Genomic DNA, 57,368 nt, shown 5'->3' with positions numbered 1-57,368 from the left:
TGAGCGGCGAGTGCGCGAGGCTCGGCCAGGTCGATCTGCGGATTCGTCACGGACGTATCGAAGCCATCGCGCCGAATCTCGAACCGCGCGCCAATGAGCGCGTGATCGACGCGCGTTCCTGCGTCGTTTATCCGGGCTGGGTGAATACCCACCATCATCTGTTCCAGAATCTGCTGAAGGCCGTGCCGTCCGGTATCAATGCGGATTTGCAGGAGTGGCTGGCCGCCGTGCCATATCCGCGTCTTGCGCGCTTTACGCCGGATCTGGCGCGCGTTGCTGCCCGCCTGGGTCTTGCAGAGTTGCTGCTGTCCGGCGTGACGACCTGCGCCGATCATCACTATCTCTATCACGCGGACGGCACCACCGAAACCGGCGATCTGCTGTTCGACGAAGCGGCTTCGTTCGGCATGCGCTTCGTGCTGTGCCGCGGCGGTGCATTGCAGGCGGCAGGCGACCATCCGGGTTTTTCCAAAGTCGCGCTCAAGCCCGAGACGCTTGATCAGATGCTTGCCGACATCGAGCGATTGAAGTCGCGCTATCACGATAGCGGCGATGCTTCGATGCGCCGCGTCGTCGTCGCACCGACTACGCCGACGTTTTCCTTGCCGCCCGAACTGCTGCCGGAAGTCGCGCGCGCCGCTCGACGGATGGGCTTGCGAATGCATACGCATCTGTCCGAGACGACCCGTTACGTCGATTTCTGCAAGGAGCGCTTCAACAAACTGCCGGTCGAATTCGTTGCCGATCACGAGTGGCTCGGACCGGATGTGTGGTTCGCGCATCTGGTGCATTTGCAAGCGAGCGAGATCGCGATGCTCGCTGAAACCGGCAGTGGATGCTCGCATTGCCCTGTCAGTAATGCGCGGTTAGGCAGCGGCATCGCACCCGCACCGCAAATGGCGGCCGCGGGCGTGCCGATGTCGCTAGCCGTGGACGGCGTGGCGTCGAACGAATCCGGCAGCATGACCAACGAAGCGCATTTCGCGTGGCTCGTGCATCGCGCGGCGCGGGGCGCGTCGGCGACCACCGTCGAAGAGACGATCCATTGGGGCAGCGCGGGCGGCGCAGGCGTGCTCGGTCTCGACGCGGTCGGCACGCTCGAAGTCGGCAAGGCGGCGGACTTCGTGCTGTATGACGTCAGCGATCTGCGCTTCAACGGCTTTCACGATGTCGCGGTGGCGCCGGTGACAGCGGGCGAACCGGCGCGCGTTCGCTATAACGTGGTGAACGGCCGTGTGGTGGTGGATAACGGCGTGATTCCGGGTCTCGATCTCGACGCACTTCGTTATGAAGCCGCCGAGGGCGTGAAGCTGTTGCTTGCGGATTAAAGGACAGGGGACGCCTCAAGATGCAAAGCAAACGAATCCGGCTCGGTATTCTGACGCCGTCGTCGAACACGGCGCTCGAGCCGATCACTTCTGCGATGCTCAGCGAACTCCCGCACGTCAGCGCGCATTTTGCCCGTTTCACGGTCACGGAAATAGCGTTGTCCGAGCAAGCGCTCGGCCAATTCGACGCGAGCCGGATTCTGACGGCCGCGCGACAATTGGCCGATGCGCGGGTGGACGTGATCGGCTGGAGCGGCACGTCGGCGGGCTGGCTGGGGTTCGAACGCGATCAGGCGTTGTGCCGCCAGATCACGGAGGCAACGGGGATTCCTACGACGACCTCAGTGCTTGCGCTCAACGAGATCTTCGAGAAAACCGGCGTGCGTCGATTCGGTCTCGTGTCGCCTTATACGGATGATGTTCAGCAGCGCATCGTGCGTAACTACGAGAAGCTCGGCATCGAATGCGTGGCGGAACGGCATTTGGGGCTACAGGACAATTTCAGCTTTGCTGAAGTGCCCGACACCCAACTCGCGATCATGATGCGCGAGGCCGCGTTCGCGAGACCAGATGCGGTGACGACGTTCTGCACGAATCTCCACGCGGCGCATCTCGTGCGTGCGTTTGAGATGGCGACGGATATTCCGGCTTATGACACGGTGGCGACGGTGGTGTGGAAGGCGCTGAGATTGCTGAACGTGGACACGGAGCCATTGCTGAGTTGGGGGCGGTTGTTCGCAGAGGTGCGGTAGGTTCTTACCTTCGAGCGATGACCCTGCGCCACCCGCCGTTTAATTGACAGCCCGGAGGGCGCAGCTCGAAACGCCCTCCAGCAACCGTCACGTCAAACCCCCGCAGCCACCGCAGGCGGCCGCGCCGCCAGCCTTAAATGCTCGACACCGTCATCAAACGACAACGTCGCTTGCTGCCCATCCCGCAAGCGAATACTGATCGTCCGATCGCGCTCATCACGCGGTCCCACCACGACAAGAAATGGCACCTGCTTCTCCCGCGCATCGACGATCTTCTTCTCCAGCCGCTCAGGCCGACCGTCGAGCACCGCCCTGACGCTCGCATCGTCCAGCGCCTGCATAACCTCCTGCGCGTAGCCGATGTTGGCGTCGCTGATCGACGCAACTACGACTTGCTCAGGTGCCAGCCACACCGGCAACCATCCCTCGTGATGCTCGAGCAGCATCGCGATGAACCGCTCCATGCTGCCAAGCACCGCGTGATGAATCATCACAGGCCGCTCACGCTCATTTCGCTCGTTGACGAACTCCGCGTCGAGCCGCTCAGGCAGCACGAAGTCGAGTTGAATCGTGCCGCATTGCCAACTCCGTGCGCGGCTGTCCGTCAAATGAAACTCGAGTTTCGGCCCGTAAAAAGCACCCTCTCCTTCGAGCACGTCGAACTCCAGCCCAGCGGCACGCGCAGCCTTCGCCAGTGCATCTTCCGCGCGGTCCCACGTTTCATCGCTGCCAGCGCGCATGGCTGGCCGCGTCGCGAGCGCGACCTTGAACTCGGGAAAACCGAGGTCCGCATAGACCGCACGCAACAGCGCGCAGAAGCGGCCGACTTCTGCTTCGATATGCGCTTGCATACAGAACACATGCGCATCGTCCTGCACGAAAGCACGCGTACGTTTCAGTCCTTCGAGCGAACCCGACGGTTCATCGCGATGACACGCGCCGAACTCGCTATAGCGGACCGGCAATTCGCGATACGAACGCACGCGTTGATTGAACACCTGCACATGACATGGGCAACTCATCGGCTTCAGACACAGTGCGCGGCCTTCTTCCGCATCGGCCCACGAATACATCGCCGCGCCGAATTTCTCCCAATGCCCGCTCTTTTCCCACAGCGAACGCGCCAGCAGTTGCGGCGTGCGAATCTCGCGAAAGCCCGCGCGACGCATGCGCGCACGCACATAATCTTCGAGCACGCGATACAGTTCCCAGCCGCGCGGGTGCCAGAAAACCATGCCGGCGCCTTCTTCCTGTTGATGGAAGAGGTCGAGTTTATTGCCTAATACACGATGGTCGATGTCGTTCACAGTCTTGCTCCATTTGATCGGTTACCGCGAATGGATGCCGCAAACGGAGGTCCAGAAACACCAAAGGCCCCGTCCGTTTCCGGCGGGGCCTTTGGGGGGTTTGCCACAGCTTCGTGCTTCTAGCGCGCGCAACCTCCAGACGACCCGCCTGAAAAGGTGGTCGTCGTGGTGGTGACGGCAGCGAAGGGAATCGAGTGGAAGTCCATGGATCGACAGTAAACGATCTGGTGACGAGACGTCAACCGCAATCTCGACACGCTCTGGTCAGAACAGCACGTTAAACGCTAGGATGTATGCCTGATCCGAACCTAGCGCGTCTGCGCGACACTTCGGTCTGCAACTCAACCGATCGATCGAGCATTTAACCTTGACTATCCATATCCGTCCCGCTCACGCAGCCGACGCAACGTTGATTCTTCGCTTCATCACCGAACTCGCGGTGTACGAAAAGGCGGAGCACGAAGTCGTCGCGACCGTCGGCGACATCGAAGCGAGCCTGTTTTCCGCCGGTTCCAGCGCGAAGGCGCTGATCTGCGAGATGAACGGCGAGCCCATCGGCTTTTGCGTCTACTTTTTTTCGTATTCCACCTGGCTCGGCAAACAAGGCCTTTATCTGGAAGACCTGTACGTATCGCCGGCATCGCGCGGCAGCGGCGCGGGCAAACAGATGCTGCGCCACCTCGCGCGCATTGCCTGCGACACCGGTTGCGGCCGCTTCGAATGGAGCGTGCTCGACTGGAACGAGCCCGCCATCGGCTTCTATGAATCGATCGGCGCGAGCGCGCAGAGCGAATGGGTGCGGTATCGGTTGGCGGGGGACGCGCTGAAGAAGTTTGCCGAGGGCGACGTGTAAATAGAGCGCGTATTCGCCCGCCCGGACTTACGCATTCATGCAGCCGGAACTCGTTGCGTTACCGGAAATGAAGGCGGGCAAATTCCTTCGAAGCTAGTAGCGGCGCGCGCTGAGCCTCACTCACGCGCCGCGCCATTCGCCACGGCGTCCACCTCGAACGCATCGCCCGTGGCAAAGAACGTCCCGCCGGCCACGTAGTGGCATGTACGCAGATCGGGATCATCGCCGAAATGCCAGCGGTTGTTAGAGTACACGCGGCTATCCGCATACGCCGCAACAACCTCGCCGATGATCAGATCATGACGCTGGCTGTCGTCCGGAATGACCTTGCACTCCATCCACGTGATGCAACCCGCGAGCATGGGCACGTCGATCTGTTGCGCGGGGAACGTCTCCAGGTCAAAGGCGGAGAACTTGTCGAGTTCGGTGCCCGCGTTCGAGCCCACCGCCAGCGTTTGCGCAGCGAATCCACGGCTCGGCAGTTGCAGTCCGAACACGCCGCTCGCCTCGATCAGTTGCCGCGTGAGCGTGCGGCTGTCCACCACCACGACCACCTTCGGCGGATTGAAGTCGAGCGGCATCGCCCAGGAGGCCGCCATCACATTCGAGCGGCCACCGTGCGCGCTGGTGATGATCGTGACCGGTCCATGATTCAGTAGCTGCGTAGCCCGCGGTAAGGCCACGGGTTCTCGGGTGACTTTCATACGTAGGTTCCGCGTCAAATGAATGAGAGCGATTGTAGCGTCGAGGCTTGAAGTGCGCTGCGCGTGCCATTCCTGGGCGATTCAGGCGAGAATGCAGGTCCATCCAACTCTTTGACGAGAGACCGTGCGCGCCACCTGCCTGCGTACCGCTGACAGCCACGCCGCCGCGCTCGCGAACTGAAAGCTCAAATGTTCACCGAGTACATCGTCAAGTGGAATCTGCAGCAGGACGGCGCGCCGATTCGCACGCACAGCAGCCGGCTTCTGCCCGTCCGTCGACACGGCATTCCCGCGATGCTAAAAGTCGCGCAGGAACCCGAAGAGAAATTCGGCGCGCGGTTGATGGTGTGGTGGGGCGGCGAAGGCGCGGCCCGCGTACTCGCGCACGATGCCGATGCCCTGCTGCTAGAGCGCGCGCGAAGCGGCCACACGCTGGCGGACCTTGCGCGCACCGGCAACAGCGATGCCGACGACCGCGCCATCGACATTCTCTGCGCCACCGCCGCGCGGCTCCACGCGCCGCGAAATAAACCGCCGCCCGAATTGATCGATTTGCCGCGCTGGTTCGCGAGCCTATGGTCCGCGGCGCAAAAGTACAGCGGCTGGTTGAAGCACAGCGCGGCCGTCGCGCAAGCCTTGCTCGCCGCGCCGCAAGACCCGGTGGTGTTGCACGGCGACATCCATCACGGCAACGTGCTCGATTTCGGCCCGCGCGGCTGGCTGGCCATCGACCCGAAAGGCCTCTACGGCGAACGCGGCTTCGACTACGCCAATATTTTCTGCAATCCGGACGAGGAGTCGGCGTTGCGACCAGGCTGGTTCGAGCGTCGTGTCGAAAGAGTCGCGCGGAATGCCGGGCTCGACAGACACCGCTTGCTGCAATGGATACTGGCGTGGTCCGGTTTGTCCGCGGCGTGGATTCTCGAGGCGGGCGAGACGCCCGACATCGATACGGAGGTCGGCAAGCTGGCTGCCGGGGCGCTCAAGCGCGAGTAAGGTCAGGCAAATCAGGGCGGCAACTCGCAAGCTGCCGCCCAGGCGTGCATCAGTGCGGCGCTTTACCGTTAGGCACGGCGTCCAGTGGTTTGTGCTGTTCCTCTCCAAGTCCGGGGAAGAACGCGTTCCACGCGGCGCGCACGCCTTGGGCCGCCGTGGCCTCGGCGGCGATCGATTCGGTCTCGCCTTCGCCGGCTTTCGATGGATCGGCGGACAAGCCGCGCCAGTGTGTAAATACCAGCAACGGTTTCTCGGTCCATATGCCGTCGCCAAACTTCGCAAATGCCGTGTCCCCGCTCGTCAACTGCACCTCATACCAGCCTTCACGGACGGGCGTGTGGGCCTCAAGCTCAAACCACGGGGTCGGTTCGATTTCCTTCATGTCGTCTCCGGTCGGATAGATCGTCATAGATAACCACAACAAAGGCATTCTTCATGCCCGAGCCAACAGCGACCCGGCAAGCGCGCTTGCGGCACCGCATATCACGCGATGTTGCAGTGCGGCGCCTGCGGCATGAGCTGCGGGCGATCCGTCGATGACGCACACTTCGAAATCGCCGCGCATAAGCGACACGATAGCGCGACATGGGCCGCGCGGACAAACGCAAAAAGTTACACGCGCATCTTCGTGGCCGACGCCTTGGCCGGCTGGCGCCTCGGCTTGCCGTCCAACTCGGCCGCGAGCCCGGCCAGCACACGGATTGCGGGCGCCAGCCGTTCGGCCGGCGTACTGCCGTAACCAATCACCAGCCCATTCGTCTCGACGCGCGGCTGCAACGCGAAACCGGACAGCGCGCGAGGATTGAGCCCGTGGGCGAGCGCGCGTTCGGCGAGGGTCCGATCGTCGATGCGCGGCGGCAAGCGTAGCGTCAGATGCATGCCGCAATTGCCGCCAAGGATTTGCGACGGCGCGAAATGCGCGTTTAGCGCATCGCGCAACGCCTGCTGGCGCTCGCGGTACAGACGCCGCATGCGCCCGAGATGCCGCCCGAACTCGCCGCTCTCGATGAACTGCGCGAGCGCCAGTTGCTCCAGCCGGTGCCCGCCGCGCAGCATCTCCTGCACCGCGACGGCGGTGTGCGCGGCGATCGGACGCGGCAGCACCACGAAGCCGATGCGCAGCGCGGGAAACATCGTTTTGCTGAACGAGCCGACGTATAACACCGGCGCGTCCTCGACGAGCCCCTGCATGCTGGCGATCGGCTCGCCGGTGTGGCGGAACTCGCCGTCGTAATCGTCCTCGATCAGCCACGCGCCGCTGTGGCGCGCCTGGGCGATCAGATCCAGACGGCGCGCCACCGACAGCACCGAACCCGTCGGGTACTGATGCGCGGGCGACGTATAGATCAGCTTCGGCGGCTGCGTGCGCCACGCGTCGGACGGCACCGCCATGCCTTCCGTGTCGACGGGTATCGGCAGCGTGGTCAGGTCGCCCAGGTTGAACGCGGCCTTCGCGCCGCGATAGCCGGGGTCCTCGACCCACGCGATGTCGCCCGGATTGGTGAAGAGGCGCACGCACAGGTTCAGCGCCTCCTGCGCGCCCTCGGTGATCACCACCTGCGAGCCTTCGCAGCGCACGCCGCGCGCCATGCGCAGGTGCGCGGCGATGGCGTCGCGCAACGCCGGCTCACCGGCCGGCGTGCCGTAGCCGAGCGCGAGGGGCAGCGCGCGCTCCATCGAGCGTTCGAGCGCGCGCCGCCACGCGGTCACCGGGAAGCGTTCCAGGGCGGGCGTGCCGGGCGTCAGGGGCAAGGTGTTGTCGGCGTGGGTGCGCGTGGCTGCGAACTGCCCGACGCGGGCCGCATAGGCCACATCCGGCGTCGCCAGTAGCACTCGCGGCTCGCCGCGTGCGGACGGGCTGGAGAGCGGGCTCACGCGCGTGCCCTTCTTGTCGGCGACCACATAACCGACCGCGGCCAGATGCTCGTACGCGATCACCACCGTGTTGCGCGACACGCCCATTTCCGCAGCCAGCAGGCGCGACGACGGCAGCAGCGAGCCCGCCGGCAAACGCCCCGCGAGAATCGCCTGCTGCAAGCGCTCGATCAGTTGTTTTTGCAGCGGCTCGGGCTTTGCGCCGCTGCCAGCGGCCGTCGAGGCAGCCGGGCTGGCAAGCGGGCCAATGATCTCGATCATCGCGGCTGGACCTATCAAATGACGTTGGTGTGGATCTTTTTAACATACCACGTTTGCCGTATCGTTCCCCGTCATCGACGATCATTCGTAACCGCCAGGAGAACAGACATGGAACCCAGACATAACGCGTTCGAGCAGCCGATCGGCGCCCCCGTCCCGGGCTGGAACGGCGCTCAGGCACCTGGCCGCGAGCCGCTGGTGGGCCGCTATTGCCGGATCGAACCGGTGGACTTGGAGCGTCATGCCGAGGATCTGTACGACGCGTACAGCTCGGCCGCCGATGGCCGCGACTGGACCTACCTGGCAGTCGGTCCGTTCGAGAGTCTCGCCGCCTATCGCGAGCATCTGACGCGCGTCGCTGCGTCCACCGATCCGCTGCACTACGCAGTAATCGATCTGACGACCGGCAAGGCGGTCGGCACGCTGGCTCTGATGCGGATCGACCGCGCGAACGGTGTGATCGAAGTCGGCCACGTCACCTATTCGCCGCGGCTGAAGCGCACGCGCATCGCCACCGAAGCGATGTTCCTGCTGATGACGCAGGTGTTCGACAAGCTCGGCTATCGGCGCTTCGAATGGAAGTGCGATTCGTTGAACGGACCGTCGCGCACGGCGGCGTTGCGCTATGGCTTCACGTTCGAGGGGATCTTCCGTCAGGCGATCGTGTATCGCGAACGCAATCGTGATACCGCGTGGTTTTCGATCATCGATAGCGAATGGCCTGCGCTGCGTCCGAGCTATGCGCGTTGGCTCGATGCCGGCAACTTCGATGCGCAAGGGCAGCAGGTTGAACGGCTGGTGGACCTGATCGCACAGCAGCGGGCAGCGGCGAACAGCGACGCGCGGTGAGGTGATTGTCGAGCCGGCCGGCGCACACGGCCCGCTCGACGTAACGGGCAATAACGGCGCGCGCCGCGCGCCGGCTCAAACCGCGTGTGCCTGCCGACTCAGCACGATGGTCGGCTTGCCTTTGTACGTGGTGCGAAGTTGCTCGCGATAGCCGCACTTGTGAGCGACGCGCAGCGACGGCAGATTTTCCGGCGCGACGATGCAGACCGTTTCGCCGCCCGGCCACTGCTGGTCGGCCCACTCCAGCGCGGCACGCACGGCCTCGGTCGCATAGCCGCGGCCATGCACGGCCGGGTCCAGCGCCCAGCCGACTTCAGGTGCCAACAAGGACGGCTCGATCTCGCGATGGTAGTCGGCAAAGCCGACTTCGCCGAGAAACCGGCCGCTCTCCTTTTCCCTCACGACCCAATAGCCATAGCCCAGCATCGCCCAATGTCCGGCGTAACGCAGCAGACGCGCCCAGACCTCTTCGCGCGTGAAGGGCTTGCCGCCGATATAGCGGATCACCTCGGGATCGGACCACATCGCGTAACTCTCGAGGAAATCGTCGCGGGTGTGGGGACGGAGGGTCAGGCGGGGAGTGGTGAGGAAGGTGGGAGCAATCGACATTGCGTAGGAGCAGATAGTGGATGAAGTGGCCCGGCAATCAGTGCGCTCGATCATCGCAGATTTTTTGCGCGCCATGTGCGTTGCCAAAATCCTGGCCGCGCGCGCAGCAAGCTATGGCATGCGAAGAGACTTCGCCCTACACTCGCCGGGTACGTCCGCGCATCGTTGCCACGCTCACCACCGCTCCGTCGATGAAACCTCGCCTGCGCTACCTCACCGCGCTGATCGTGAACGTCGCCTTGCCCTGGCTCGCCTACCGGCTCGCGTTCCCTCACTGGGGCCAGCTCGGCGCGCTGGCCGCGTCGGCGCTGCCGCTGATTGCGTGGATGAGCTGGGATCTGCTGCGCTATCGCCATTTCGACGCGCTCAGCGCGCTCGTACTGGCCGGCGTTGTACTCTCGTTGCTGGCACTCAGCATCGGCTTCGGCGGCAACACTCGGATGCGCGAGATCGAAGACCCGATGGTGTCCGGCATGATCGGCGCATCGTTCCTGGCGTCGCTCGCGCTGCCAAAGCCGCTGGTCTTCTATCTCGCCCGTTCGACCATGTCGCGCGAGGATCACCGCAGCGTCGCGAGCTTCGAAAAGCATTGGCGCGAACGTCCCTCGCTCGTTGCGTATATCCGCTTGATGACGCTCGTGTGGGGCATCGGCATGACGGGTGAGAACATCTTGCGCAGTCTGATCATCTGGCAATGGCCCGACGATCCGCACTCGGTCATCGCCTCCAACGTGCTGAGGTACGGCGTCTACGCCGGCTTGACGGCCTGGACCTTCTGGTGCCGCCGGCTCATCAAGCGGGATGCGCTGCGCTATCCAGACGACACCGCGGACCAGACAAACCACGTCTCCAGTTCATAAGCCCTGCCCTCACGCCAGCTCGAGGAAGCGCGCCAGACACGGATTGCGATTCGCCGGCGACCACGCCAACACCTGTTCGATCAGCGGCGCATCGACCAGCGGCCGGAACACCACGCCTGCAAGTTGCGCGCGGCGCATGGAGGCGGGCACCAGCGCCACGCCCACCCCTTCGTCGACGAGACTCAGCACCGTTTGTTGCAACTGGACCTCGAAGCGTATGTCGGGCTCGAAGCCGCCCGAGCGACAATGCTCGACGATCGCCGCGCGCAACATCGGCGCCACCTCCTCGGAGGCGAGCACGAACGGCTCGCCGGCCAGTTGCGCGATCTTCAGACGCCGCGCGCGGGCCCGCGGATGGCTGCGCGACAGCGCAACGCATAAAGGCTCGCTGAGAATCGTGCGTGTAGCTAGCCCCTTGTCCGGCACGTTCGGGAACATGATGGCCGCGTCGATCTGGCCGGCAAGCACCTGCGCGGTGAGATCGTTCGAGACGACCTCGCGCAGGTTCAACGCGACTTCGGGATAGGCCGCGCCGAAAGCCCGCGCATAGCCGGGCACGACGTTGTACGCCGCGCACATCGTGAAGCCGATGGCGAGCTTGCCGGCGTCGCCATGCGCGGCGGCTTGCGCGTTGCTGACCGCTTGCTCCACGGAGGCGAGAATCGCTTTCGCATCGGCGTAGAAGCGCTCGCCCGCGGCGGTCAAGGTCACGCTGCGCGGGCTGCGCTCGACCAGCGTCACGCCGACGCTCGCCTCCAGCGCCGCCAGTTGCCGACTCAACGGCGGCTGCGACAGATTCAGACGCGCCGCCGCCCGGCCAAAATGGCGCGTCTCGGCAAGCGTCACGAAGTAGCGCAGCGGCTTGATATCGATCACGACGGCCCCATGGGAATGGACAATGCAAAAAAGGTATTGTCGAGCACAAAAAACAGTATTGGATTGTATCGCCGCTAGCCACTACGCTGGCGGATCGCCATTTCTCCCCACATTTTTGCGCCGATGTTAGCCACTCTCGAAATCCTGCTCCCCGTCTTCGGTCTGATTTTCGCGGGTTTCGCCTGCCGCCGGCGCAATGTGCTCGGGCCGAACTCGGCATCGGAACTGAACCGTTTCGTGGTCTGGCTGGCGCTGCCGGCGTTGCTGTTCGACATCATGGCGCACGCCACCTGGCAGCAGCTCTATCAGCCGGCGTTCGTCGCCACGTTTTCGATTGCGTGCGTCAGCGTGTTCGTCCTGATTCTGGCGATGCGGTTGATGAGCGGCCGGCATCTCGCCGATGCGAGCGTCGATGCGATTGCGGCCTCGTATCCGAACACCGGCTATATCGGTTTCCCGCTGGGCATGATCGCGTTCGGCTCGGCCAGTCTGACGCCGACCACGATCGCCACGATCCTCGTCGCCTGCGTGCTGTTCGCGGTTGCGATCGTGCTGATCGAGGTGGGTCTGCAGACCGAGCGCACGCCGCATAAGCTGGGTTTGAAAGTGCTGCGCTCGCTGGCGCGCAATCCACTCATCGTGTCGCCGATCGTGGGCGTACTGTTCGCCAGCCTCCATGTCGCGTTGCCGGCCAGCGCAGAGACCTTTCTGAAACTGCTGGGCGGCGCGGCGAGTCCGTGCGCGCTGGTGAGCCTCGGCTTGTTCCTCGCTGAGAAGCGCCCGTCCGAGGCCGGCGCGCGAGGCATCTCCTGGTTGCTGACCGGCGTCAAGCTGCTGGTGCAGCCGGCGCTGACCTGGTGGCTTGCGGCGCGCGTGTTTGGGCTCTCATCCACGCTGGTCGAAATGGCGGTCATCCTCGCCGCGTTGCCCACGGGCACGGGTCCATTCATGCTTGCCGAGTTCTACGAACGTGAAGCGCACATCACCTCACGAACGATCCTGCTGTCGACCGTCGGCTCGATCGTGACCCTCTCGTTGCTGCTGCTGTTGATGGGCCATCGGACTTAAGCGCACGTAAGCGCATGCGAACGCGTCGGTTGGCGCGCAACATGCACGGGCCCGCGCCTCGCGCTATGCTTCGCAAACGGATCGATACGGTCCGCGATCTTCATCCGCAATGCGCGAAGCCTGAACCAAGCCGCCGTGCCCAAAGCCCGCCCACCCGAACTCCACGACGACGCCGATGCCCGTTCGCTCGCCCGGCACTATCCGCGCGGGCTGCGTATCGACCCGCACTCGCACACGTGGGCGCAGGTGCTCTATGCGGTGTCGGGCGTGATGTGGGTCGAGGTCGGCCGCGAAGCACTGGTCGTGCCGCCGCAACGCGCGGTCTGGTTGCCGGCCGGCACGCTGCACTCCATCCACATGATGAGCGAGGTGGAGATGCGCAATCTCTATCTCCACGAGCGCAATGTCGGTCACCTGAGCCGGCGCAGCGACGTGTTCGAGGTGAACGGCCTGCTGCGCGAACTGATCACCTCGATAGCGGAGCATGAAAACAGCGACTCGCGCGATCAAGCCTATCTCGACGCCGCGTACCGTCTCGCCATGCTGGAACTCGGACACGCGCCACGCTCGTCGCTGCGCATTGCGCTGCCCGATGCCTCGGACCGGCGGCTCGAGGCGTTGTGCCGCGCGGTGATCGACAATCCGTCGATTGCGATCAGCTTCGAGCAGCATGCGGCGTCGGTCGGGGCGAGCGTGCGGACGCTGGCGCGGCTCTTCACGCGCGAGCTGGGCGTCGGCTTTGCCGAATGGCGCCGCCAGGTGCAACTGGCGGTTGCCGTCTCCTGGCTCGCCGAAGGACGCCCGGTGAGCAGCATCGCGCGCTCGCTCGGTTTTCAGCCGAGCAGCTTCAGCGACATGTTCCGGCGCGAACTGGGCGCGCCGCCGACCGGCTTCGATCCAAGCGGCACGTTGAGCGAGGCCGTTTCCGCCGTTTCGCCCGAACCTGCAAAGAGCCGCCAAAGTTGATCAGCTTCGCAGCGCCACGGGAGCGCGGGTCTCAAACGCTTTGTCCGAATTTCGAAAGTCTTTGTCTCAACACCTTCGCGCCGGTCACCTAGACTAACGTTCATCTACTACGCAACGCAGCCCGGAATCCAATTGGAGCGACATACGATGAAAGCCATCCAGTTCAAATCTTTTGGCAGCCCTGAGGTGCTCGACTACACCGATCTGCCGACGCCGCAAGCCGATGCGGACAACGTCGTCGTGCAGGTCAAGGCGGCCTCGGTGAATCCGAGCGACGTCAAGAACGTCTCCGGGCATTTCGGACACACCGTGTTGCCGCGCACGCCGGGGCGCGACTTCAGCGGCGTGGTGGTGGACGGCCCGCAAGCCTGGCTCGGCGCCGAAGTGTGGGGCACCGGCGGCGACATCGGCTTCACGCGCGACGGCACGCACGCCGAGTTCATCAAGGTGCCGCTCGCGGCACTGTCGCGCAAACCCACGACGCTGAGCCACGCGGAAGCGTCCGCCATCGGCGTGAACTTCGTGGTCGCCTGGCTCGGCACGGTCGAATACGCGCATCTGCAAGCGGGCGAAACGATCGCCGTGATCGGCGCGGGCGGCGGCGTAGGCGGTGCGGTGGTGCAGATCGCCAAGGCGCGCGGCGCCCGTGTGATCGCTGTGGACCGTCATCCGCTCGACGCGGATACGCCGGCGGGCCGCCTGATCGACGCGTACGTGCCGTTCGATGAAAACACCACGGACCGCTTGAGGGCGCTGACCGACGGCGCGGGTGCGGACGTGGTCTACGATACCGTCGGCGGCGTGGCGTTCGAGACGGCATTGAGCCTCGTCAAACGCCGTGGCCGCGTGCTGGAAATCAGCGGCACGGGCAAGCGCCGCGTCGAATTCGATCTGATCGACTTCTATCACAACGAGACGCAGTTGCTCGGGGTGGATAGCGCGAAGCTCGGCGTCACGGAATCGGCGCCGTTGATGACGGCGCTGGTCGAGGGCTTCGAAACCGGCAAGCTGACCGGGCCGGTCATCGCTCAGGCATTCCCGCTCGAACGCGCTCGCGAAGCCTACGAGGCCGTGGCCGCCGGCACGCGCGGCCGGGTCGTCATCACGATGTAATCTCCCTTGCGACCGGCGGGCGTGGCAGCCCGCCTCTCATCTGGATACAACAGTCATGAAAGCGTATTTGATCTCGCTGGCCGCCGGCGTCGTGGTCGGCCTCCTCTACAGCGTGATGGAAGTGAAGTCGCCCGCGCCGCCGACCGTCGCGCTGGTCGGGCTGCTCGGCATGCTCGGCGGCGAACATATGATTCCGTTGGTGCGGACCTGGCTGGCGTCAGGCATTCATTGACTCGCATCTTGCCGCGCGCTTCGCTCGCGTTGAGTTGCGCGTATTCGTCGAATAAAACGCCGACGCGGCCGCATCTCTCAGAGGCACCTTTTCCGTCACCCTGCGTCACACGCTAAGATTGAGCCCGACGGGCTCGTGCGTCGCCCGCAGACGACAAGAAAAGCTTTGCCTCGGAGAATCAGATGCCTGAAGAATATGAAGTGCATGGTCCGCACGACCATGCCGTGGAACACGCCGGCCATCACGACGCGGATCCGTTTGCGAGCCGCATGGCCGTGATCACGGCCATCCTCGCGACGATCGGCGCACTGTGCGCGTACCAGAGCGGCAACAGCGAAAATCTCGCGCTGTACTACAAGAACGAAGCCGCCATCAAAAAGACCGAAGCGTCGAACCAGTGGAACTACTACCAGGCGAAGGGCGAAAAAGAGAATCTCGCCGAACTCGGCGCGGCGCTGTCCACCGGCAACACGGACGCGCATGCGAAATTCCTCGCCGACGTCGACAAATACAAGCAGCAGAAAGAGCCGATCCGCGCGAAGGCTGAAGCGATCGAAAAGGAAGTCGTCGATAACGACGCTCGCAGCGAAGCGTTGCTGCATGGCCATCATCGCTGGGCGCAGGCCACCACGCTGATTCAGGTGGCGATCGCCCTGTGCGCGATCACGTTGCTGACCCGCAAGAAGTGGTTGCGTAATCTCTCGTTCGTGGTGGCGGGGGCGGGCGTGATCACCGGCGCGTTGGCGTTTTTCTCGGCTTGATATGTGAAGCGCCGCGCAGCCTTAGTGCGCCGCGCGGCGCGAATAAAGGAGTGCAGCGTGATTGACGGGTCCGCGGTTCTGGGCGTTTTCTCTGTGTATGTGGCCGGCGTGGTAATTCCCGGTCCGAACTTCGTCGCGGTCGCGCACAAGGCCGCCTCGGCGACGCGCGTCGAAGCGCTCGCAATGGTCGGCGGCATCGTGCTGGTCAATCTGTTCTGGGCAAGCTGCGCGATTCTCGGCGTCGGCATCGTATTCACGGCTTTTCCGTGGCTCGCGTTGGCGGTTAAGCTGGCCGGCGCCGGCTACCTGATCTGGTTCGGCGGACGTCTGATCGTCAACGCGTCGGCGGGCAAACCGACCGCCGGTGTCGCTGCCGCGGCTGGAGGTTTCCGGCAAGCGTTCGCGCAAGGCTTCGCGACCAACATCGCGAATCCGAAGTCGATGGCGTTCTTCGCCGCCGTATTTTCTTCCGCAGCGCCCGCGCATGTCAGCGTGGGCACTTTCGCCGCGATGCTCGGCATGGTGTGCGTGGTTGCGAGCAGCTGGTACGGGTTCGTCGCGCTCACCTTGTCGCATGAGCGGATCGCGACCGCTTACCGGCGTTGCAAGGCGTGGATCGACCGCGTATGCGGCGGGCTGATCGTCGCGTTGGGCGTGCGTCAGTTGATCCGGTAGTTCTGCGCTCCTACGCACGAGGCGCGCGTTCAAACTGTTTTGCACTTCACCTCGCCTCGAAGAAGGTGGGTATTAAAGAGATACCCACGGCGTGGCTTCATGACATAAATTGAGGAGGACGTACCATACGCGCGTCTGCAGCGAACACTGCAACCGGCGCGATCTGTCATGGAGGACCCGCTGTGAGAGAAACAACTGATCCGTCAGGCGAGGTGGCCGCCGACCTCGAGGAAAGCATTCTTCTTCCGCAACTCGGCTGTCCTGCAGGCAGGATCGGCATAGCAGTCGGCGATATGTTGGAGCGATCGAATCACGCGGTCATCGTTACTTCATTCGATCTGCTCGACCTGCATGCGAACGAACGGGTGCTCGAAGTCGGCCTCGGCAACGGCGGCCACATCGCGTTCGTGCTCGATCAGGCCGAGAGGTTGCGCTTCACCGGCATCGATATATCCCCGACCATGATCGCCGCCGCTCGCAGCCGCAACGCGGCTTTTGTGCGCGACGGCCGGGTCTGGCTCGAAACCGCTGACGTCGTTGCCACGCCGTTCGCCACTGCCTCGTTTGACAAAGCGGTGACGAGCAACAGCACGTATTTCTGGCCGGACCTGACGGCCGGACTGAAGGAAATTCGCCGCGTGTTACGTGTGGACGGCACGCTGGTCATCGCGGCCATCACACCCGAAGCGGCAATCGAAATGCCTTTTGCCGAGTACGGTTTCACCGTGCATGACGCGGTGGCACTCGAAGCCGCCTGCCTGGCGGCGGGATTCGATCGGATCGGCATCACCCGCTACCTCGAACCGCTCAGCGATCCGCCGCAAGAGCATGGCCCGCGCGAGTTTTATCTGCTGCGGGCGTGCGCCGTCTGACACGGTGGCGTACGTAACGGCGATACGCGGCAAGGCTCAATGCGCGATGCCGTGCGCGCGCTCGAGCAACATCTCGCGCTCGCGTGCATTGCGCGTCATCCCGGCGGCACGTTCGAACTCAGCGCGCGCTTCTTCCACGCGTCCGAGTTTCGCCAGCAGATCGCCACGCACGCTCGGCAACCAGTGATAGTTCGCCAGCGCGGCATCGCTTGCCAGCGCATCGACGATCTCCAGGCCAGCCGCCGGACCGAACGCCATGCCTACCGCCACCGCGCGGTTCAACTCGACCACCGGCGACGGCGCCACTTGCGACAGCGCGTCATACAACGCGACGATCTGCGCCCAATCGGTATCGTCCGCGCGACGCGCACGAGCGTGACAGGCGGCGAGCGCTGCCTGCAACGCATACGGGCCGCTCGCGCCGCCCAGCGCATGCGCGCTGTTGAGCGCGGCCAGTCCGCGACGGATCAGAAGCGGATCCCAGCGGCTGCGATCCTGATCGAGCAGCAACACCGGACGTCCCTGCCCATCCGTGCGCGCATGTGTGCGCGAGGCCTGAATCTCCATCAACGCGACAAGACCGTGCACTTCGCTTTCGTCGGGCACAAGACCGCTCAGCACGCGGCCGAGCCGCAGCGCTTCCTCGCAGAGCGCCGGACGCATCCAGTCGTCGCCGGCCGTGGCCGAATAGCCTTCGTTGAAAATCAGATAGATGACCTGCAGCACCGACGCGAGCCGTGGCGCGCGCGCGTCCGCTTGCGGTACCTCGAACGGCACCTTGGCCGCCGAGAGCGTGCGCTTGGCCCGCACGATACGCTGTGCGACGGTCGGCTCCGGCACGAGAAACGCGCGCGCGATTTCGTCCGTGGTGAGGCCGCCCAGCAGACGCAGCGTGAGCGCGACGCGCGCATCGGTCGACAACACCGGGTGGCACGCGGTGAACACCAGCCGCAGCAGGTCGTCGCCGATATCGTCGGCGCGGGCGGCATCGAGGGCATCGACGAAATCGGGCACGAGATGGGCCTCCATCGCGTCGAGATCGTGACCCAGCTCCTGGCGTTTGCGGGCGTGCAGCGCTTCCTGCCGCAAGCGGTCGAGGGCACGGTTCTTTGCGGTCGCCATCAGCCATGCTCCCGGGTTGTCGGGCACGCCCGCGTCGGGCCAATGTTCGAGCGCGGACACCAGCGCGTCTTGCGCCAGTTCTTCGGCGAGCCCGACGTCGCGCACGATTCGCGCGACGTGGGCGATGACCTTGGCGGATTCGATCCGCCAGACTGCCTCGATGGCACGGTGGGTGGCTGCCGTGGTCACAGCTTCAGCCCGCCGCCTTGCCGTTCGGGTCCATGTAGATGAGCTCCCAGATGTGGCCGTCGATATCCTCGAAGCCGTGCCCATACATGAAACCATAATCCTGCGGCGCACGCGGTACGGTGCCGCCGGCGGCGAGCGCTTTGGCGACCAGCGCATCGACCTCCGCCCGGCTTTCGCACGACAGGCCCACCAGCGCTTCCGTGCTCTCCTTCGGATCGCACAGTGACTTGCGGGTGAACGACTTGAACAGGTCCTTGACCAGCAGCATCGCGTAGATGTTCTCGCCGAGGATCAGACAGGCCGCCTGTTCGTTCGTGAATTGCGGTTCGAAGCTCAAACCGATCGCGCTGAAGAAGGCTTTCGATCGTTCGAGGTTGTCGACCGCGAGATTGACGTAGATCTGCTTATGCATGATGGAGTCCGTTATCGGTTGTGGGCAGGGCGCGGCTTGGGCCTGTGCGCGGTATTCAACGCGCCTCGGCGAGCGTTTTCAGATTGTTCAGGCCGTCTTCGAAATCCTTGCCGACCATTTTGTCCATGTTGAAGAACACCTGGATCAGCTTCGACATGAACGGCGTGGGTCCGTGCATAGCCCAGGTCACTTCAGTCGTGCCCGCTTCGGGCTTCAACGTGAATTCGGCCATGTTGTGCGCTTCGAACGGCTTCAGAAAATCGAGGTTCAACGTCACGCTCGAGGGCACGGCCGTATCGACGATCTCCATTTGCCCGACGCCGACCTTTTCGCTTTGCCACGCATAGCGCGCGCCCTTGCCGTTCGGCGTGCCGCTATAGGTGCCTTGGGCCGCGGGGTCTTTGCGCAGAAACGGATTCCACAAGTTGAATTGGTGAAGATTGTCGATCAGTGCATAAATCCGCTCGGGCGGCGCCTGGATGCGCACGCTGCGTTCGATGCGAAATGTGTCGGGCCGGGTCGCGGCGTAGACCAACAGCAGGCCCACGGCCGCGATCACGGCTATCAGTATGGTCTTGAGCATGATGAATCCTTCGATAAAGCCGGACCGGCGCGGGCCTCGCGTTGCGGCTTCAGCGCTTGCCCGCTTCCAGTTCACGGAACCGGTCCAACTCCGGGCCGGGTTCGAAGTCGTCGAGTTCGAACAGTTGACGCACTTCGATTTCGCCGTCCGCTTGCTCGCCGAACGGCGCCGGAAATCGCCGCGCCCATTCCATCGCTTCTTCACGCGAGCGCACCTGGATCAGGGTGTAGCCCGCAATCAATTCCTTGGTTTCCGGAAACGGACCGTCGACCACCGCGCGCTTGCCGCCGCTGTAGCGAACGCGCCAGCCTTTCGAACTCGGTTGCAGGCCGGTCGCGTCGAGCAGCACGCCGGCCTTGGCGAGCTCTTCGTGGTACGCGCCCATCGCGGCGATCAGGGACGCTTCCGGCATCTCGCCAGCTTCACTGGCAGCGGTCGCTTTTACGAGGATCATGAATCGCATCGCCGTTACTCCTTTGTCGTTCTGAGAGGGAGAGCCGCGCCCGTGGGCTGGCTTCTTACTCACACGACGAGCAACGCACAGCCGGATCGACACACTCGCCGACCCGCCAGGGAAAACCCCGAGAACACATGCTGTCGATGCGCGAATCGGCTAGAGGAAACAAGGTCCGAGCTTGCGGACTTCGACCGTGCACCAGGTTGCCGCCGGGCAGGCTTGCGCGATGGCCACGGCTTCTTCGCGCGTTTCGCAATTGAGGAGAAAGAACCCGCCGACCATTTCCTTGGCTTCGGCGAACGGGCCATCGAGCAGTTTCGGCTGGCCGTCGCGCACCTGAACGCGCACGGCGTCATTCAGCGAAGTGAGCGATTCGACAGCGACCAGTTTGCCGCGCTCTTTCAGATCGGCGGCAAAACGGACCATCTGGTCGTAGACTTCGCGGCCCGCAGCTTCACCGCGTTCAATGCGTTGGTCCGGGGGTTCGACGATGAGCAGCATATAAGACATGGCGTCTCCGATTTGATCGCGCCGCAGACGTGAACGCCCTGGAGGCGTATGAAGGCAAAAACGCGTTTGCGGTGAGTTGGCGAGAGGCAGTCTAACAAGCATGAAAGCCTCCGGCAAACCCGATCCGGCGCTGGCGCGACGGCCAATCGGGCGTCTTACGGAGACTCGTAATATCCGCACGGCATGGGGGGTTTTTTTACCGTGCGACACGATGATGCCGCATTGAAGTATTCCTCTCCAATGCGCTAAAGACCGTTCGCAGTACAACGAATAGCGCTACGAAGTGGAACGTCAACGCGGCTGAATAAAAAAACGCCCACATGGGGCGTTTCACTTGCGTTTATGCAAGAGGAGAAACCCGTGCGTGCGCTCAGACCGTGGCTTCCGCAATCGCCTGCACCTGCGCGGACCTCATCAATCCTTCGATCATTCTCGCTTCCGCGCTCGCAATCTCGCTCAACGATGCCACGGAGAGTTGACCATCTAGAATCGCCAGCGCCGTGCACAGGCGGGCGTATTCACCGTCTTCCAGTGCCCACGCGCCTTCGTCGTGTTCACGCGTGTCGAGCTGCACCATCGCCGCATGCGCGCTTTCGATGTCGGACAACACGTCCTCGCCGAGGCCGAGGCGCGCAAGTTCTTGCGACACCAGCAAATGCCGGCTCAAGGTCATATGCAGATTCCGCGAGCCGTGGCCGTGCCGGAATGCATCGAGGGCGGTGTAGCACTGCAAAAGCATCGCCGACGTGACCGGCTCATGGGCGGTGCGGCTATAAGTCAACGCGCGCAGCAACGGGGACATGGCCGACGGGTTGTGCTTGCGGACTCGCGATTTACTGGACATATCGGTTCAACCTCCTTCTCTAACTCTCGGCTTCGCCACCGAATTCTTCTGCTCTCCGGTGGCAAACGCCGCCGATACGCCGGCGGCTTGACAGGCCCTGATGTGAGTCTGTACAGCCATCATCGCAAGCAACTATTAAGACAGACTTAAACAACTTCAAGTCCGGTTTGTATGAAGCATCTCATACTACGCGGCCGGCCGGTTGTTCGACGCCGCCTAAAAGCACACCGCGCAGTGCAACGCTGGCATATCGGTTCGAACTTGCCAATTGCAAGTCGCGTTGCGCGTCACGACGAAAAAAACCCTGTTCCCGCACGGGAACAGGGCCAGACAGGATGGAACAGTCGTACTCGCGCGTGGATGCTTGCCGACCTATAACCACCACAAACTAACAAAGCTGTTGTTACTTGAACTGCACCTGCTAAAGCTGTTGCTGCTTGAACTGCCACTGCAAACAAAACTGTGCTGCCTATATTGCTGCTGCAAAAAAGCTTTCGTTTCGGAACTGCTCACTGCAATCACAGCCGGGTCCTTTGCCTTCAACATCGCCTGGCTGCAACCCCCTGCTGATTCACGCGCTAATTGCATGGATCGCGCGCCGTTTGCATTGCTTCGACTACCTACTGCTTTACTGCCCTGCCGCGTCCGACAACCGCGGCAAACTGCCATCAACGGTACGGTTCAAAACAACGCGGGGGAAGACCGCGTCGATGGGGCTCGGTGATTTGTCGCTCCATGGAAAACAGTGTATTCGGGCACTTGCGAATGCAATTGGGCGAAGCGAAGGGATTTGGCGGGCCAGTTTGGCGAATCGGTGTAACAGACCGATTTCCTCAGATGTGAGCGGCGCACAGAAGCGCCGCCACGGCGAGACACACGATTATTTTACCGGGCCAATTCGTCGTCGGCGACCTTGGCCGCGCGGCCGAAAAGCGCCGATCGGATCGGCAACGAAACGAGCGACGGCACCGTCACCGTCGCTCGTTGAACTTTGAACATGTGCGCTTGCAAGACGAGCGGCGTAGTCTCATCAACCCCGGGCGGCGAAATCGCTGATCGTCAGCAGGACTTTTTCGCCGGGACGCGCCAGCATTTTTCTTTCGGCCACAGCGGTAATGCGTTTGCGCCCGTCCGCGAACGTCTTCAATACACGTTCCTCGCCGGCGTCGCGTTGCAACCAGAAATGCTGTTCCAAGGCCTCACGCGTGACGGCGCACTCGAGGTCCCGTCCTCGCGTCGAAAGCTGGAAAATCACCGCGCGTCCGTCTGCCGAGACGCTTGGTTCAAGCTCGATAATCTCCATGGCCCACCTCGCAAAGTTCGTTAAGCCGCTCGCCGTCCTGAACGAACGACACCGAAAAAAACTGAATACCAACGCGAAACCACGCGTCGAGTTCTTTTGACTGACCAATGCACGCTATCGCGCCACGGCCACGCTCACCGTGCGCTAGACCACCGTCGAGTGGGTCGTGGCATGCGCGCTCAACCAGCGCGGACGTTTCGCGCGGAACTCATGCAGCCGCGCATTCAATCCTTCCGTCATGGCTTGCGTGCCGCGCCGCACGCCTCGCGACGCGGACAAAATCCCGAACCAGGAATGCGGCGGCCGAAGCTCGTGGCACGTGCCGCGCGCATCGACAAAGCGCAGCAACCGGTATAAAAGACGAGCGTCATCGCGTCGCCGTCGACCCCGTGTGTGACCGTATGTGGTTTCGTATTCAGCATTTTTCGTCGTTATGCCGGGTTGGCGTCGTTCCTCGGCGGTTCGACGTTCGAACCCGCACGCGCCAGCAATTCGCGGATAAGGCAAAAGCAAAGCGCATGCCAATGAGCACAAAACACGTCGCGCGAACCGCGGCGAGCGCAACGCAAACAGACGGCACAACGCCTCGGGCACGCCGGAAACGCCGAGCGCGCCTGAGGCGGCGCACGCGACGCGCGCGAATCCATCGTAGCGCGGACCATCGGCCGACGGCACCGGCACGACCGGCGAACAGCAAAGTCGAGAGGCACAAACATAACCGCGTGGTAAAAAAGCGCTGCTGGCGCGACAATTCACAGCCATTCTTACTAGCCGCCGGCACGCCGGAAACGTTACCAACATGTCCGTTCAAGAACCTGCCTTCACCCTGCGTCCGGCATTGGACACGGACGAGGCCTTTCTATTCGAGCTGCGCAAGGCGACCATGATGGAGCACCTCGCGCGCGTCGGCGAACCGTCGGACGATACCGAGCATCGCGCGCGTCTGCTGCATCGTTATGACACGGCGCGCGTGATTTGCATCGACGGCGCGCCCGCCGGTTTGCTCAAAGCGCATCGCACCGACGCCGAGTGGGTCGTCGTGCAGGTGCAGATCACGCCGGCGCTGCAAGGGCGCGGCATCGGCGAACGCGCGCTGCGTACGGTGTTGCGCGCCGCGCAGGCCGACGCATTGCCGGTGACCCTCAAGGTGCTCAAAGGCAATCCCGCGCAGCGCCTGTACAAGCGCCTCGGCTTCGAGATCGTCGGCGAAGATGAGAGACAGTTTCACATGAGGCGCACGCCGCGCGCGTCGACGGAAATTGAAGCAGAATGAATGTCGGATAAAGACTGATACGCAACGGACTTGATATGACCTTTCGCGACACCTCCGCCATCGCAAGCTGGCACGCCCACGTGTATTTCGATGCAAGCAGCCGCGACGCCGCGTGGACTTTCCGCGAGCAGATCGACGCGCACTGGGGCGACAAACTTCAACTGGGCCGCTTTCACGAGCGCCCGGTGGGACCGCATCCCATGTGGTCGTATCAACTCGCGTTCACGCAGGCGCAATTTGCCGAACTGGTCGGCTGGCTCACGCTGAATCACGGCGCACTGGATATCTTCGTGCACCCGAATACCGGCGACGCGCTACGCGATCACCGCGACGCAGCCGTGTGGATCGGCCATTCGCATGAACTGGTGCTGAGCGCGTTGAACTAGTCGCCGCTCGAAGCTTGAGCGGCGACTCTCGCGGTTCACATATTCGAGTACGAACTGCACCAGCCAGGCGCCGCGACCTGCTTGTCGCCGAACAGCGTGCACCCGCCGTATGCGTCGTTGGCTTTGCCCTGGAACAGCGAGCAGTTGGCGCAGGTCTGTCCGGCGGCGTAGCCGGGGAATTTCGCCTTGTCGACCTTGGTCGCATCCGCCTTATAGCCAACGGCTTGCGCCTTCGGATCGGCTTCGTTGAGTGCGTTCGCCGTATCGGCGAAGGCGGCATGGGTGAGCATGAGCGCCGAGCCCGCGCTCATGCCCAGTAGCAGAAAATGACGACGCGATGTTTTCATATGGGTCCGATGGAGAGTGGGGGACTTGCCTCGATCGCGATCAATCGCCGTCAATCGAGAAATCGCGTGAACCGTTCGACTGGTTCGCGCTCGGTGCGTAACGTGTTGACCAAAGCGTTTTCGTCGGCGAATCCGAGCGACATGCCGCACACCAGTTGCTCTTCAGGCGGCAAGCGGAGTTGCTCCGCAATCACCCGATGAAACGGCGTAAACGCGGCCTGCGGACAGGTATCGAGACCCCGCCCGCGCGCGGCCGTCATGATCGCCTGCAGGAACATGCCGTAGTCGAGCCAGCTGCCGCGCTCCATCACCCGGTCGATGGTGAAGAACAAGCCCACCGGTGCGCCGAAGAAGCGGTAGTTCTGCGCATGCTGTTCGTGCATACGCGCCTTGTCGCCCTTCTCGATGCCGAGCAGGCCATACAGATCCCAGCCGATTTTGCGGCGCCGATCGATATACGGCGACACCCATTGATGCGGGTAGTACGGATATTCTTCCTGATACAGCGCGTCGCGTTGCGGGTCGTCGTAAGCGTCGAGCAAGGCCTGCGAAAGACGCGCGAGCGACCCGCCCGTCACCACGTAGACTTTCCACGGCTGTGTATTGGTGCCCGACGGCGCGCGGCTGGCGGCTTCAAGAATGGCTTCGATGTCGGCGCGCGACACCGGCGTGGGCAGAAAGGCACGAATCGAACGCCGCGTGACGAGCGCGGCGTCGACTTCGTTGGCGGGTGTGGTCATCGGCGAATTCCGGCGGAGCCAGCAGTCGTGGCGGTCTGCGGGAATTCTAGCGCGAGCGCCCACTTTCCCGCTGGCGGGCCGGCAACGCCGGCCGCGCGCAGCGGGCTTAGCGCAGCGGCGTTTTCAGCGCATCGATGAGATCGAGCGGATCGTAGGGCTTGCGCAGCAGGATCGCGTGCGGCAAAACCCTGCGCTGCTCCGGCGTGAGCACGAGGTCGTAGCCGGTCAGGAAGATCACGCGCAGATCGGGCCGCTCGCGGCACACCTCCAGCGCCAGCTCGATGCCCGACTTGCCCGCCAGCCCCACGTCGGTCAGCATCACGCTGATCGCGTGTTCGCTGAGAATCCGCTTGGCGTCATGCTCGCCTTCGGCTTCCAGAATGTCGAAGTCGAACGTGCGCAACAATTCGGCGGTGCTCACGCGAATCAGCTCGTCGTCTTCCACCAGCAGAATCCGCGGCCGCGTCTGAGCGACGAAACTATCGGCGCCATCCGGCACCACGGGCGGATCGATCTCGAGGAGATGCTGCTCGGCCTCGGCGATTTCGGCGGCCTGCGGATTCTGCGCTTGCAGTACGTAGCGAACTTTGCGCGCCAACGCTTCGTGCGTGTACGGCTTGCTGAGCAATTCGATGCCTTCATCGAGCCGCCCCGAATGCACGATCGCGTTATCCGTATAGCCCGACGTGAACAGCACCGCGATGGCCGGCAATCGCTCGCGCGCCTTGCGGGCGAGTTCGGTGCTGCGCAGCGGACCGGGCATCACCACATCGGTAAACAGCATGTCGATCGGCACGCCGCTTTCGACGATCGCCAGCGCGCTTTGCGCGTCTTTTGCCTTCAATACCCGGTAGCCGAGATCGGAGAGCATTTCAACCACGGTCGTGCGTACTTCCTCGTCGTCCTCGACCGCCAGAATGGTTTCCGTGCCGCCCTTGGCAGGACCGGCGTCGATATTTGTTTCAAGGTCTTCTTCCTGGCGCACCCGCGGCAGATAAATGCGGATCGTCGTGCCGTGGCCTTCTTCGCTGTAGATTTTCACATGGCCGCCGGACTGCTTGACGAAGCCATACACCATGCTCAAGCCGAGCCCCGTGCCCTGACCTTCGGGCTTGGTCGTGAAGAACGGCTCGAACACGCGTTCGCGTACTTCCGGCGACATCCCAGCGCCCGTGTCGGTGACCGCCAGCATCACGTACTGGCCCGGCGTGACCTCTGCGTTGCGTTTGGCGTAGGCGTCGTCGAGCGCCGCGTTGCCGGCTTCGATCGTGAGCTTGCCGTGTCCGTTCATGGCGTCCCGCGCGTTGATCGCCAGATTCAGCAGCGCGTTCTCGACCTGAAACGGATCGACCAGCGTATTCCACAAGCCGCCGGACACGATCGTTTCGATTTCGACGCCGTCGCCGAGCGCGCGCCTCAGCATGTCGTCGAGTCCGCGCACGAAGCGGCCGAGATTGACGACCTTCGGCGCCAACGGCTGACGCCGCCCGAACGCGAGCAGTTGCGAAGCGAGGTTCGCGCCGCGCGCCACGCCGGCCAGCGCATTGCGCACGCGCTGCTCGGGCTTCTCCGAACCGGCGACGTCTTTCGCCAGCAATTGCAGATTGCCGCCGATCACTTGCAGCAGGTTGTTGAAGTCATGCGCGACGCCGCCCGTGAGCTTGCCGATCGCTTCCATCTTCTGCGCCATGCGCAGCGCTTCTTCGGCGTGCCGCAGCGCTTCGGTGGTTTCCTTGTCGGCGGTGACGTCGCGGCCCACGCCGTGAATGCGCGCCGTGTCGGGATCGAGCGCGAGCGTCCACGCGACCCAGCGCCATGTGCCGTCGATCCGCTTGAAGCGGTTTTCATAACGCACCGGTACGCCCGTGCGGCGCAGTTCGGTCAGATGCGTGCGGACAGTCTCGACATCATCTGGATGAACCAGATCGACGTAGGAACGCGACATCAGCCAGTGCGCGTTATGACCGAGCGCCGTGCTCCACGATGGGCTCACGCGCTGCAAGCGGCCTTCGATATCGGCCACCACCAGCAGATCCTCGCTCAACTCCCACAGACGGTCGCGGTCCGCCACCGTCTCGATCACGCGGCGCTCCAGCGTTTCGTTCAGATCGCGCAACGCGCTCTGCGCCTTGGCACGCTCGGCGATTTCGCTTTGCGCCGCCTGATACAAGCGCGCGTTGTCGATGGCAATCGCCGCCTGCGCGGCGATGCCGGCCACGATCCGCTCGGCGCGCTCGGTGAACACGCCGGGCTCCGGGTGGCCGAAGAACAAGCCGCCGACCACTTCGCCGCTGCGCGACTGCACCGGCGCGGCCAGATAGCTGCGCACCTTCAGATGGCCCTCCGGCATGCCGCGATGCGGCGCGTTGTGGCCATAGCGCGGATCCTGCGTGATGTCGTCGACGCGGACGATGCCTTCGCCCTGGAACGTGGGCGCGAACACTGCCGTGTTGCGCGGCATCGGAAACCGCTCGAACGCTTCTTTCGGCACGCCGGACAGCGTGTACAGCATGTAGCTGCCGCCCTTTTGGTCGAGCACGTTGTAGAAGAACGAACCGAATGCGGCGCCGGTCAGTTCGGTGGCCGCGTCGGTCACGATCTGCACCGCACGGTTCAGATCGAGTTCGGCCGCCACCGTCGAGCCGACGCGATTGAGAATCTCCAGCGTGCGCGATTCCTCGCGCAGCTTCATCTCGGTCTCGCGGCGCAAACGCGCGAGTTGCAGGTTGCCCGATACGCGGGCCAGCAGTTCGCGCGCAGAGAAGGGCTTGGTCAGATAGTCGTCGGCGCCGTGCTCGATGCCGTCCACACGCGCTTCCTCTCCCGCACGCGCGGACAGGATCAGCACCGGCGTGTCGCGCAAGTCCGGATCGGCGCGCAGTGCGCGCAGCAGGCCGAAGCCGTCGAGGCGCGGCATCATCACGTCGGAGAGCACCAGATCGGGCGGTTCCGCGCGCGCGGCTTCCAGCGCGGCCTGGCCGTCGGTGGCGAGCCGCACGTCGTGCCCCGCCGCCCGCAATATGCGGCTCATGTACTCACGCAAGTCCGCATTGTCGTCGACGACCAGCAGCCGCGCGGCGGCGACCGGCGCAGCCTCGGGCGACGCCTCGCCCGCGGGCGTTGCGCCGATCGACGCATCGGCGAGAATTTCGTTCTCCGGACTCCAGCGCAACGCGGCATCGACATAGGTGCGCGCGTGCTTGCTCATGGCGGCATGCACGGCTGCGTCCTCGGGCTGGGACAGCACGGCGCCGCGCGGCAGCGAAACGGTAAAGCACGCGCCTTCGCCGAGCACACTGTCGACCCGCACCGTGCCGCCGTGCAGCTTGACCAATTCCTGCACCATCGCAAGCCCGATGCCGCTGCCTTCCACGGAGCGACCCGGTGCGCCCGCTACGCGATGAAAGCGCTCGAAGAGGCGCGGCACTTCTTCTTCCGCAATGCCGATGCCGCTATCCGCCACGCTGATCTCGACGCCGCCGCCTTCGTCAGCGCGAACCGCGACCCGGATCGTGCCGAAAAACGTGAACTTGTACGCGTTCGACAGCAGGTTCATCACGACCTTTTCCCACATCTCGCGGTCGAGCTGCACGACCACGGGCGTGGCCGGAATCTCAACTTCGAGACGCAAGCCGGCCGCCTCGATCGCGGACTGGAACAGCGACGCAAGCTCGGCCGTGAAGGAGGCGATGTCGGTGGGCTCCGTGTGAATCTGGATGCGTCCCGCCTCGATCCGCGAGAAATCCAGCAACGCGTTGACGAGCTTCAGCAGGCGCAAGCCATTGCGATGCGTGATCTCGATCAGCGCGCGGTCGTCGATATCGCTGCCCGTTTGCGCGCTGTCGACGCTCGCGGTCTGCTGCGGCTTGGCGAGCAGTTCTTCGAGCGGGCCGAGCATCAGCGTCAACGGTGTGCGGAATTCGTGGCTGATGTTAGAGAAGAACGTGGTTTTCGCGCGGTCGATCTCGGCCAACGCTTCCGCGCGCCGCCGCTCTTCCTGATACGCCTGCGCGTAGCCGATCGCCGCGCCGATCTGGCCGGCGGCCAGGTTCAGGAAGCTGCGATAAGCGTCGTCGAAAAGGCGGCAAGGATTCAGGCCAGCGATCAGCAGCACCGTCTGCGTCGACTCGCTGCCGGGCGACACCGGCAGGATGACCGCCTGCTCCGGCGCAAGATGCCACGCGCCGCTCGGCAACGCGATGCCGAAACGCTGCGTCAAGTCGCGCACCATCTGCGGCGCCTGGATCTTGAGCACGTCGGCGACCGGCCAGAGAGAATCGTCGACGCGCATCGTTTGCGGCGCCGCCGGATGGCCCGGCTCGATGCCGCACGCGCCGACCAGCGTGACCGTGTCGCTGCCGGGTTCGGCTGCGTACAGCAAGGCGAATGGCAGGTCTTGCGGATTCGACTGCAACGCGCGCGCGCTGAGTTCGCACGCCTCGCGCCAGTCGCGGCCGTCCGGACTGACCGCCGCCAGTTCCTTCAGCAGCGCCAATTGCCGTTCGCCGACCACCTGCACGGTGTCGTCGCTGTTGGCGCAGATGATGCCGCCGGGTTCGCCGTCTTCGCCGGGAATGGGGCTGTACGAGAAGGTGTAATACGTCTCCTCGGGAAAGCCGTTGCGCTCCATGATCAGCAGTTTCTGTTCGACGAAGATGCCCTCGTCGCCCGCCAGCGCGGTAGCCAGAAGCGGCTCGATGTCGGTCCAGATTTCCCGCCACACGACGTGGGTAGGTTGACCGAGCGCGAGCGGGTGCTTGCCGCCGATGATCGATTTGTAGGGGTCGTTGTAGAAATAGAGCAGCTCGTCTCCCCAACCGATCCAGATCGGCTGACGCGACGTGAGCATGATGCGGATCGCGATCTTCAGGCCTTGCGGCCAGGTGTCGGGCGCGCCGAGCGCCGTCTGCGTCCAGTCGTAGGCGCGGATCCGCGCGCCCAGCTCGCCGCCGCCGGCAAGAAAGGACGGGGCGGCGAAGCCGGCGGGCGGTGCATCCGACATGAAGCGGTCCGGCTGTGTCAACGCGATCTCCTCGACGCGGCGGGTCATATTCGTGCGGACCGCTATTGCAAAAGCGGTGCCTGATACGACGGATGGCTGGCGATCACCACGCAATTGATGTAGCGCGATTCTCGCACGTAGCGGTGTGCCGGAGGAAGATGAGACGACGCGCCGAAACCCCAAGCAGCGGGCTTTTCGCGGCGCGGAAGTGAGCGTTATGCAGAGGATTGGGCGGCGTCGGCAAGACACCGCGAAATGAAACGGAAGTGCAGGTAAAACGTACCTTGATGCAGCGCGTTGGAAAAGGCAATTTTCCCGATCGCAGCGCCTTTGGCGTGCGACCGGTTTTTGTCCATCACGCCATGCTTGCAGTGTCTTTACAGCAGGCCCATACACACCGCGGCGACGATCGATCCCAGCACCAACGCCGCGCCGATGGTCTTGCGTTTGTTCAACTCCGTCCACAGCAGAACGCCGGTGAGCGACAGCAAAATGATGCTGCCTGCTAGCGTATCGATCAGCAGCACCCAACCGACGCTCAGACCGACGCCCTTATGCAGGTTCGTCATCATCGCGAGAAAGGTGTTCTCGCTGCGCTTGACCGTCACATAGCCGTTGCCCACCCAGTACTCGGCGGAGGTGTTCTCGTGCGGCGACGCGAAGTTGAGCTGCCAGTGTTCCGGCTGGACGACGCTACGCTCGCCCCATGCGACCGGATGCGCCGGCTCTTTCTGAACGCGTCCGGGCGTGCCAGCCAGCTTCAGTTCGTGCTTGAGCCACTTGCCCAGATCGCGCGGCGTCTCCGGCGCCGGTTGCGGCAGCGGCACCTGCAACACCGCGACTTGCGGCTCGCCGGTCGACACTTTGAGCGGCCCGCCGCGATGGTTCAGCAGGAACCCCGTGGTACCGAACAACAAACCCAGCGCCGCTCCCCACAAGCCGATCCAGCCATGCACTTTGCGCAGCCATTTGACGAAGGTGGCGCGGCGCGAGCGCTGCTGCCGCGCTTTCAATTCGTCGTTATCCAGCCGCCGCGACTCAAGCGTCTCACGGTCGATGCCCACGGGCGATTGAATGTCGATTGCCTCGGGTACGCTCACGTTTCGCTCCAGGTCCGCAACAGGTTGTGATAAATGCCGACGAGGCTGCGGCGCGCGGCATCGTCGGCGTTGGTGGCGTTCAGCCGTTGAATCGCCGTGTCCATGTCGAACAGCATCGCGCGCTGCGTGTCGCTGCGCACGAGGCTTTGCACCCAGAAGAAACTCGCGATCCGCGCGCCGCGCGTGACCGGCGTGACCTGATGCAAACTCGTCGCCGGATAGACGATCATGTCGCCGGCCGGCAGTTTGACCTGTTGCACGCCGTATGTGTCTTCGATCACGAGCTCACCGCCGTCGTAGTCCGCGGGGTCGGAAATGAACAGCGTCACCGATACATCGGTGCGCAGCTTCACGCCGTTGGGCAGCACGCGCACGGCTCCGTCGACGTGACTGCCGAACTGCATGCCGCCTTCGTAACGATTGAAAAGCGGCGGGTACACCTGGTTCGGCAACACCGCGCTGATGAACAGCGGGTTGCGCTCGATCGACGCGAGAATCACGTCGCCGAGCTCGCGTGCAATCGGCGTGTGCTCGGCGATCTGCTGATTACGCTTGACCGGCGCGCCCTGATAGCCGGCGGTCGCGCGGCCGTCGACCCAGGCGTCGCCCGCCTGGTCGAGCCGCTCGCGCACGAGCCGCAACTGCTCGGCGTTCAGTACGTTCGGTATGTGCAACAACATGGTGTTTCCTTTTTGCGTCGGCTTGCCGTCTTCGAAAACGGCAAGCCTAACGCATCCGTTCAACGCGTTTCAAAAGCGGTAGTCGAACGTCGCCAGCAAAGTGCGTCCGATGCCCGGCACGGAGCGGCCGCCGTCCGACGGAATCAGCGCGTCGTAGTAGTACTTGTTGGTCAGGTTCAGCAGGTTCAGGCGCACGTCGTATTTCTTCGCGTGATACGCAGCGGTCGCATCCCAGCGCGTGTAGCCCGGCACCTGCACGTAGTTCGTATTCGATGCGTAGCGCGGCGACATATACGTCGGACCGCCGCCGATTTCCCAGTGCGGCGTGATCGCGTAGGTGGTCCAGAACATCAGCGTGTTGCGCGGCGTGTTGGCCGGCACGTGCCCTTGCGTACCGTCGCGCGCCTTCAGGATGATGGCGTCCATGTAGGTGTAACCGCCGAACACTTGCCACTTGTCGGTAATGTGGCCCGTCACGCCGGCCTGGAAACCGTCGACGCGGATGTCGCCGTCGAGTTCGTATTCGGTCGGCGAGACCTGCGTGCGCGCGTTGGTCTTTTCTTCGCGGAAGAATGACGACGTCACCGAGAGATTGCCGCCGAGCAGATCCCATTTGCCGCCGACTTCGTATGATTTGGTCGACTCAGGCGCAAGGTTCTGCGTGAGGTTGGTCACCGTCAGCGCTTCGAGCGACGGGTTGAACGACGTGCCGTACGACACGTAGTACGACTGCCAGTCGGTCGGCTGATAGATCACGCCGGCGCGCACGCTGGTGAAGAAGTTGGTCTGCGTTGCATAGCTCGGCAGGCTGATCGAGTTGTGGATCTGCGCCTGGAAGCGATCCCAACGCAAACCGCCGATCACCTTCCACTGCTGGCCGATCGACACGGTGTCGTTCACGTACGCGCCAATTTCGTTCGCGCCGGAATCGGCGTAGTTGCCGACCGTGGTGGTCACCCCGGCCGGGTTGGACAGATACGCCGGGTTCAGCATCGTCACGACCGGCAAGTTGTTACGGGTGGTCGCCTGGTTCGAATAGCTGTCGTGGCCGAGGTCGACACCGGCGATCAGGTCATGCTTGATCGGGCCGGTGACGAACTTGTATTGGAGCATCGTGTCGTTGTACAGCGAGTGGTTCTCGATCACACGGTCGTGGCTTTGCAACTTGATGAAAAGTTGCGACGGCGACAGCGTCGTGAAATTGCCGTTGCTCAACGCGGGACTGGTAGCGAGCGGCCCCGTCAACACCGCTTGCGGCGCGGTTTCGCGCGCGTCGGTCATCGAGTGCGAGAACTGCGTCTGGTTGGTCAGGATCAGGTTGTCCGAGAACTTGTGCTTGACCGCGGCGGTGACCGTCTGCACGTCCTGAATCGTGCGGTCGGTGGTCAAGCCGTAGAACGTGTTCTTCGGCACCGGCGACGGGCGGCCGTTCAACGCCTGCACGCCGTAGTCCGGCATGTCGTAATTGTGCTGGATCAGCGCGGAGATCGTCACTTCGGTCGGCGTGCCGATCCCGAAGCGCACTTCCGGCGCGATGCCGTAGTCCTTGTTCTTCATCTCGTCGCGCGTCGAACCGAGGCTTTGGCCGAATGCGTTCAGGCGAATCGCCGACGTATCCGTCAGCTTATGGTTCACGTCGACGGTGCTGCGATATTTGTCGTCGGTGCCGATCATGCCCGTGACTTCCGCCGAGTCGTGCAGGTTCGCCTTCTTGCTGACCTGGTTGATCACGCCGCCCGTCGAGCCGCGGCCGAACAACATCGACGACGGACCGTACAGCACTTCGATTTCGTCGAGGTCGAACGTGTCGCGATAGTACTGGTTACGATCGCGGAAGCCGTCCAGATAGATGTCGTTCTGTGCGGTGAAGCCGCGCAGGTTGATGTTGTTGCCGATCTGGCCGCCTTCAGCCGCGCCGATCGTCACGCCCGGCGCATTGCGCAGCGCGTCCTGGAACGAAGTGGCGCCTTGCGATTGCAGCACGGCCTTGTTGATGACGGTGACGGTCTGCGGAATATCGCGCAACGCCGTGGGCGTCTTTGCACCCACCGTCGAACGCTCCGCCTGGAAGTCCTGTTGTTCAGCCTGCGCCGCGACGCCGATGGTCGGCAAGGTGCCGCTGTCGCTTGCGGTGGTCGTCGTCGCATTTGCATTCGCGGCCGGCGGCTGCGAAGTGGTTTGCGGAGCAGTCTGCGCGACCGCCGGAGTCGCAAAGGGAACGGCAAAAGCTAACGCAGTCGCAAGCGGCGTGTGGTTGAACATGGGAATTCCCGTCGGAGATGCGCTTGCCGGATTCGCATACCTGAGATGGAATCGATGACGAAGTCGCAATTGGCTGGCTGCCGGTCTCGTGCGCAGTGCGCAGACGACGGGATGGCTGGCTATTGGTTAAATGAGAATCGCTATCATTCCACACGCATAAAAGCGCATCAATCGCGGCAAGCCTTACCCCTAGTAACGGAATTGTTTCTATTTTTTACGGATGTATGGATTTTGTAATTTTAAGTGCCGTTATCACGTCAGTTTATTACTCGTTTGTAATGTGTAGTTTGTTGAAACGTAAGCCATTTGAGGCCGAAGCAAAAAATCCATCGCCGAAAAGCTTTCAAATTCATAACATTCGACAGCGTCTGCTGCCGGCACTAAATCCCGACTCCGTTTATCCTTTTTGCAACACTGCCTATCGAACTGTTCCGTTCATCTCCGGAGTTGACCATGCAATACCGCAAATTCGGCCGCACCGGCCTGACCGTTTCGCGCCTGTGTCTCGGCACGATGACCTTTGGCCTGCAGACTGAAGAAGATGTCTCGCATCGCATTCTCGACACGGCGGCGGATGCCGGCGTGAACTTCATCGATACCGCCGACGTTTATCCGCTCGGCGGCACCGAGAACATTGCCGGCCGCACGGAGGAGATCGTCGGGCGCTGGCTGAAGGGCAAGCGCGAGCGCTTCATTCTGGCGACGAAAGCAGTGGGCAAGATGGGACCGTCGGAGTGGGATCAAGGCGCGTCGCGCAAACATCTGCTGAATGCTATCGACGCCTCGTTGCAACGCCTCGGCACGGATTACGTGGACCTCTACCAGCTCCACTCCGACGACGCGAATACGCCGCTCGACGAAACGCTCGAGGCGCTGGACGTGATCGTGCGATCAGGCAGGGCGCGCTATATCGGCGTGTCGAACTTTCTCGCATATCGGCTGGCGCGCGCCTTGGGCCGCGCCGATGTCTTGCGCGTGGCGCGCTTTGTCTCCGTGCAACCCCGCTATAACTTGTTGTTCCGCCAGATCGAGCGCGAATTGTTGCCGCTCGCAGCCGAAGAGCAATTGGCCGTGATGCCGTACAACCCGCTCGCGGGTGGCCTGCTCACCGGCAAGCATCAACTGGATGCTGCGCCGACGTCCGGCCGTTTCACCGAAACCGTCGGCGAGGCGGGCGCGATGTATCAGCAACGGTACTGGCACAAACGCGAGTTCGAGACGATCGAGCAATTGAAAGCGATCGCGGCGTCGACCGGCGAATCGTTGACGCGGGTTTCGCTCGCCTGGGTGCTGGCGAATCCGCTCGTCACGTCGGCGATTATCGGCGCGAGCCGCGCCGAGCAATTGAGCGACACGCTCGCGGCGTCCGAGCTCCTGCTCGATGAGCAGATCAAGACGCAGCTCGATGAAGCCAGCATGGAATACCGTTGGGGTGACGCAGCGCGATGAGCGTAGTCGCCTGTCGCTAAGCCGCCGCGTTCATCGCCCGTAACGCAGCACGGTACTCGTCGCCGCAATCACGTGGTCCTTGATTGCGGCGAACAACGCGTCCCGTGTCAAACCGGGCGGCAGCGCATCCGGCGGCAGATCGAGCGCATAGACTTGCGCGACGTAGTGATGCGGGTTGTCCCCCACCGGCGGGCATGGTCCGCGATACCCGGTGGCACCTGTCTGATTCGCGCCGGCGACGCTGCCAGGCGGCTGGCTGGCGCCCGCGCCGAGCGAGGTCGTCGAGGGCGCGACGCCATATAGCACCCAGTGCACGATCCCCAGCCCCTTCCCGCCGTCGGGATCGAAGAGAGTGACCGCATAACTCTTCGTGCCGGCGGGCGCATTTCGCCATTGCAGAGCCGGTGACACATTGCCGCCACCGCAATTGTTCGCGCTCGCCGCGTGGCTCGAATCGAGCGTGCCGCCGTCGGCCAAACCCGGCGACGAGACCATGAAGACTTCTGCCGCTCGGACATGCGTCGCGCCCAGCGCCAGCGCGGCAGACACGCCGACCGATAACAGGCGTCGTGCGACGCCGAAGCGACTGCTGCGAATCATCGTTTCTTACTCCGTCCAAGGTTCAGCGGCGGTCCAACATCACTTGAAGCGGCCCGTCCGCTCATTCGCTTCCGGCAGTTGCCGCGTCTCACGCACGGACCTCGGATGCCATAAACGCGCGCCGCCTTCGATACCCGCGTCGTTCGACACGGTGGCTACGTTCGCCGGCAAATCGATGGTGAGGCGCGCCGCATTGCCGCCGCCGATCCACAGCTTGTCGTAGTTCACGAGCGTACTCAGAATCCCAATCACCTTCTCAACGCGCCGGTTCCATCTTTTATTCCCGGCTTTTTCGCGTGCCGCGTCGCCGATGTATTCGTCGTACGCCACGCCCTTCTTGCTGACCGGATGATGCGCGAGCTCCAGATGGGGCATCAGCTCGCCGTCGCGAAACATCGCCGTGCCCGCGCCCGTGCCGAGCGTCAGCACGAATTCGAGGCCCTGGCCTTCGATCGCGGCGAAGCCCTGCATCTCGGCGTCGTTGATCATCCGCACCGGCAAGCCGCCCAGGCGCTGCGCCAGCGAATCGGCGAGCGGAATGTCGTGCCAGCCTTCAACGCCGAAGTGCGGCGCGGTCAGGATGCGATTGTTGCGTACCACGCCAGGGAAGCCGATCGACATCAGCGTAGGCGGTTCCTGTTCGACGAGCGGCGCAACCAGCTTCGCCAGCGCGTCCACGAGTTGATCCGGCGTGCACGGATGCGGCGTCGCGACCCGCAGGCGCTCAGTTTTCATCTTGCCCTCGGCGTCGATGATCGCGGCTTTCAAACCGGTGCCGCCGACGTCGATTGCCAGAATCCGCTCGGTGCTGGCGGTTACTTTAGTCTTACTTTTCGCGTTGCTCGTCGTCTTGCCTGTCGTCTTGCGTGTTGTCACGGTGTCCCCCCGTTGTGTTGGTTCGGCTCGTTGACTTACTTCTTCTGCACAGCATCCTTTTTCAACGGCCGCCATGCGTGACCGTCGCGCGCCAATAGCGCGTCTGCTTCCGCGGGGCCTTCGCTGCCGGCCGCATAACCGTGCACTGGCATCGCGCCGCCGGATTTCGGATGCAGCACGTCGTCCACCGCACACCAGCTCGTTTCGATGCTGTCAGCGCGCTGGAACAGCGTCTCGTCGCCGAGCATGCAGTCGTAAAGCAAGGTCTCATAGCCGACATTGGCGCGTTCCGCGAAGAAATCGCCATAGTCGAACGACGACTGCACCGCGCCGATCTGCATGACGGGCCCCGGCGTTTTCACATTGAAGTCGAAGCTCGTGCCGTGAGCCGGATCGATGCGCAAGGTCAGCACGTTCGGCGTGAGCGCGTCGACGGGTGTGTCGCGGAACAGGCGGAACGGCACCGGCTTCAGTTGCACCGAAATTTCCGTGCGACGCGCGGCCAACCGTTTGCCGGTGCGCAGATAGAACGGTACGCCGGCCCAGCGCCAGTTCTCGACGAACACGCGCGCCGCGGCGTAGGTTTCGGTCGTGCTGTCCGGCGCGACGTCCGGTTCTTCGCGATAGCCGACGCCGGCCGGGCCTTTTTCGTATTGGCCGAACACGACATCGTCCGGCGTCAGCGGCTTGATCGCGTCGAAGATTTCGGCCTTCTTGTCGCGCACGGCTTCGGCGTCGAACGAATTGGGCGGCTCCATGGCGACCATGCCGAGCAACTGGAACAGATGGTTCGGCAGCATGTCGCGGAACGCGCCGGTCTGTTCGTAGAACTTGCCGCGCCCTTCCACGCCGATGGTTTCCGCCGCCGTGATCTGCACGCAGTCGATATATTCGCGCCGCCACACCGGTTCGAACAGCGCGTTGGCGAAGCGCACCGCGAGAATGCTCTGCACGGTGTCCTTACCGAGAAAGTGATCGATGCGATACACCTGATCTTCTTTTGCATACGACAGGATGTGCGCGTTCAGATCTTTTGCCGAAGCGAGATCGGTGCCGAACGGTTTCTCGATCACGATGCGGCGGAAGCCGCCGCCGCTGTCGTCCTCTTTCAGCAGACCCGCTTTGCCGAGATGCTCGACGATCGGTTTGAAAAAGCGCGCGCTAACGGCAAGGTAGAAGATCACGTTGCCGCCCTGCGTCTGCTCGAGCTTTTGCTTGAGCTTCGTGAAGATATCGTCGGTTTCGAATTCGCCGGCCATGTATTCGAGACGTTGCGCGACCCAGTCCCACGCCTTGTCGTCGAGCTTGCCGGCGTGGAAGGTGCTGGCTTTGTCGGCGGCGAACTGCTCGAGCGACTTGTGCAGGTCTTCGCGCCACACGCTCGTCTCGCGCTCGCCATGATTCACGCCGATGATTTTCATCCCGCCGTCGAGCAGGCCATCCACCGCGAGGTTGTACAGCGCCGGCATCAGAAGCCGCTTGGTCAAGTCGCCGCCGGCGCCGAAGATCACCAGCGTGCACGGCGGCGCGGGCCGCTTGCCCGGCGGCGAGGCCGGCGCTTCCTGCGGGCTCGCGCTGACTTTGCAGCTCGGTGGTTGACTGGCGGCGGGGCGATCGGCTGCTGGGGTATTCGGTGTAGTCGACATGGGATTCACTTTTGGAAACCAATGGAACGGACGTGGTGGTACATGAAAGACCACGCTTGAACCCACACAGTTCAAAAACGGCCACGCAACCTGTTCACCAGGCGACGTTGTATGGCTTGTGTAACCTCGTGCCCGCTGGCGCCGCCGCTGCGCCCTACTTCGCCGATGCGTGCGCGGGCTCGGGCGACGATGCCGGCGCCACCGGCGCAGTGGCTTGCGCCGAAGGTGAAGTCGGAATCGGCGCCTGATCTGTTTCGCCCGCCAGCGGCACATTGCCCGACGCGCTCATCGCGCGCGGCTGCAACAGCAACGCAACCAGGCCGGTCCAGCCGGTCTGATGCGAAGCGCCCACGCCGCGCCCGTTATCGCCATGGAAATACTCATGGAACAGGATCAGATCGCGCGAACGCGGGTCGGCCTGCAACAGCGGATAGGCGCCCATCACCGGACGCTCGCCGTCCCTGTTCTTGAGAAACAGCGTAGTGCAGCGGCGCGCCAGTTCGTCGGCGATCTGGCTCAGCGAGAACTTCTCGCCCGAGCCGGTCGGATACTCGACCTTGAAATTCTCACCGTAATAGCGATGAAATTCGTATAGCGACTCGATCAGCAGATAGTTCACCGGCATCCACACCGGACCACGCCAGTTCGAATTGCCGCCGAATACGCGCGTATCGGATTCGGCCGGCAAATACTTCACGGTGAAACTGTCGCCGTTGTGATTGAACACGAACGGATGATCGCGGTGGTACCGCGACAGCGCCCGCACGCCATGATCGGAAAGGAATTCGCTTTCGTCGAGCGCGCGGCGCAACAACGCTTTCATGCGATGCCCGCGCAATAGCGAGAGCAGCAACGCATTGCCCTTGCCCGGCTCGTTCCAGCGCGAGACCAGCCTCGCCAGATCAGGGCGATGTTCGAGGAACCAGACAAGCCGTTCGCGCAGACCCGGCAAGCCGCCGTGCAGACGCTCTTCGAGCACGTGCACCGCGAATAGTGGAATCAGACCGACGATCGAGCGCAGCCGCATCGGAACGCTACTGCCGTCCGGCAGGTGCAGCTTGTCGTAGAAGAACTCGTCCTCGTTATCCCACAGGCCCGTTTCGCAGCCGTCGTCGCAACTCACGGCCTCGGCGATATACAGGAAATGCTCGAAGAACTTCACGCCGATGTCGACGAATACATGATTGGCGTACGCGAGTTCCAGCGCGATACGCATCAGGTCGAGCGCGTACGCGGCCATCCACGCCGTACCGTCGGACTGATCGATATGGCCGCCGGTCGGCAGCGGCGACGAGCGGTCGAAGATCCCGACGTTATCCAGGCCAAGAAAGCCGCCCTGAAAAATATTGTGGCCGTCGGCATCCTTGCGGTTCACCCACCACGAGAAATTCAGCAACAGCTTATGGAACACGAGTTCCAGAAAATCGCGATCCGCCTTGCCGGTCAGCGCGCGGTCGATTTCATACACGCGCCACGCGGCCCACGCATGCACGGGCGGATTGGCGTCGCCCAGCGCCCACTCATAGGCGGGGATCTGACCGTTCGGATGCTGATAGCGGTCCTTCACCAGCAGTAGCAACTGCCGTTTCGCGAACGCTGGGTCGATCAGCGCGAATGCGGCCGCATGAAACGCCAGGTCCCAGGATGCGTACCACGGGTATTCCCACTTATCGGGCATCGACACGATGTCCGCATTGCACAGATGCCGCCAGTCCATATTGCGGCCGCGTTTGCGGCTGGCGGGCGGGGTCGGCTGAAGCGGATCGCCGTCGAGCCAGCGCTGCACGTCGTACTGGTAGTACTGCTTCGACCACAGCATGCCGGCGAGTGCCTGGCGCTGCACAAGGCGCGCATCGGGGTCGGTGATCTCGTGTTGCAGCGCGCCATAGAATTCGTCGGCCTCGGCGATGCGATGCGCGAAGATCGCGTCGGCATCGAGTTGCACGTCGTCGGGACTCGACTGCGGACGCCAGCGCAGGTACACCACGGCGCGTCCATACGGTTCGAGTTCGAGCGCGGCATGTGCGCCGGCCTTGGTGCCGGTGTCGCGGCGAATCGCCTGTTCATCGCCGTGCACGAGGTAATCGTTGAAGCCGTCTTTGAACGGGCCCGCGCCGTCCATGTTGAAAAGGCGCTTGACGTTGGTGTCGTTCTCGCAAAAAAGCCACGTCATCTGCGGAGCGTCTTTCGACCAGGCGGTGACGACAATCGGCTCATGGCCATGCTGATGCCCGACCACATGGGCCTCGCCGGTGTGGTCCGTGCCGGCGGTGAGCGAGGGCTTGTCCTTGTTGTCCTTCCACGACCATGAATTGCGTGCCCAGATTTGCGGCAGCACATCCAGCGAGGCCGCCTGGTCCCCGCGATTCTCGATGGTCACGCGCATGAGAATGTCGTCCGGCGCGTGTTTGGCGTATTCCACCTGCACGTCGAAGTAGCGCAAATCGTCGAACACACCGGTGTCGAGAACTTCGTACTCCGGCATGTCGCCGCCACGGCGCACATTTTCCTGAACGAGGTCGTCATACGGAAAGGCGGCTTGCGGATACTTGTAGAGCATGCGCATGTATGAATGCGTCGGCGTGCCGTCGACGTAGAAGTACAGTTCCTTCACGTCCTCGCCATGATTGCCCTGCGCATTCGTGACGCCGAACAGGCGCTCCTTCAGGATCGCGTCTTTGCGGTTCCATAACGCGAGCGAAACGCACCAGCTCAGCTTGTCGTCGCCGAAGCCGGCAATGCCGTCCTCACCCCAGCGATACGCGCGGCTGCGCGCATGGTCATGCGGAAAATAATCCCAGGCGGTGCCGTCCGGGCTGTAATCCTCGCGCACAGTGCCCCATTGACGCTCGCTGAGATACGGCCCCCAGCGCTGCCAATGCGCACAGTCAGCAGAATGCAGCCGTGAACCTTCAATGGTGGCGAGCAGATTGGCAGCGCGCAGCGGTGGCATGACGACATCCTTGCATCGGGCTTGCGGTGGGACACACATCGTAACGCGGTTTAGACGCCGGCGGTCGCCAACCCGGCAAGCAGGTGTTCAATGCGCAGCAACTCTCCCAGCGACCACGCCTGAAACGGCGTGCCGGCGGGTGCGTGCGGCGCATCGCCGTCGGCGATTTCGGAGAGATGGTCGAGACCGGCGTGGTCGAGATGCGCGTAAAGCGGGTCGAGAAAACGCGTTTTCGCCTGCATACGGGCATCCGCCGCGCCACCGTGGACTCGCAGCCACGCTTCGACGAACGGACCGAGCAGCCACGGCCACACGGTTCCTTGATGATAGGCGCCATCGCGCTCGAGTGGAGACCCGCCGTAGTGTCCGCGATACGCGGAGTCGGATGGCGCAAGCGTCCTCAGTCCCAGCGGCGTGAGCAACTGTGCTTCGACCTGATCGAGCACCGCGCGCGCCGCCGCGCCCTCGAGCAATGGAAACGGCAGGCCGCCTATGGCAAAAATCTGATTCGGCCGGATCGCGCGATCTATCGCGCCTTTAACGTGGTCGACGTCCACGTTATCGAAAAGCGCTTGCGTGGACGGATCGACGAAGCGTTCATGAAACGCTTGCAACGCTCGCTCAGCGGCCGGCTGCCATTGCGGATTCCACGTTGCTGCAATGCGCAATGCGTTGATCCAGAGTGCTTGCACCTCGACCGGCTTGCCGATGCGCGGCGTGACCACCCAGTCGCCGACTTTCGCATCCATCCACGTGAGTTGCGCGCCGGCTACGCCGGCGCTCAACAGGCCATCGTCCGCTGACGCCTGGATGTTGAAGCGCGTGCCGTTCGTGTAGCCCGTGAGGATGGATTCGCTGGCCTGCTGCAGGCGTTGCCGCGTTTCAGCGCTCGCGTGATGCGTCGCCAGATAGTCGCGCACGGCGACGATAAACCACAACGATGCGTCGACGGAGTTGTATTCCGGTGTGTCGCCATCGTCGGGAAAGCGATTCGGCAGCATGCCTTCTGACAACGTACTCGACCATTCGAGCAGGATCGCTTCGGCGTCGTCGAGCCGGCCCGATGCGATCAGCAAGCCCCGCATCGCGATGAAGGTGTCGCGGCCCCAGTCGGTGAACCAAGGAAAGCCGGCGAGGATCGTGCGGCCTTCGTTACGCGTTACGACGTAGGCATCGGCGGAGCGCTGCAAACGCGGGCCGAGCGCATCGCGGCGTTGCTGTTCGATGCGCGCGAGTTCTGTTGCGTGGATTGCTGCCGCCTTTGCATTCGCCGGTTGCGTTCCGCTCGTGGCGCCTGAAGCGCTGAGAATCATCACCGCTTCACCATCGGCGAGATTGAAGCTGAACATGCCGGGCGTCGCGAGATCCTCGCTGAAATCGAGGCCGCGTTCCCGCTCGCGAACGTAGCAGAAGTTGCGATACCAATCGGGCGCGTGCGTGTAGACGCCGTTCGTCGCGGCGTGGACCACCGGCAGGTCGCCGTAGGGTTGCCAATTTACGCTGGCCTGGTCGTCGCTCGTCTGCGCGTTGAAGTTGAACGCGGCGTTTTCATGGTGCAGCGCATGATAGTCGCGGCCCGACAGTAGCGGCCTGACTTTCAACGTGAGCGCGTCCGTTTCAGAACCGGCTCCGGCACCATCTTCCAGACGCCACCGCAAAACCGTTTCGCGGGTCGCCTTGCTGACGAACACGTCAGCGGTCATCACTAGTTGCGCATCGAGTTGAAGACGCCACGTTGGCCACGGCTTCGTATCGAACGAGACAAGACTCGCTGTCAGATCCGGATAGATCGCGTCCGGCACGTATCGCTGCATGCTCAATGGATAACGCTCGCCGTTCGCTTCGAGCCACGCCTCCACGCCGTTGACCAGCACCACACGGCCGCCCGGCGCGCGCGTCGCGGTGAGCAACAACGCGTGATAGCGGCGCGTGCGCAGCATGCCCACGGCGCCCGACGCGAAACCGCCGAAGCCGTCCGCTTCCAGCCATTCGTCTTCGAGACGCGTGATGTCGAAAGGTCGTTCGATGTGTGTCATGAACTTACCGGTTGAGCAAAGCCGTCCATCTTTGAGTGCGCCTGAATGTCAGGAATAAGGCGCTGCGGTGACCATTCTCCTACTTATCACTTTCCACTTCCTTTCGAAAAACCGACTTGTGGACGCAAGTTTTACCACTCGCAAACGTTTCACAATTATTTCTTGAAAGGGATGGAGACTGCACCCGCTTTCACGAAACCGGATGCAGACATGAGAAGAGACATACGCCTCGCGAGTGCCGTTTTGGTTGCACTTGCAACTTTAGCGTTGAGCGGTTGCGGCGCGGATGATTCCGCGCCGTCGGCGGCATCTTCAACGCCGGCCGTTGCGAATAACGACGCCGCGCCGAATGCGGCGGCATTGCCCGCGACGCCAATCCTCAACGCGTCCTCAACGCTCGCAGCAGACCCGGCAGCGGCCTCCGATCCGATTATCCAGAACATGCAAGCCAGTCTCGCCGCGGACAACCAGCAAGTCGCTCCTGTCATGCATTACGCGCCCGGCGACAGCGCCAGCGGCAACTGACCCGATTCCACCGGCGCGCATGGCGCGCTATTCTTTCCCCCGCAGAAGGTGATATTCAATGACATCAACTAGCCGTCGCCGTTTCCTGCAGACCGTGGCTTCATCCGCCGGCGCTGCTGCCGCGCTGACCGCGCTGCCCGAGTCGATTCGCAATGCGCTTGCCGTTCCCGCGTTTTCGCGCACCGGCACGATCCGCGATGTCGAGCACATCGTCGTGTTCATGCAGGAGAACCGCTCGTTCGACCACTACTTCGGCCATATGCGTGGCGTGCGTGGCTACAACGACCGCTTCCCGATTCCGTTGCCGAACGGCAAGCCGGTGTGGTACCAACCGTCGAAGGAAGATCCGACCCAGCCGGTCCTGCCGTTCCATCTGAACACGGCGACCACCAGCGCGCAATGCGTCGGCGATCTGGATCACTCCTGGTACAAGACCCATGCCGCGATCGACGGCGGCCGCTACGACCAGTGGCCCGCCAATAAGACCGACATGACGATGGGCTATCACCTGCGCAGCGATATTCCGTTCCACTATGCGCTGGCCGACGCGTTCACCATCTGCGACGCCTACTTCTGCTCGCTGCCGGGACCGACGCACCCGAACCGCTCGTATCTGATGAGCGGCATGGTCGATCCGAGCGGCACGCTGGGTGGCCCGCTGCTCGACAACAACGATTTCGTCGACGGCGACGGTCCGCCGAATTATCAGTTGCTCTCTTGGACCACCTACCCCGAGCGTCTGCAATCCGCGGGGATTTCGTGGCAGGTTTACCAGCAGGGCTTGACTGGCGCCGATCCGTTGAACGGCAACTACGGCACCAACATCCTGCAGAACTTCACGAACTTCATCAACGCGCAGCCGGGTTCGCCGCTGTATGAGCGTGCGCAAACCGTGCGCACCATCGACGACCTGAAGGCCGATGTGCTGGCCAACAAGCTGCCGCAAGTGTCGTGGTTGTGCCCGCCGGCCGCGTACTCGGAACATCCGAGCTATACGCCCGCATACGGCGCGGAGTACACCTCGCAGATTCTGGATGCATTGACGTCGAATCCCGAGGTGTGGAGCAAGACCGTGTTGTTCATCATGTACGACGAGAACGACGGCTTCTTCGATCATCTCGTGCCGCCGCAACCGGCGACGACCGGCGCACAGGGCAAATCGACGGTCAGCACCGAAGGCGAAATTCACAACGTTGTGAATCCGGCGCGCGGCGGCAGCTACACCGCCGACGGCCTGCCGTACGGCCTCGGCCCGCGCGTGCCGATGACGATCGTGTCGCCGTGGAGCAAGGGCGGCTTTGTCTGCTCGCAGGTGTTCGATCACACGTCAGTGATTCGCTTCATCGAAGCGCGCTTTGGTGTGTATGAGCCGAACATCACGGCATGGCGCCGCGCGGTGTGCGGCGACCTGACCACGGCCTTCGACTTCCGCACGCCGGACTCGAAAGTGCCGCCGCTGCCAGACACGAGCAACTACAAAAGCATCGCCGACAACCAGTGCGCAACGCAGCCGAAGCCGACCGTCCCCGCGACGCCGGGCGCAATCGATCCGCAGGAAAGCGGCATTCGTTTCGCACGTGCGCTGCCGTACGAGTTGCATGTGAATGGCCAGGCCAACGAGAAGAAGAATACGTTCGAGATTTCGATCGGCAACACCGGCGATCAAGGCGCGCACTTCTATATGTACGCGACGAATCGCACGGACGGTCCGTGGCGTTATACCGTCGAAGCGGGCAAGTCAATCAACGAGACTTTCGATCTGACGATGACCAACGGCGTGTACACCTTCGAAGTGTTCGGGCCGAACGGTTTCGTGCGCAAATTCGCGGGCAACACGCAGCAGGCAACGGTGCAGAACGCGCAGATTGCCGGGCGCCATGGCGACAACAAGCCGGCTGAACCGGAAGTGAAGGTGCAATACGACGCCGCGAACGGTAACGTGTTCCTGAAGTTCAGCAACAAGGGCAGCGGGATTGCGCGTTTGACGGTGACGGACAACGCGTACGGCGCGCGCCCGCGTCCGGTGCTGGTGCCGGCCGGCGCGCATATCGAAGAAGCGTGGGTGCTGGCGTCGAGCCATCACTGGTACGACTTGACGGTGACGAGCAATGACGATGCAAGCTTCTCGCGCCGTCTGGCGGGTCACGTCGAGAATGGGCGGCCGAGCATTAGCGATCCGGCTGCGATTGCACCCGTGTTGGTGGTGAATTAAGGGCGCTCGAAGGTGAAAGGGCTTCGGTCAGGCGGCATGCTTGATCGAAGCCCAGCGCCGCTATGTGGTCGCTCAAGACGTCCTGCACGAAACGGCGGATAGCGTTACAGTCATTCTTCGCCACTTCCTGCTGATGGGCACATCATGGACCGTAACGCATTCACTGAAAGCCTGACGAAAGAGGGCTTCCCCGAAGCCGTGGTTATCACGCGCGAGGCCAACGTCGAGATGAAAATTCACGAGCATCCATTCGAAGCCAAGGCGCTGATCCTGGACGGCGAACTGAGCATCCGCGTGGACGATGAAGAACGGGCGTATCGCGCCGGCGACGTCTTCCACTTGCCGGCGAACAAGCCGCATTCGGAGCGCTACGGTCCGAACGGCGTGACGTATCTGGTGGGAAGGAAGCAGTAAGGCGCGGCCTGAATGACAGTACGCGCCCTTAGAAAAAAGCGTCAGGCGCCCAACAAAACGCCCGTCCTGAAAGGCCGCGTGCCCGTCACTCGCCCGAGCGGCGCGCCGGCCGTCACGAAGCGAATCGCGCGCCGCATGTAAAGCACACCTTCGGTTTTGCTGGCGATCGTCGTCGTCTCGTCGGTCAGCGGATCGACGATATCGAACAGCGCTTGTCCGACGCGAATCGTATCGCCGATCTTCGCGCGATGAATCAGAATGCCGCTTACTGGCGCATAGAACTGCTCACTGCCGGCAAGCGGCGTGGCCGGCGACAGTAGCTCCGGCAAAGGCTTGGCATCGAGTTTGATCGCCTTGCGCCACACCAGATAATCGACCAGCGCGTCGGCATCTTCCTGCGCGACTTCATAGGACACGTCGCGCTGGCCGCGGCATTCCACGGTCACCGCAATCGCACCGTTGGACACCGGCTTATCGGCCGGCAACTCCTGCTGCAATTTCCACCACAACAGGCTATGCGTTTCGTCGAACGATTCGCCGCCTGAATTGGTGGCGAGCAACGACGCCTGCGCCCCGAGATAGCGCGACAACGGCTCGAATTCCGGCCACGCGGCTTCGCTGGTGTAGAGATGCATGGCCGCTTCGAGCGAACAGTGCAGATCGATAATCACATCCGCATCGAACGAGAGCTTCAGCAACGCCAGTTGCAGCGATTCGAACTCGGTCAACGGTTTCTGATCGGCCAATTCCTCGGCAATCAACTTTCGCACTAGCCGCACATTCTCGGTTGCATCGGAAACCAACGTTTCTTTAGCGCGCGCCACCAACTTCGAGAACTGCAGGAAGTGCCGATTGAAGTTCTTCCCGCTACCCAGATCGAAACGGCCAAGAAACTGGCCGAGCACGTATTGCCCGAGCCCGACCGGATTCGCCACCGGCACCAGCACGATTTCCGCGTTCAGCGCACCTTGCTTTTCCAGTTCGAGCAAGCGACGCTTCAGCAACACCGTCGTCAACATCGCCGGCGTTTCGTCGGCATGCAGCGACGACTGGATATAAATCTTCTGCCCGCTATTTGCCGGGCCGAAGTGAAACGACACCAGTTCGCGGTGCGTGCCGATAGCCGGCGAGAGAAGCGGGATCGATTGCCTGTTCATGAGCGGGAGTCTGTAGAAGAGAAGTCGGAAGTCGAAGAATCAATTGCCGTACGGATCGAAGTCGAAGTACTTCTTCGCGATCTGCGCATACGTGCCGTCCTTGAGCATCGAGGCGATCGCCTCGTTGATGGAGGCCTGCACCGCGGTCTCATCCTTGCGCAAGCCGATGCCCACCCCGCGATCACCCATCGAAAGCGGTTCGCCGACAAACGCAAAGCCCTTGCCCGCCGGCGTGCGCAAGAAACCGATGTCCGCTTCCACCGAACCGAGCAACGCGCCGTCGAGACGCCCGTTCTGCAAGTCGGCGAACACTTCGTCCTGACTCTTGTACGCCACCACATGCGCGCCAAGCGGCGCCCAGTTCTTCAGCGCATAGCCCTCGAACTGCGTGCCCGACTGCACACCGATCTGCTTGCCGGCCAGCGCATTTGTGCCGCCCGCGAGCGCCGAACCTTGCCGCGCGATCAGCCGCGATTTGAACTGAAAGAGTTTCGACGAAAACAGAATCTGTTGCTCGCGCTTCTCCGTGATCGCCATCGACGAAAGGATCGCGTCGATCTTGCGCGCCTGCAACGCCGGAATCATCCCGGAGAATTCGAGTTCCACCCACTGGCAGCGCGCGTGGATGCGCTTGCAGATTTCGTTGCCGAGATCGACGTCGAAACCTTTGAAGCTGCCGTCGGGGGCCTTGGCGTCCATCGGCGGATAGCTCGGGTCGATACCGAGGCGCAGCGTGGCAGGCTCAGCGGCAAATGCGCCACTGCTGAAAGCCAGCGCGGCGCTCAAGATCATCAGCGGAATTTTCATGGGAGCACAGAGTGTGGGTGGGCGGATGACGACGGAGCTATCCTATGCCGCGTCCGTGCCTCAAAGAAGTCCCATTCGGACTATCATGATCACTTTAGCCGATCACCGAACGGGCGATTCCCTCATGGCGTTGACGATTTCCCAGCTTCGCGCGTTCACCGCCGTGGCCGAGCATGGCAGCATCCGCGCGGCCTCGCGGGCGCTCGGCATCGCGCAGAGCGGCATCACGCAGCAGTTGCAGAATCTCGAATCGATGCTCGGCGCGACCTTGTTCACCCGCACGAATCGTGGCATTGCGCTGACTGCCCTTGGCCAACGGCTGTTGCAGCGTGCCGGCGCGATCATCGGCGAATGCGAACGCGCCGAGCAGGAAGTGCAGCAACTGCGCGGCGACTACGTCGGCGAGGTCACCTTCGGCATGACCACCGAACCGCTGATCGACGCGTTCGCGCCGGTGCTGATGGAATTTCGCACGCGCTTCGAGCGGGTCGCGGTGCATCTGCGCACCGGCACCTCGCGCATGATGATTTCGTGGATTCGCGAAGGCACGCTGGATTTCGCGGTCGCGCTGGTGTCGAAGCACACGGATACCGCCGATCTCTCGGTGATGCCGCTGTATCCGTCCGATCCGGTGATTGTCTGCCGCCAGGGGCATCCGAAGGCCGGCGCCACCTCGCTGGCCGAACTGGTCGATTGCACGTGGGTGGCCACGCGCTCGCCGAATCTCACGGACGATCCGCAAATCAACCGCCTGAACCATCTGTTCGAAAGTCACACCTTGCCGCCGCCGAAAATCGTCGCGACGGTGGAAGGCCTGTACGAAACGCTGCATCTGGTGAGCGCGACGGATTGCCTGTCGCTGGAAGCGTCGATCGTGGTGAAGCGCGGGCCGTTTGCGAGCACGCTCACGTCAATTCCGGTGCGCGAGCGCGCGGTTGAACAGAACGTTTGCCTGCTGCAGCGCGCGGCCATTCCGCTCACGCCCGCCGCGCAGGAACTCGCGACGATGATCGCTTCGTACACGCGCACGGTGCGGGCGCGTTGACGCGGCGCTGCAGCGGCGCTGAAATCAGGCGGACGCTTCCAACGCGAGCAACTCGTCGACAGTTTGGCGGCGGCGGATCAGTCGCGGCTTGCCATGTTCGAGCAACACCTCGGGCGCAAGCGGCCGGCTGTTGTAGTTCGAGGACATCGACGCGCCATACGCACCCGCATCGTGAAACACGATGAAGTCACCCACTTCGGGCTTGTGCATTGAACGGCTCAAAACGACGCCGCCTTCAGCTTGTGTGAATACATCGCCGGCTTCGCACAGCGGCCCGGCCACAGCGAACGAATCGCCCGGCGCTTCGCTCGGCGAGCCATCGCCTTTCAACACCGTCATCTCATGATGACTGCCGTAAAACGATGGCCGTACGAGATCGTTGAATCCGGCATCGACCAATGCAAACTGCTGCGCGGGCCGTCGATTCAACGCGTGAACTTCCGCGACGAGCACGCCCGATTGCGCGACCAGAAAGCGCCCCGGTTCGATTTCCAGCCTCACGCGATGCCCGACATGCGCTTCGATCTGCCGGCGCGCCGCATCCCACAGCCGAAAGTAATGTGCGACGTCGATATCGGGCTCGCCTTCGCGATACGGCACCGACAAACCACCGCCCGCGGAAATCGCTTCGATATCGTGGCCTAGGCCCTTCACGGCTTCGACCATCGCATCGCAGACGTGCGACAGGTGCCCATAGTCGACGCCCGAGCCGATATGCATGTGCAGTCCGACCAGCTTCAGGCGAGAACGCCGGATCAGCTCGACCGCTTGCGGCACATCGTCGAGCCAGATGCCGTGCTTGCTATGCTCGCCGCCCGTATTGGTCTTGTTGCTGTGCCCGTGGCCAAAACCCGGATTGATCCGCAGCCACACGCGATGACCTTCGGGCGCATGCCGTCCTATCCGCTCGAGCATATCGAGCGAGCCCGCATTGACCGTGATGCGATGCTCGATCACGGTGGCGAGCGTCGCATGATCGATCAGATCGGCGGTGAAAACGACGCCCTCGGGATCGCCATCAGGCGTAAAGCCTGCCGCGAGACTGCGTTTGATTTCGCCCAACGAGACCGCGTCGACCATCGCTCCTTCTTCGCGCATCAGTTTGAGGATATGCAGATTCGAACACGCCTTCTGCGCATAGCGGATCACGTCAAAGCTGCGCAATTCGGCAATGCGCCTGCGAATTGCGTCTGCGTCGTAGACCCACAGCGGCGTTCCATGCTCATGGGCGAGTTCGACGAGTTGTCGCGGATTGAATGGCGTCACAGTTCCCGTCTCCCGATGTCGAAGCGTTAATCTTAACGACATGATGCTGAGAACGTGCCATTCAGTAAAATACCAATTATTGGCATGCCCATTCACTCCTGATATACCCATCATGGCGCTTACGCATCGGCATATCGAAGTCTTCCGCGCGCTGATGACCGCAGGCAGCGTCACCAAAGCGGCCGAGATGTTGTTCACCTCGCAGCCCACGGTGAGCCGCGAACTCGCGCGCATGGAACAGAGCATCGGCTTTGCCCTGTTCGAACGCACGAATGGCCGGTTGCGTCCCACCTTGTCCGCGCTCACCTTGTTCGACGAGATCAAGCGCGCGTATGTCGGGCTCGAACGCGTGGCATCCACCGCCGCGAGCCTGCGCGAATTCCAGGGCGGCCAGCTTTCCGTCATCGCGTTGCCCGCGTTTTCGCATTCGATCTTGCCGGGCGCGGCGAAGCGCTTTCACGACGCGCAACCGGGCGCAAGTTTGTCGATCGCGACCCAGGAGTCGCCATTTCTCGAGGAATGGCTGACCGCGCAGCGCTACGACCTCGGCCTGACCGAACACGGCGCACCGCCGGCGGGCACGCGTCTGACACCGTTGCTTGAAGTGGATGAAGTGTGCGTGCTGCCCGACGAGCATCCGTTGCTTAGCAAGCGCGTGCTTGCGTTGAAGGATTTCGCCAATCAGCCTTTCATCAGCCTGTCGTCGAACGATCCGTATCGGATTCAGATCGACGAGGCCTTCGCGCAAGCGGGAATCGCGCGCCGCCTGATCGTCGAAACGCCTACCGCGGTCTCCGTGTGCAGTTTCGTGCGGCAAGGGCTTGGCCTCGCGATCGTCAATCCGCTGACCGCCCTCGATTTCGCGGGCCGGCATCTGCATATCCGGCCGCTCGCCGTGTCGTTGCCGTTTCGCGTGAGTGTGATTCAGCCGGAGCATCGTCCGAGCCATCCGCTCGCCGCCGCGTTCGTCGGAGCGCTGCAAAGCGAAGCCGCGGCACTGCGGCTACAATTGAAAGTCCACACCGGACGCAAGCAGCAATAACGGCTTCGGTTCGCAAATCAACGCGCGCGAACAACAGCCGACATCCACCGAAAAAGTCCGGGCACGCTTCGAGCTAAACACAGCAACACACCGATTGCGGACGCGAACGGCACACAACGTCTTCGCGCCGCATGACTTTTCACATGTCGTAGACCATCAACAGGAGTTTCACAAATGATGAATCGAGACAATCCCGTCTGGCTGATTACAGGGTGTTCCACCGGCTTCGGCCGCGAGTTGGCGAAGCTGGTGCTGGAGCGCGGCTGGCGCGCGGTGGTGACCGCACGCGACGCATCGAAAGTGAAAGATATCGCTGAAGCCCACGGCGATCGCGCACTGGTTCTGCCACTCGATGTGACGAACCCCAAGCAGATCGACGAGGTGGTAACGCAAGCGAAGCAGCGTTTCGGCCGCATCGACGCGCTCGTCAACAACGCGGGTTATGGTTATCTGGCGGCGATCGAGGAAGGCGAGGACGACGAAGTCCGCGCCATGTTCGAGACCAACGTGTTCGGCCTCGTCGACATCACGAAGGCGGTCTTGCCGATCATGCGTGAGCAGCACAGCGGCTTGATCGTCAATGTGTCGTCGATCGGCGGTATCACGAGTTTCGCGGCAACCGGCTATTACCATGCCACCAAATACGCGGTGGAGGGTCTATCCGAATCGCTGGCGACGGAGGTGAAGCCGCTCGGCATCGACGTGTTGATCGTCGAACCGGGCCCGTTCCGCACGAACTGGGCGGGTCCGTCGATCAAACAATCGGCCACGGTAATCGACGCCTACGCGGCCACGGCCGGTGAGCGCCGCAAGCAGACCGAGGCGCGCAGCGGCAAGCAGGCGGGCGACCCGGTGCGCGCCGCGCAGGCCATTATCGACGCCGCGCTGTCGGACACACCGCCGCTGCGGTTGCTGCTCGGCAAGACCGCGCTCGAACTGGCGCGCAAGAAGCTGGACTTCATGCGCGGCGATTTCTATGCGTGGGAAGCCACCACCCTAGGCGCGGATTTTCCGGAAGGAGCGGGTTGAACTTTCGCTGCGCGTCGTCGGTTGGCCGGGCTTAAAACTCGACCAACGCGAAATCTTCCTTGCCCACGTCGCAAAGCGGGCAGCGCCAGTCGGCCGGGACGTCCGCCCAGCGCGTGCCGGGCGCGATGCCCTCTTCCGGCAACCCTGCGGCTTCGTCGTAGACCCAGCCGCAGATCACGCAGACCCACTGCTTGAAGTCGTCCGCCGACGCGGCAGGCTCCTCCGCCGCATGCGGCGTATCAGCCGCGTGCGACGCCGGCGTTTCATCGAGGCTCACCACCAACGGCGCGGCTGTGCCCACGCCGGTTTCCGCGAGACGCGCCTGCAGGCTCTTCAGCAACCGCTGTGCTTCGGCCAGCGTCAGATCGATCCAGTAGGGATCGCCCGCGCCGTCGTTGAGCCGCTCAGGGGAGAACTGGATTTCTACGGCTACGCCCTTCTTGTACATGGCAAATCGGAATATCGATGAAGCCGGCAGCGCGTCTCCCCGAAGAACTTCCTTCGGGGGCGTGCCGGCAGGGGTCGGAAGCGTCGCGCAGAGGCTTCGCGCGGAGATCAGACGAACTGGTTCAGGACGATCGCGGCGATCAGGCCGGCGGCGCCGATGAGGCCCAGCAATTGCAGCAGAGTGAGGGATTTACGGGATGCGGTAGGGATTTGTTGCGTAGTCACGGGCTATTCTTGAAGATCGGAAAAAGCGAAATGGTACACGGGTCCGCGGCCGGCGCATGTCGATTAGCGCAAACCGCCGTGCATGAGTTGCCATTATCGCTGCTCGATCGCCCTGTATTCCCTACCGTCGGGAGATGGATTAATTCCCTTCGAAGGGGAAAGTTTTCGTGCGGATTTTTGGTGCGGACATGCCGGGCAGGTCGTCACTCGCATCACGCGCCCGGCGTCAAAAGGACTGGGCTATCAGCTCTTCGCCAGCGGGTTGCCGTGACGCGAATCCCAGAAGCGAATCACAGCCGTGTCGCCCGTGCCGGCGCCCACTACCTGATCCGGCGCGCCGTTCTCGCGCAGCAACGCGCGCAGGTCGTTGATGACCGGAAACACCTCGTGATTCCAGTCCGCGCCTTGCGAATCGTGGGCGCGCTGTTCGGCTTCGACGATCGCGCGGTCTTCCTTGAAAATGCGCTCGGTGAACCACACCAGCAGCGGCCATGCGAGATTCAGCACGCCGGGAACGCCGGGTTTGCGAATCGACAGCAGCCCGAACGTGCGGTTGGTGCGCTGCTCGCGATCGAGCGGCACGTAGACGATCCACAGATCCATCACCAGCGTCTGCTCGGACGTGCGGATCTGCAGCGTCTGATACGGATACTCGGTGCGGATCGTCATCACGTCTTTGTCATTATCGCCGCCGGTTTTACGGCTCTGGCCGAACACGATCGCTTCGCCGATCGGCTGCTGGCCGGCCATGCGCGCAAACGTGTAATCGACTTCGACCCAGCCCTCGCCGCGCCGCCGGCCGAGCGAGCGCGCCCGCATCTGCCCCATCTGCTTGCGGTGCAGAAACTGATGGTTCATGTCCATCAGGTTCTCGTGCATGAACGAGTAGTGGCAATTCACCGGACGGCCGAAGCGGCGCGTCTTGTACTTCTTGTCCGAGACCGAGCCGAACGCCGGCAGCGGCCGTTGCTCGGCCAGCGTGGCATTGCCGGGAAAAACGAAAATCAGGCCTTCGATTTCGCGGCACGGATAAGAGCGCACGCCATTCGGCAGACGTTCGCGGCCCAGGTACGGCACGTCGATACATTTGCCCGAGCAGTCGTAAGTCCAGCCGTGATAGCCGCAGCGGATCGATTCGCCATCCACCACGCCCTGATGCAACGGCACCTGCCGATGCGCGCAGCGGTCCTCCAGCGCGAACACCTTGCCGGACTCCGTGCGCGCCAGCACGATCGGGTCGCCCGCGAACGTCACACCGTGTGTCTTGCCCCGCTTCACCTCATGCGACCACGCCAGCGGATACCAGTAGTCAGGGTGAATACCGACGCGGCGCAGATCGCGCACCGGTGCGTCGTTGGCGGCCTGGCCCGGCGTGTGAGCGGGTTTCTGCGATGCGGCCTGGGCAGGCGACGCATCGACGGTTACATCGACGGTGTCTTGTTCTAGCGGGGGAACAGCATGCATAGGTGGGTCTCCGTGCACGGGCGGATAGAAGGTTGCGCCCTGCAAATTGCGGGCGGTATCGTCGCCAGTCTACTAGAACCCGACGCCGTATGGGTTCGGGGACCGTGCAACCACCTACTGCGGCGCCTGCCCGACCAATGCCTGCTTGAAGCGACGAGGCGCCGCGTCAGCTCTCGTCGTGCGCCACCAACCCCGAACGGCGCTGCACGCCCCACGACCGTCCGCCGCGCAGGAAATGCAGCCAGCCGAGCGCGGCGCCCACGTGCCGCACCAGCTGAAACGTAAACGGCTCGGCGACCGCCGCGAGCATCGCCATCCACAAACTGGAGCCGGTGCGCTCGCCGGTCCAGCGCCGGTACAAATGGATGCTCCACAGATAGAACGCGAGGTCGATCGCCGTTTTGATCCCGATCACACTGAAGATCGACACGACGATCGCGCCATGTCCGCCGACCAGAAAGGCGAGCAGCAGCGCGAACGCGGTCAGGCCGTAGATCGGCTGCATGGTGTCGATCGCCTTGACCGGCAGCATCAGCATGCCGAGCGTGCCGTAACGCGGATTGCCGGTCATGTCGCGGTTCCAGTACTGCGTCTGCAGGAAGCCCGCGAACCAGCGGCGCCGTTGACGCAGAAAACTCGCGAGGTTGTCTGGCGCGTCGGTGTGGGCATGCGCGTCGCCAACCACGCGCACGTCCCAGTCGAGGCCGTGGTCAACCGAATAGCGGCGCAGTCGGTGAATCAGCTCGTAGTCTTCGACCAGGCATTGCGGATCGAAACCGCCCACGTCGACCAGCGCGTCGCGCTTGAAGGACGCGAAGGCGCCCGAAATCAGCAGCAGACTGTCCGCACGCATCCACGCGAAACGGGCGATGAAGTTGCGCATGTACTCGTAGGTCTGGAACCACTCGAACACGCGCCCCGACACCGACTTGCCACACACCGGCACCAGAATGCCGGCTGCGGCGACCAGCTTCGGCTCGCTCGCGAAAGCGGCGCGCATGGCGTAGGTGGCGTCGTCGTCGAGCAGGGTGTCGGCGTCGACCGTCATGACGGTTTCCGTGGTCATCACGGTGATCGCCGCATTCAGCGCGCGGGCCTTGCCGCCGTGCGGCACACGCAGCCAGAACAGATTCGGATACAGCGCGCTCGGTGCACTCAGCACGCCGTCAGTCGCCGCAGTGAGGCCGAAGCGCTCGGTGAGCAACTCGCGGGTCGAGTCGGTGGAACCGTCGTCGGCAATCACGATTTGCGCCGGCCCATGCGTTTGCCGCAGCAGCGCGGCGATCGTTACCGGCAGCACCGTCGCTTCGTTATGCGATGCGACGATCACGCCCATGCTCGGCAAGCTGCGCCGTTCGAACTCAGGCTCGAGCGGCGGCGCACGCCGCATCAACGGCAGCGTTTTCCACGTGACGAACGCAAGCAGCAACGTGTCGTACACCACGTAGGCGATACCCGTCGACCACGCCAGCGCGCCCTGCAGAAAGAAGGCGCGCGCGAACAGCAGCAGCCACAAGACGACCACACTCAGATGAATCAGCGTGCTCAACGGTGTCGTGCGACGCGGCACAATGCGCGGCGAAGCGAGAGCGAGAGCCTGTTCCAGGGTTTTCTTCAAGATGACTGCCGCGTTTGTCGATACTGCGGTTGATAAGGGGAGGCGGCGCTTACGGCACCATGCGCTTCAGAACCGACTTGCGATCGATCCACTGATGCTTCAACGCGCCGCCGATATGCATCGCCAGCAGCGCATAGAGCGCATAGCCAAGCCAGGTGTGCAAAGCGCCGAAGCGGTCGTGCAAGGTTTCCTTCAGCGCCGGATCGAGATTCATCACATAGCCAATACGCGGCCACGGAAACAGGTTGAACAGGTGCATGGGATGCGTCGCCGCGTCCTTCCATGCGGAATCGTGCAGCCAGCCGGACAGCGGCAGCGCAATCATCAGCAGATACAGCAGGAAATGCGCGACGTGCGCGGCGATCTTTTCCCACGATGGAAACTCGCGCG

The 57,368-nt window shown here is 63.0% G+C and carries 53 protein-coding genes (2 of these 53 running past the window's edge); 22 read left to right on the top strand and 31 right to left on the bottom strand.

Annotation, left to right across the window (positions count from 1 at the left end):
- Positions 1-1,328 carry the 3' portion of an isoxanthopterin deaminase gene (locus PQR32_RS04495; protein ID WP_408223053.1) on the top strand. 52 nt of this gene lie to the left of the window's left edge, so only the last 1,328 of its 1,380 coding nucleotides appear in the window; the start codon falls outside the window, past its left edge; its stop codon occupies positions 1,326-1,328.
- Positions 1,329-1,348: 20 nt separating this feature from the next.
- Complete coding sequence (locus PQR32_RS04490; RefSeq protein WP_408222664.1) at positions 1,349-2,080, top strand: maleate cis-trans isomerase family protein; 732 nt, start codon at positions 1,349-1,351, stop codon at positions 2,078-2,080.
- Between the two features lie 92 nt (positions 2,081-2,172).
- Here PQR32_RS04490 and thrS read toward each other — a convergent pair whose 3' ends face one another.
- Entirely contained in the window at positions 2,173-3,387 is a 1,215-nt protein-coding gene (gene thrS, locus PQR32_RS04485; RefSeq protein WP_408222662.1) for a threonine--tRNA ligase, read from the bottom strand.
- A 367-nt stretch (positions 3,388-3,754) separates the two neighbouring features.
- Between thrS and PQR32_RS04480 the strand changes: the two genes are divergently transcribed.
- Positions 3,755-4,240: a GNAT family N-acetyltransferase gene (locus tag PQR32_RS04480; protein WP_408222660.1), complete on the top strand. Its 486-nt coding sequence runs from the start codon at positions 3,755-3,757 to the stop codon at positions 4,238-4,240.
- A gap of 116 nt (positions 4,241-4,356) precedes the next feature.
- Here the strand turns inward: PQR32_RS04480 and PQR32_RS04475 are convergent, their stop codons facing one another.
- Complete coding sequence (locus PQR32_RS04475; protein WP_408222659.1) at positions 4,357-4,944, bottom strand: flavin reductase family protein; 588 nt, start codon at positions 4,942-4,944, stop codon at positions 4,357-4,359.
- Between the two features lie 189 nt (positions 4,945-5,133).
- On the opposite strand from PQR32_RS04475, the gene PQR32_RS04470 reads away from it, so the two are divergent.
- A complete protein-coding gene (locus tag PQR32_RS04470; protein WP_408222657.1) occupies positions 5,134-5,940 on the top strand; it encodes an aminoglycoside phosphotransferase family protein in 807 nt (268 codons plus the stop codon).
- Positions 5,941-5,989: 49 nt separating this feature from the next.
- On the opposite strand, the gene PQR32_RS04465 is transcribed toward PQR32_RS04470, so the two are convergent.
- Positions 5,990-6,322: a hypothetical protein gene (locus tag PQR32_RS04465; RefSeq protein ID WP_408222655.1), complete on the bottom strand. Its 333-nt coding sequence runs from the start codon at positions 6,320-6,322 to the stop codon at positions 5,990-5,992.
- 230 nt (positions 6,323-6,552) lie between these two features.
- Entirely contained in the window at positions 6,553-8,076 is a 1,524-nt protein-coding gene (pdxR, locus tag PQR32_RS04460; protein ID WP_408222653.1) for a MocR-like pyridoxine biosynthesis transcription factor PdxR, read from the bottom strand.
- 108 nt (positions 8,077-8,184) lie between these two features.
- On the opposite strand from pdxR, the gene PQR32_RS04455 reads away from it, so the two are divergent.
- The gene (locus PQR32_RS04455) at positions 8,185-8,925 is read left to right on the top strand and encodes a GNAT family N-acetyltransferase (RefSeq protein WP_408222651.1); all 741 of its coding nucleotides are present in this window, start codon (positions 8,185-8,187) and stop codon (positions 8,923-8,925) included.
- 75 nt (positions 8,926-9,000) lie between these two features.
- On the opposite strand, the gene PQR32_RS04450 is transcribed toward PQR32_RS04455, so the two are convergent.
- Positions 9,001-9,534, bottom strand: coding sequence for a GNAT family N-acetyltransferase (locus PQR32_RS04450; protein WP_408223051.1), 534 nt, complete (start codon positions 9,532-9,534; stop codon positions 9,001-9,003).
- Positions 9,535-9,725: 191 nt separating this feature from the next.
- Here PQR32_RS04450 and PQR32_RS04445 point away from each other — a divergent pair, with 191 nt between their 5' ends.
- Positions 9,726-10,394 (top strand): VC0807 family protein, encoded by a 669-nt coding sequence (locus PQR32_RS04445; protein WP_408223049.1) that lies wholly within the window; start codon positions 9,726-9,728, stop codon positions 10,392-10,394.
- 9 nt (positions 10,395-10,403) lie between these two features.
- Here the strand turns inward: PQR32_RS04445 and PQR32_RS04440 are convergent, their stop codons facing one another.
- On the bottom strand, positions 10,404-11,270 hold the full coding sequence (locus PQR32_RS04440; RefSeq protein ID WP_408222649.1) for a LysR family transcriptional regulator: 867 nt from the start codon (positions 11,268-11,270) through the stop codon (positions 10,404-10,406).
- A 123-nt stretch (positions 11,271-11,393) separates the two neighbouring features.
- Here PQR32_RS04440 and PQR32_RS04435 point away from each other — a divergent pair, with 123 nt between their 5' ends.
- The 7 genes from PQR32_RS04435 (at position 11,394) to PQR32_RS04405 (ending at position 16,957) form a co-directional block, all read left to right on the top strand.
- Positions 11,394-12,338: an AEC family transporter gene (locus PQR32_RS04435; protein WP_408222647.1), complete on the top strand. Its 945-nt coding sequence runs from the start codon at positions 11,394-11,396 to the stop codon at positions 12,336-12,338.
- 135 nt (positions 12,339-12,473) lie between these two features.
- A complete protein-coding gene (locus PQR32_RS04430; protein ID WP_408222645.1) occupies positions 12,474-13,304 on the top strand; it encodes an AraC family transcriptional regulator in 831 nt (276 codons plus the stop codon).
- A gap of 147 nt (positions 13,305-13,451) precedes the next feature.
- Positions 13,452-14,417, top strand: a complete 966-nt coding sequence (locus PQR32_RS04425; RefSeq protein WP_408222643.1) for a quinone oxidoreductase family protein — start codon at positions 13,452-13,454, stop codon at positions 14,415-14,417.
- Positions 14,418-14,472: 55 nt separating this feature from the next.
- Positions 14,473-14,649, top strand: coding sequence for a DUF1427 family protein (locus PQR32_RS04420; protein WP_408211519.1), 177 nt, complete (start codon positions 14,473-14,475; stop codon positions 14,647-14,649).
- Positions 14,650-14,831: 182 nt separating this feature from the next.
- Positions 14,832-15,410: a DUF4337 domain-containing protein gene (locus tag PQR32_RS04415; RefSeq protein ID WP_408222641.1), complete on the top strand. Its 579-nt coding sequence runs from the start codon at positions 14,832-14,834 to the stop codon at positions 15,408-15,410.
- A 57-nt stretch (positions 15,411-15,467) separates the two neighbouring features.
- Positions 15,468-16,085, top strand: coding sequence for a LysE family translocator (locus tag PQR32_RS04410; RefSeq protein ID WP_408222639.1), 618 nt, complete (start codon positions 15,468-15,470; stop codon positions 16,083-16,085).
- Positions 16,086-16,267: 182 nt separating this feature from the next.
- Entirely contained in the window at positions 16,268-16,957 is a 690-nt protein-coding gene (locus tag PQR32_RS04405) for a class I SAM-dependent methyltransferase (protein ID WP_408222637.1), read from the top strand.
- Between the two features lie 36 nt (positions 16,958-16,993).
- Here the strand turns inward: PQR32_RS04405 and PQR32_RS04400 are convergent, their stop codons facing one another.
- The 7 genes from PQR32_RS04400 to PQR32_RS04370 all read right to left on the bottom strand — a co-directional run bounded on the left by PQR32_RS04400 (position 16,994) and on the right by PQR32_RS04370 (position 22,377).
- Positions 16,994-18,268, bottom strand: coding sequence for an RNA polymerase sigma factor (locus PQR32_RS04400; protein WP_408222635.1), 1,275 nt, complete (start codon positions 18,266-18,268; stop codon positions 16,994-16,996).
- Positions 18,269-18,272: 4 nt separating this feature from the next.
- Entirely contained in the window at positions 18,273-18,680 is a 408-nt protein-coding gene (locus PQR32_RS04395) for a VOC family protein (protein ID WP_408222633.1), read from the bottom strand.
- A 55-nt stretch (positions 18,681-18,735) separates the two neighbouring features.
- Positions 18,736-19,263, bottom strand: a complete 528-nt coding sequence (locus tag PQR32_RS04390; protein WP_408222631.1) for an SRPBCC family protein — start codon at positions 19,261-19,263, stop codon at positions 18,736-18,738.
- 49 nt (positions 19,264-19,312) lie between these two features.
- Positions 19,313-19,726, bottom strand: a complete 414-nt coding sequence (locus tag PQR32_RS04385) for a YciI family protein (protein ID WP_408222629.1) — start codon at positions 19,724-19,726, stop codon at positions 19,313-19,315.
- A 150-nt stretch (positions 19,727-19,876) separates the two neighbouring features.
- Complete coding sequence (locus PQR32_RS04380) at positions 19,877-20,230, bottom strand: YciI family protein (RefSeq protein WP_408222627.1); 354 nt, start codon at positions 20,228-20,230, stop codon at positions 19,877-19,879.
- Between the two features lie 370 nt (positions 20,231-20,600).
- Positions 20,601-21,074, bottom strand: coding sequence for a hypothetical protein (locus PQR32_RS04375; protein WP_408222625.1), 474 nt, complete (start codon positions 21,072-21,074; stop codon positions 20,601-20,603).
- Positions 21,075-22,104: 1,030 nt separating this feature from the next.
- Positions 22,105-22,377: a DUF1488 family protein gene (locus PQR32_RS04370; RefSeq protein ID WP_095421882.1), complete on the bottom strand. Its 273-nt coding sequence runs from the start codon at positions 22,375-22,377 to the stop codon at positions 22,105-22,107.
- Positions 22,378-23,176: 799 nt separating this feature from the next.
- Here PQR32_RS04370 and PQR32_RS04365 point away from each other — a divergent pair.
- Together PQR32_RS04365 and PQR32_RS04360 are read left to right on the top strand one after the other, a co-directional pair.
- Entirely contained in the window at positions 23,177-23,650 is a 474-nt protein-coding gene (locus PQR32_RS04365) for a GNAT family N-acetyltransferase (protein ID WP_408222623.1), read from the top strand.
- A 35-nt stretch (positions 23,651-23,685) separates the two neighbouring features.
- Positions 23,686-24,036 carry a DOPA 4,5-dioxygenase family protein gene (locus PQR32_RS04360; protein ID WP_408222622.1) on the top strand — a complete coding sequence of 117 codons (351 nt, stop codon included), beginning with the start codon at positions 23,686-23,688 and terminating at the stop codon, positions 24,034-24,036.
- Between the two features lie 35 nt (positions 24,037-24,071).
- Here PQR32_RS04360 and PQR32_RS04355 read toward each other — a convergent pair whose 3' ends face one another.
- From PQR32_RS04355 to PQR32_RS04330, 6 genes are all read right to left on the bottom strand, one after another.
- Positions 24,072-24,383, bottom strand: a complete 312-nt coding sequence (locus PQR32_RS04355; protein ID WP_408222620.1) for a high-potential iron-sulfur protein — start codon at positions 24,381-24,383, stop codon at positions 24,072-24,074.
- 50 nt (positions 24,384-24,433) lie between these two features.
- Positions 24,434-25,123, bottom strand: a complete 690-nt coding sequence (locus PQR32_RS04350) for a nitroreductase (RefSeq protein ID WP_408222618.1) — start codon at positions 25,121-25,123, stop codon at positions 24,434-24,436.
- A gap of 106 nt (positions 25,124-25,229) precedes the next feature.
- Positions 25,230-30,173 carry a response regulator gene (locus PQR32_RS04345; RefSeq protein WP_408222616.1) on the bottom strand — a complete coding sequence of 1,648 codons (4,944 nt, stop codon included), beginning with the start codon at positions 30,171-30,173 and terminating at the stop codon, positions 25,230-25,232.
- A gap of 329 nt (positions 30,174-30,502) precedes the next feature.
- Positions 30,503-31,225, bottom strand: a complete 723-nt coding sequence (locus PQR32_RS04340) for a PepSY-associated TM helix domain-containing protein (RefSeq protein ID WP_408222614.1) — start codon at positions 31,223-31,225, stop codon at positions 30,503-30,505.
- Positions 31,222-31,905, bottom strand: coding sequence for a Fe2+-dependent dioxygenase (locus PQR32_RS04335; protein WP_408222612.1), 684 nt, complete (start codon positions 31,903-31,905; stop codon positions 31,222-31,224). The genes PQR32_RS04340 and PQR32_RS04335 overlap by 4 nt, the downstream gene beginning before the upstream one ends.
- 69 nt (positions 31,906-31,974) lie before the next feature.
- Positions 31,975-34,167 carry a TonB-dependent receptor gene (locus PQR32_RS04330; RefSeq protein ID WP_408222610.1) on the bottom strand — a complete coding sequence of 731 codons (2,193 nt, stop codon included), beginning with the start codon at positions 34,165-34,167 and terminating at the stop codon, positions 31,975-31,977.
- Positions 34,168-34,620: 453 nt separating this feature from the next.
- Between PQR32_RS04330 and PQR32_RS04325 the strand changes: the two genes are divergently transcribed.
- Positions 34,621-35,616, top strand: a complete 996-nt coding sequence (locus PQR32_RS04325) for an aldo/keto reductase (protein WP_408222608.1) — start codon at positions 34,621-34,623, stop codon at positions 35,614-35,616.
- Between the two features lie 30 nt (positions 35,617-35,646).
- Here PQR32_RS04325 and PQR32_RS04320 read toward each other — a convergent pair whose 3' ends face one another.
- The 5 genes from PQR32_RS04320 to PQR32_RS04300 form a co-directional block, all read right to left on the bottom strand.
- The gene (locus PQR32_RS04320; RefSeq protein WP_408222606.1) at positions 35,647-36,216 is read right to left on the bottom strand and encodes a YbhB/YbcL family Raf kinase inhibitor-like protein; all 570 of its coding nucleotides are present in this window, start codon (positions 36,214-36,216) and stop codon (positions 35,647-35,649) included.
- Positions 36,217-36,255: 39 nt separating this feature from the next.
- Positions 36,256-37,092 (bottom strand): ROK family protein, encoded by an 837-nt coding sequence (locus PQR32_RS04315; RefSeq protein ID WP_408222604.1) that lies wholly within the window; start codon positions 37,090-37,092, stop codon positions 36,256-36,258.
- A gap of 35 nt (positions 37,093-37,127) precedes the next feature.
- On the bottom strand, positions 37,128-38,738 hold the full coding sequence (gene zwf, locus PQR32_RS04310; protein WP_408222602.1) for a glucose-6-phosphate dehydrogenase: 1,611 nt from the start codon (positions 38,736-38,738) through the stop codon (positions 37,128-37,130).
- A gap of 154 nt (positions 38,739-38,892) precedes the next feature.
- A complete protein-coding gene (locus PQR32_RS04305) occupies positions 38,893-41,691 on the bottom strand; it encodes an MGH1-like glycoside hydrolase domain-containing protein (RefSeq protein ID WP_408222600.1) in 2,799 nt (932 codons plus the stop codon).
- Positions 41,692-41,741: 50 nt separating this feature from the next.
- A complete protein-coding gene (locus PQR32_RS04300) occupies positions 41,742-43,727 on the bottom strand; it encodes an amylo-alpha-1,6-glucosidase (protein WP_408222598.1) in 1,986 nt (661 codons plus the stop codon).
- Positions 43,728-43,772: 45 nt separating this feature from the next.
- On the opposite strand from PQR32_RS04300, the gene PQR32_RS04295 reads away from it, so the two are divergent.
- The 3 genes from PQR32_RS04295 (at position 43,773) to PQR32_RS04285 (ending at position 46,878) form a co-directional block, all read left to right on the top strand.
- Positions 43,773-44,252: a hypothetical protein gene (locus PQR32_RS04295; RefSeq protein ID WP_408222596.1), complete on the top strand. Its 480-nt coding sequence runs from the start codon at positions 43,773-43,775 to the stop codon at positions 44,250-44,252.
- Positions 44,253-44,310: 58 nt separating this feature from the next.
- A complete protein-coding gene (locus PQR32_RS04290; RefSeq protein WP_408222594.1) occupies positions 44,311-46,464 on the top strand; it encodes a phosphocholine-specific phospholipase C in 2,154 nt (717 codons plus the stop codon).
- Between the two features lie 144 nt (positions 46,465-46,608).
- Entirely contained in the window at positions 46,609-46,878 is a 270-nt protein-coding gene (locus PQR32_RS04285; RefSeq protein ID WP_408222592.1) for a cupin domain-containing protein, read from the top strand.
- 41 nt (positions 46,879-46,919) lie between these two features.
- On the opposite strand, the gene PQR32_RS04280 is transcribed toward PQR32_RS04285, so the two are convergent.
- Positions 46,920-48,035: a succinylglutamate desuccinylase/aspartoacylase family protein gene (locus PQR32_RS04280; RefSeq protein ID WP_408222590.1), complete on the bottom strand. Its 1,116-nt coding sequence runs from the start codon at positions 48,033-48,035 to the stop codon at positions 46,920-46,922.
- A 39-nt stretch (positions 48,036-48,074) separates the two neighbouring features.
- Positions 48,075-48,842 carry a transporter substrate-binding domain-containing protein gene (locus PQR32_RS04275; protein ID WP_408222588.1) on the bottom strand — a complete coding sequence of 256 codons (768 nt, stop codon included), beginning with the start codon at positions 48,840-48,842 and terminating at the stop codon, positions 48,075-48,077.
- 124 nt (positions 48,843-48,966) lie between these two features.
- On the opposite strand from PQR32_RS04275, the gene PQR32_RS04270 reads away from it, so the two are divergent.
- On the top strand, positions 48,967-49,887 hold the full coding sequence (locus tag PQR32_RS04270) for a LysR substrate-binding domain-containing protein (protein WP_408223047.1): 921 nt from the start codon (positions 48,967-48,969) through the stop codon (positions 49,885-49,887).
- A 24-nt stretch (positions 49,888-49,911) separates the two neighbouring features.
- Here the strand turns inward: PQR32_RS04270 and lysA are convergent, their stop codons facing one another.
- Positions 49,912-51,195: a diaminopimelate decarboxylase gene (gene lysA, locus PQR32_RS04265; protein ID WP_408222586.1), complete on the bottom strand. Its 1,284-nt coding sequence runs from the start codon at positions 51,193-51,195 to the stop codon at positions 49,912-49,914.
- A gap of 70 nt (positions 51,196-51,265) precedes the next feature.
- Between lysA and PQR32_RS04260 the strand changes: the two genes are divergently transcribed.
- On the top strand, positions 51,266-52,195 hold the full coding sequence (locus PQR32_RS04260; protein ID WP_408222584.1) for a LysR family transcriptional regulator: 930 nt from the start codon (positions 51,266-51,268) through the stop codon (positions 52,193-52,195).
- Between the two features lie 174 nt (positions 52,196-52,369).
- On the top strand, positions 52,370-53,224 hold the full coding sequence (locus PQR32_RS04255) for an oxidoreductase (RefSeq protein ID WP_408222582.1): 855 nt from the start codon (positions 52,370-52,372) through the stop codon (positions 53,222-53,224).
- Between the two features lie 31 nt (positions 53,225-53,255).
- On the opposite strand, the gene PQR32_RS04250 is transcribed toward PQR32_RS04255, so the two are convergent.
- The 4 genes from PQR32_RS04250 to PQR32_RS04235 all read right to left on the bottom strand — a co-directional run.
- Positions 53,256-53,672 (bottom strand): rubredoxin, encoded by a 417-nt coding sequence (locus PQR32_RS04250; RefSeq protein WP_408222580.1) that lies wholly within the window; start codon positions 53,670-53,672, stop codon positions 53,256-53,258.
- Positions 53,673-54,139: 467 nt separating this feature from the next.
- A complete protein-coding gene (locus PQR32_RS04245) occupies positions 54,140-55,360 on the bottom strand; it encodes a Rieske 2Fe-2S domain-containing protein (protein WP_408222578.1) in 1,221 nt (406 codons plus the stop codon).
- A gap of 166 nt (positions 55,361-55,526) precedes the next feature.
- Positions 55,527-56,978, bottom strand: a complete 1,452-nt coding sequence (locus tag PQR32_RS04240; protein ID WP_408222576.1) for a glycosyltransferase family 2 protein — start codon at positions 56,976-56,978, stop codon at positions 55,527-55,529.
- A 49-nt stretch (positions 56,979-57,027) separates the two neighbouring features.
- On the bottom strand, positions 57,028-57,368 hold the 3' portion of the coding sequence (locus tag PQR32_RS04235; RefSeq protein WP_408222574.1) for a cytochrome b. It continues 259 nt past the right edge of the window; only the last 341 of its 600 coding nucleotides appear in the window; its start codon lies beyond the right edge, outside the window — the gene reads right to left on this strand; the stop codon is at positions 57,028-57,030.

It is taken from the genome of Paraburkholderia dipogonis (assembly GCF_046027395.1).
Taxonomy (GTDB): Bacteria; Pseudomonadota; Gammaproteobacteria; order Burkholderiales; family Burkholderiaceae; genus Paraburkholderia; species Paraburkholderia dipogonis_A.
Note: the sequence above shows the minus strand (reverse complement) of the source record. Positions and strands in the feature narration are given on the sequence as shown.

Excerpts from the sequence above, each read along its gene's own strand:
- pdxR (WP_408222653.1), bottom strand. The coding sequence starts at position 8,076 with ATGATCGAGATCATTGGCCCGCTTGCCAGCCCGGCTGCCTCGACGGCC.
- PQR32_RS04455 (WP_408222651.1), top strand. The coding sequence starts at position 8,185 with ATGGAACCCAGACATAACGCGTTCGAGCAGCCGATCGGCGCCCCCGTC.
- PQR32_RS04450 (WP_408223051.1), bottom strand. The coding sequence starts at position 9,534 with ATGTCGATTGCTCCCACCTTCCTCACCACTCCCCGCCTGACCCTCCGT.
- PQR32_RS04285 (WP_408222592.1), top strand. The coding sequence starts at position 46,609 with ATGGACCGTAACGCATTCACTGAAAGCCTGACGAAAGAGGGCTTCCCC.
- PQR32_RS04370 (WP_095421882.1), bottom strand. The coding sequence starts at position 22,377 with ATGGAGATTATCGAGCTTGAACCAAGCGTCTCGGCAGACGGACGCGCG.
- PQR32_RS04395 (WP_408222633.1), bottom strand. The coding sequence starts at position 18,680 with ATGCATAAGCAGATCTACGTCAATCTCGCGGTCGACAACCTCGAACGA.
- PQR32_RS04445 (WP_408223049.1), top strand. The coding sequence starts at position 9,726 with ATGAAACCTCGCCTGCGCTACCTCACCGCGCTGATCGTGAACGTCGCC.
- PQR32_RS04490 (WP_408222664.1), top strand. The coding sequence starts at position 1,349 with ATGCAAAGCAAACGAATCCGGCTCGGTATTCTGACGCCGTCGTCGAAC.
- PQR32_RS04330 (WP_408222610.1), bottom strand. The coding sequence starts at position 34,167 with ATGTTCAACCACACGCCGCTTGCGACTGCGTTAGCTTTTGCCGTTCCC.
- PQR32_RS04325 (WP_408222608.1), top strand. The coding sequence starts at position 34,621 with ATGCAATACCGCAAATTCGGCCGCACCGGCCTGACCGTTTCGCGCCTG.
- PQR32_RS04375 (WP_408222625.1), bottom strand. The coding sequence starts at position 21,074 with ATGTCCAGTAAATCGCGAGTCCGCAAGCACAACCCGTCGGCCATGTCC.
- PQR32_RS04435 (WP_408222647.1), top strand. The coding sequence starts at position 11,394 with ATGTTAGCCACTCTCGAAATCCTGCTCCCCGTCTTCGGTCTGATTTTC.
- PQR32_RS04280 (WP_408222590.1), bottom strand. The coding sequence starts at position 48,035 with ATGAACAGGCAATCGATCCCGCTTCTCTCGCCGGCTATCGGCACGCAC.
- PQR32_RS04350 (WP_408222618.1), bottom strand. The coding sequence starts at position 25,123 with ATGACCACACCCGCCAACGAAGTCGACGCCGCGCTCGTCACGCGGCGT.
- PQR32_RS04415 (WP_408222641.1), top strand. The coding sequence starts at position 14,832 with ATGCCTGAAGAATATGAAGTGCATGGTCCGCACGACCATGCCGTGGAA.
- PQR32_RS04290 (WP_408222594.1), top strand. The coding sequence starts at position 44,311 with ATGACATCAACTAGCCGTCGCCGTTTCCTGCAGACCGTGGCTTCATCC.
- PQR32_RS04470 (WP_408222657.1), top strand. The coding sequence starts at position 5,134 with ATGTTCACCGAGTACATCGTCAAGTGGAATCTGCAGCAGGACGGCGCG.
- PQR32_RS04380 (WP_408222627.1), bottom strand. The coding sequence starts at position 20,230 with ATGTCTTATATGCTGCTCATCGTCGAACCCCCGGACCAACGCATTGAA.
- PQR32_RS04250 (WP_408222580.1), bottom strand. The coding sequence starts at position 53,672 with ATGTACAAGAAGGGCGTAGCCGTAGAAATCCAGTTCTCCCCTGAGCGG.
- PQR32_RS04295 (WP_408222596.1), top strand. The coding sequence starts at position 43,773 with ATGTCAGGAATAAGGCGCTGCGGTGACCATTCTCCTACTTATCACTTT.
- PQR32_RS04390 (WP_408222631.1), bottom strand. The coding sequence starts at position 19,263 with ATGCTCAAGACCATACTGATAGCCGTGATCGCGGCCGTGGGCCTGCTG.
- PQR32_RS04305 (WP_408222600.1), bottom strand. The coding sequence starts at position 41,691 with ATGCCACCGCTGCGCGCTGCCAATCTGCTCGCCACCATTGAAGGTTCA.
- PQR32_RS04355 (WP_408222620.1), bottom strand. The coding sequence starts at position 24,383 with ATGAAAACATCGCGTCGTCATTTTCTGCTACTGGGCATGAGCGCGGGC.
- PQR32_RS04270 (WP_408223047.1), top strand. The coding sequence starts at position 48,967 with ATGGCGTTGACGATTTCCCAGCTTCGCGCGTTCACCGCCGTGGCCGAG.
- PQR32_RS04275 (WP_408222588.1), bottom strand. The coding sequence starts at position 48,842 with ATGAAAATTCCGCTGATGATCTTGAGCGCCGCGCTGGCTTTCAGCAGT.
- PQR32_RS04320 (WP_408222606.1), bottom strand. The coding sequence starts at position 36,216 with ATGATTCGCAGCAGTCGCTTCGGCGTCGCACGACGCCTGTTATCGGTC.
- lysA (WP_408222586.1), bottom strand. The coding sequence starts at position 51,195 with ATGTCGTTAAGATTAACGCTTCGACATCGGGAGACGGGAACTGTGACG.
- PQR32_RS04335 (WP_408222612.1), bottom strand. The coding sequence starts at position 31,905 with ATGTTGTTGCACATACCGAACGTACTGAACGCCGAGCAGTTGCGGCTC.
- PQR32_RS04365 (WP_408222623.1), top strand. The coding sequence starts at position 23,177 with ATGTCCGTTCAAGAACCTGCCTTCACCCTGCGTCCGGCATTGGACACG.
- PQR32_RS04465 (WP_408222655.1), bottom strand. The coding sequence starts at position 6,322 with ATGAAGGAAATCGAACCGACCCCGTGGTTTGAGCTTGAGGCCCACACG.
- PQR32_RS04255 (WP_408222582.1), top strand. The coding sequence starts at position 52,370 with ATGATGAATCGAGACAATCCCGTCTGGCTGATTACAGGGTGTTCCACC.
- PQR32_RS04260 (WP_408222584.1), top strand. The coding sequence starts at position 51,266 with ATGGCGCTTACGCATCGGCATATCGAAGTCTTCCGCGCGCTGATGACC.
- PQR32_RS04385 (WP_408222629.1), bottom strand. The coding sequence starts at position 19,726 with ATGCGATTCATGATCCTCGTAAAAGCGACCGCTGCCAGTGAAGCTGGC.
- PQR32_RS04420 (WP_408211519.1), top strand. The coding sequence starts at position 14,473 with ATGAAAGCGTATTTGATCTCGCTGGCCGCCGGCGTCGTGGTCGGCCTC.
- PQR32_RS04360 (WP_408222622.1), top strand. The coding sequence starts at position 23,686 with ATGACCTTTCGCGACACCTCCGCCATCGCAAGCTGGCACGCCCACGTG.
- PQR32_RS04425 (WP_408222643.1), top strand. The coding sequence starts at position 13,452 with ATGAAAGCCATCCAGTTCAAATCTTTTGGCAGCCCTGAGGTGCTCGAC.
- PQR32_RS04300 (WP_408222598.1), bottom strand. The coding sequence starts at position 43,727 with ATGACACACATCGAACGACCTTTCGACATCACGCGTCTCGAAGACGAA.
- PQR32_RS04245 (WP_408222578.1), bottom strand. The coding sequence starts at position 55,360 with ATGCATGCTGTTCCCCCGCTAGAACAAGACACCGTCGATGTAACCGTC.
- zwf (WP_408222602.1), bottom strand. The coding sequence starts at position 38,738 with ATGTCGACTACACCGAATACCCCAGCAGCCGATCGCCCCGCCGCCAGT.
- PQR32_RS04475 (WP_408222659.1), bottom strand. The coding sequence starts at position 4,944 with ATGAAAGTCACCCGAGAACCCGTGGCCTTACCGCGGGCTACGCAGCTA.
- PQR32_RS04345 (WP_408222616.1), bottom strand. The coding sequence starts at position 30,173 with ATGACCCGCCGCGTCGAGGAGATCGCGTTGACACAGCCGGACCGCTTC.